This window comes from Novosphingobium sp. GW835-FHT14H07 (assembly GCF_058793515.1).
The window spans coordinates 54,532-109,049 of sequence record NZ_JBXAFX010000013.1; the positions used below are offsets into that span (position 1 = coordinate 54,532).

Consider the following 54,518-nt stretch of genomic DNA (forward strand, 5'->3'; position numbering starts at 1 on the left):
GGGATAGCGGAACAGGTCCCAGGTGCCTCCGATCTGTGACCGGCGCTCGACTATGGCGAACGAGCGGTCGGGGCAGAGCATTTTCATGTGTGCTGCCATGCCGATACCGGAGATTCCGGCCCCGACGATCAGCACGTCAGTATCCGGCTTGCTGGCCGTAAAGGTGGACTGCTCTGCACCCACTGTCTCTCTCCATCGCTTCTATTTACAGCGATGTTAGCACACTTGCGCGCGATTGCCAGTGGCGCCCGACTTTGCCACTCATGTCGACATGACCGTTATCGCCGCCCGCCGCTACAGCAATGGCACCGCTCACGATGAAGCCCTTGCACTGACCGGCGAGTGCGTACCCGACCTTGCGCCCCACACCTTTGACTGGATCGGCCTGTGCGAGCCTGACGTGGCCGAGATGGATCTCGTGCGCCGCCAGTATGGCCTGCACTCGTTGGCCGTGGAGGATGCCCTCAATCCCCGCCAGCTGCCCAAGGTCGAGGTCTATGGCCGGACGCTGTTCGTCGTCGCCCGCACCGCCGAGCTGAGGGAGGGCGAGGAGATCGGCTATGGCCAGACAGCATTCTTCGTCGGCCCCCATTTCCTCATCACCGTGCGCTTCGGCAGCACGCGGCCCCACCTGTCCCTGCGGGCCGAGATCGAGGCACAAGGCGACAGGCTTTCTGAAGGACCGGATTACATTCTCCATGCCGTGCTCGATTTCATCGTCGATGGCTACCTGCCGCTGCTCGAACGCCTCGAGGAGATCGCGCAGGAGATGGAAGAGGCGGCCATCGACGTGTTTCCGGAGCAGTCCGTCATCCGCCGCATCTTTCGTCTGCGCCGCCAGCTGCGTCGTTTCGAAAGGGTGATCGGTCCGATGGAGGAGGTTTGCGAACGCCTGGTCGTGGCTGATCTTCCCTGCATCGATCCCACTGCGCGGATCTGGTTCCGCGACGTGCTGGATCATGTCCGCCGGGCGATGGCGCGGATGCGCGGGCTCAAGGAAACGCTCGCGGCGATTGTCGAAACCGCCAGCCTGCTTGAACAGCACCGGCAGGGAGAGATGACCCGTCAGCTAGCTGCCTGGGCCGCCATCCTCGCCGTGCCCACCGCCATTGCCGGCATCTATGGCATGAACTTCGAATACCTGCCCGAGCTGAAGTGGCATTATGGCTACTTTGCGGTTTGGGGGGTCATCATCACCGTCTGCGGGGGCCTGTGGTTGCGCTTCAGGCGGATCGGCTGGCTCTGATCGTGTGGACAATCGCGCGCTTTCGGATTGTTACCGCACTATGACTGCCCTAGTGCGCGCACAGGAGGAGACGAGTCGTTTCCCCTGGTGCGTGCGGCAATTCGGGAAGCTTATCGATGTTCGGCTGGTTCCAGCGTCTCCTGCCCAAGTCGGGCGATTTCTTCGGCATGTTCGAACGCCATGCGGCCGCCTGTGTCGATGCGGCTGATGCGCTCGCCAGGTTGACGCGCGCCCAAGGCGATGCGGCGCAGTGGGTCGGCCGGATCCGCGATCGCGAACACGCTGCCGACGACGTCATCCGCGAAGTGCTGTTCACTGTGCGCCGCACCTTCCTGACGCCGTTTGATCGCGGGGCCATCACTTCGCTGATCGGCGCGATGGATGACACCATCGACGAGATGCAGGCCGCAGCTTCCGCCATCGAGCTTTATGAAGTCGTCGGCTTCGAGGCCGAGATGCAGGCCATGGCCGACAAGATCGTCGAAGCCGTCGGCCTCATTGCCGAAGCCATGCCGCTGCTCCGCGACATCGAGCGCAACGGCGGGCGTCTTCACGCGCTGACCGAACGCATCGTCAAGCTTGAGGGCGAGGTCGACCTGATTCACCAGGCGGGCCTCAAGGCCAACTTCGAACGCCATCGCGCCGATGGCGATCACATCGCGTTCATCGTCTCGCGCGAGATATTCAAGCACCTCGAAAAGATCGCCGACGCCTTCGAGGACGTCGCGAACGAGATCGACGCGCTGGTCATCGACCACGCCTGACGGCGCGGGACAGGAGCTGATCCGATGCACGAGCTCGCCTTTCCGCTGCTGGTCGGCCTGATTGCGCTGGCGCTGGCCTTCGACTTTCTCAACGGCCTGCACGATGCGGCCAATTCCATCGCCACCGTCGTCTCGACGCGCCTGCTCTCGCCCGTGGCGGCGGTGATCTTTGCTGCCGCCGGGAACTTCGGGGCTTACTGGCTGGTCGGTCTCCATGTTGCCGATACCATCGGCAAGGGCATCATCGACAAGGATATCGTGACCCCTGCCGTCGTGTTCGGCGCACTGGTCGGGGCGATGTTCTGGAACATCGTCACCTGGATCAAGGGCATTCCCTCCTCGTCCAGCCATGCCCTGATCGGCGGGCTGCTGGGCGCGGGCGTGATCCACGGCGGGTTTGATGCGATCGAATCCAAGAAGACGATCGAGACGTTCGTCGCCATCTTCATGTCGCCGATGATCGGCATGGCGCTGGCCATGTTCTTCGTGCTCATCACCAGCTGGCTGTTCAAGGGTTTCCAGCCGCGCCGCGCCGAAGGCGTGTTCAAGGGCCTGCACCTGCTGTCCTCGGCGGCCTATTCGATCAGCCATGGCGGCAACGATGCGCAGAAGACCATGGGCATCATTACCGTGCTGCTCTACTCGACCGGCTACCTGAAGGGTGAATTCCACATTCCCGAATGGGTCGTGCTGTCGTGCTACGCTGCCATCTCGCTCGGCACGATGTCGGGCGGCTGGAAGATCATCAAGACGATGGGCACCAAGATCACCCGTCTCAATCATCACACCGGTTTCTGCGCCTCTTCGGCAGGGTCGATCGTCGTGTTCGGGGCGAGCGCGCTCGGCATTCCGGTCTCGACGACCCATGCGATCACCGGCAGCGTCATCGGCACCGGCGCTGCCCGCCGTGCCAGCGCAGTGCGCTGGGGCGTCGCGCAGCGCGTGGTCATGGCCTGGTTCATCACGATCCCGGCCAGCGCCACCGTCAGCGCCGCCTTCTACCTGCTCACGCGCCTGTTCTGATCTGCTCGGGGCGCTATCGCCCCACCGTCATCGCTGTCGCGGGCGGCGGAGGCTTGCGGAACAGGGGCACGCGCTTGAGCCACAGCTTGAGCGCCTCCCAATGAATACCTGAAGTGACCTTGAGAGTTGCCAGAGGGTAGCCCAGCGCTGCTCGCAGGAGTGCCGCATCGGTCAGTTCTGCACGTCGCGCAGAGTGGACTGCCGCCAGGATCGGGCCTTTGCTGTCGGCCACGGTGATACCGATCGTCAGACGATCGCCCGGCGGAGCGACGCAGAAGGCATATTCCAGATCCATCGGCAGGAAGGGGGAGACGTGGAAGCGCTTGGCCGCGCTCTGGTGCAGGATCGTTGCCCCGGGCCGCGCTGCGATCACATAATTGTGCCGTTCGCCGAAGGTGTTCGAAACCTCGTAGATCACTGCCCGCAACGCCCCGTCGGCACCATGGCAGAACCAGGTGCTCAACGGATTGAACGCATATCCCAGAATGCGCGGCATCGTCAGCAGCACGATGCGGCCGCCGTCCGGTTCGATCCCGGCCTCGCGCAGCAAACGTTCCGCATGTGGACGCAGCGCCCCGCCGTCGCCGATATCGCGGTCGTGGAAGGAAAACAGGTTGAACGTCCCGCGCGAAAACAGTCTGAGCCGCGTCGCGAGGTCGTCGATCCGGTCGATGTCGAGCGCCATGTGCAGCACGCGATAGCGCAGTACGTGGATGCAGGGCCGCAATCGCCGATGCAGGACATGCCCAAGGTACAGAGCGCCGTCGTCCATCACGCCATTTCCGGCACGCGCGCCTGGTGCGTCACATGGATGCGCCCGGATTCCTCCGCCACGTTCCACGGTCGGCGCACCCCGCCCAGCTGCTCGGCCACGGCCAGCCCCGATTGCAGCCCGTCCTCGTGGAAACCTGCCCCGAACCACGCTCCGCAGAACCAGGTCCGCCGCCGACCCTGCAAGGACCACAAATCCTTCTGCGCAAGGCCGGCGGCCACGTCGAACACAGGGTGATCATAGGCTTCGCGCCGGATCACCAGTGCCGGGTCCGGCTCGACGAGCGGATTGAGCGTGACGAACAGGTCCTTGTCGGTCGGCAGATGCTGCAGGCGGTTCATCCAGTATGTCACTGAAAGCTGGTGCTGTTCCGCGCCCCGCTGCGCCGCATAGTTCCACGCTGACCACACCTTGCGCCGCCGCGGCATCAGGCGCGGATCGGAATGGAGCACGGCCTCGTTATGGCGATAGGGAAAGGCGCCAAGCAGACGGCGCTCCTCGGCATCGGCATCGCCCAGCATCGCCAGCGACTGATCCGCGTGCGATGCCATCACCACGTGATCGAACCGCTCCCAACCGCGCCCGGTGTCAACCTCGACGCCATTGGGCAGGCGCCGCACCTGCCGCACCGGCGAGGACAGCCGCACCCCCTTGATGAACGGCGCGCTGATCCGCTTCACGTATTCGCGGCTCCCACCATTCACCGTGCGCCAGCGGGGGCGCTCGCGGAACTGCAACAGCCCGTGGTTCTCGAAGAAGCGCACGAAGGCCGCTGCTGGATGATGCGGGATATCGTGCACCGGGGTGGACCAGATCGCCGCTGCCATCGGATAGAGATGATCGTCGCGGAACGCCGGCCCACAGCCCAGCCCGTCAAGATAGGCGCCAAGCCCCAGCTCGCCCATCTCCGGCAGATCGCGCGGCGCCGCCTTGTAGAACCGCACCAGGTCGCGCAGCATCGACCAGAAGCGCGGAGACACGAGGTTCCGCCGCTGCGCGAACAGCCCCCGCAAGTCGCCCGAGTATTCCAGCCGACCCTGGTCCAGCGTCACGGCAAAGCTCATCACCGTCTCGCGCGTCGGCACGCCAAGATGGGCAAACAGCGCGGTCAGGTTGGGATAGGTCCGTTCGTTGTAGACGATGAACCCGGTGTCCACCGGCACGCCATCGGCCTCGACCGTGTTGCTGTGCCCGCCCAGCCGGTCCGCTGCCTCGAACAGCGTCACGCGGTGCCGCCGCGATAGCAGCCACGCAGCCGAAAGGCCGGAGATCCCGCTCCCCACCACGGCAATATCGAGCGCGCCCCCCGGCGCACTACCCTCTGTTATCACACCATGACCCCCATAGGCACCGCGATACGAACCGCCGCGACCTTACCCGTCCGTTTCCCGTTATAGACCGTTCCCGTGGTGACAGGTTGACACAAGTCACACCCCGGTGGCTAGTTGCTCTTCGTGAGCCTCCTTGCCCCGCTGATCTCGCTCGTAGAGCGCGCCCCGCTGCCCGATGCGCTGACCCGCGCCGGTGTGTCCTTCATGTGCGAAAAGCGCCGCCGCGCGGTCCATCGCGATCGGCCCGACGATGCGCGTTTCGCCGCGTGGATGGCGCAGCGGCCCGTTGCCGAACACACCGAAGCCGCCAACGAACAGCACTATGAACTGCCGCCGCGCTTTTTTGAATTGAGCCTTGGGCCGAACGCCAAGTATTCCTGCTGTCTCTATCCCACCGGCAACGAGACGCTCGAACAGGCCGAACTTGCGGCCCTTTCCGCCACCATGGAACATGCCGCGCTCGAAGATGGCCAGCACATCCTCGAACTCGGCTGCGGCTGGGGTTCGCTCAGCCTCACCATGGCCGCGCGCTTTCCCAACGCTCGCATCACCGCCGTCTCGAATTCTCGGCCACAGGGCGAACATATCCGCGCAAAAGCCGAAGCGCGCGGTCTCAGCAACCTCACCGTGCTGACTGCCGACATGAATGCCTTTGCGCCGGAAGGGCAGTTTGATCGCGTCGTCTCGGTCGAGATGTTCGAACACATGGCCAACTGGCGCGAACTGCTTGCCCGGGTGAAGACATGGCTCCGGCCCGATGGTCGCCTGTTCCTTCACGTCTTCAGCCATCGCCAGTATCCCTACCGCTTCGACACCGCCGACAAGTCCAGCTGGATCGCGCAGTATTTCTTCACCGGCGGCATTATGCCCAGCCACGCGCTCATCGGCCAGTTCGACGATCTGTTCGCGCTCGAGCGGGAATGGTGGTGGGATGGCACGCACTACGAAAAGACCGCGCGCCACTGGCTTGCGCTGTTCGATGCCAAGGCGGCCGAGATCGAGCCGGTGCTACGTCAGGTCTATGGCGGCGATACGCCATTGTGGATGCGTCGGTGGCGCCTGTTCTACCTCGCCACCGCAGGATTGTTCGGTCATCGCGGCGGCAGGGAATGGGGCGTCAGCCACTGGCTGCTCAGGCCGGTATAAAAAAAGGCACTTGGCAATCGCGGCTCCAGCGGCAAGACTGGTTGCGATAGAAACTTGCTCAGGGAGCCTTCCAGACATGACCGTCCGCTCGCGCGTCGCCACCGGCGTCGCCGCCATTGCGCTTTGCGCCACCGCTGCTCCTGTCTTTGCCGGACCTGCCGAGGACAGGCTGATCGCCCAATTGCTTGACGAAGGCCTTAACCGCTCCGACGCGATGGAAACCGCCTCGGAACTGATGGACCGGATCGGCCCGCGCCTCACAAACTCGGAAAACCACCGCAAGGCCGAAGACTGGGCTGCGGCAAAGTTCGCGTCCTACGGCCTCAAGAACATTCACCGCGAACCGTTCGAGTTCGGTCTTGGCTGGAACCTCAAGTCCTATTCCGCCACGATGACCAGCCCGCGCAGCCTGCCGCTCACTGTTCTGCCGGTAGCGTGGTCGCCCGCCACGAATGGCACGATCACCGCTCCGGTCGTGGTCGCGCCGATGAGCAAGGTGGAGAATTTCGAAGCCTGGAAGGGCAAGCTCGCCGGCAAGATCGTCCTCGTCAGCCTGCCGGGCGAGAGCAGCGAATCCAAGGATCCGATGTTCGAACGCCTCTCGGGCGAGGATATCGGCAAGCTCGACAAGTACAGCCTCCCGCGCCACGATCCCGAAGGGCTGGCCATGCAGGTCGCGCGTCGCGGCTTTGCCCGCAAGCTTTCCGAATTCCTCAAGGCCGAAGGCGCGCTGGCGATGGTCAAGATGACCTACCGCGACGGCAAGCTGGTCCACGGCGAAGGCTATGATTTCATCCCCGGCGAAACGCTCGCTGTGCCGGCGATGGACATGGCGCAGGAAGACTACCGCCGCCTCGTCCGCCTTGAGAAGACTGGCGCTGCCCCGCAGCTCTCCCTGTCGATCGACGCCAGCTTCGATGACAAGGACCTCATGGCCGACAACGTCATCGCCGAAATTCCCGGCACCGATCCCAAGGCAGGTTACGTCATGGCCGGTGCCCACTTCGACAGCTGGATCGCTGGCGATGGCGCTTCCGACAACGGTGCGGGCAGTGTTGCCGTGATCGAAGCCGCGCGCCTCCTTTCCAGGATGGGTGTCCGGCCGAAGCGCACCATCCGCTTCGCATTGTGGAGCGGGGAAGAGCAGGGGCTGCTCGGGTCCAAGGCCTATATCGAGCGGCACCTGGCGACGCGGCCGGTGGATCCCACGCTCAAGGGGATCGACAGCTATTCGGCATGGCGCAACGCCTATCCGATCACGCCCAAGGCCGGCTATGCCGATCTCAAGGCCTATTTCAACATGGACAACGGCTCGGGCAAGTTCCGCGGCATCTATGCCGAAGGCAATGTGGCTGCCGCGCCGATCCTGCGCGAATGGCTGGCGCCCTTCAATTCGCTCGGCGCGGACAAGGTGGTGATGAGCAAGACTGGCGGCACCGATCACGTCTATCTTCAGGCGATCGGCCTGCCCGGCTACCAGTTCATCCAGGACCCGCTCGACTACGACAGCCGCGTCCACCACTCGAGCGTCGACACGCTCGATCACATGCGCGCCGATGACATGCGCCAGGCCTCGGTGATCCTGGCCGGCATGCTGTTGCAGGCCGCAATGAGCGACAAGGAATTGCCCCGCTCGCCCTTGCTGACAAAGCCCGACGCCACCGATCCGTTCAAGGTGCAGGACCCCAACCAGTAACACGATCAGACTCGCTCCTTCCCTTGGCCGCCATGGCTAACGGAAGGAGCGCAGGCCTTACGCATTTCCACGGAGTTTTCCGGCTGGAAAAGGCACACCCGCTATAACCTAGGTTAGTGCCCGTCATTCAAGCAGGCGGGCCATGCTCAAGCGCATATCCACGGACGAAGTCCAACTCGGCATGTTCATCCACAAGCTGGAAGGAAGCTGGTTCAGCCATCCCTTCTGGAAGCGGAAGTTCCTGCTCGATGATCCCGACATGCTCGAACGCCTGCGCGAGAGTGACGTGGACGGCGTGATCATCGATACGACCCGCGGCAAGGCCGTGGCGGACGAACCTGTTGCAGCACCGCATATCGTCTCGGGCCCGCGTAACGCCGGCATGACCGCCAAGTCCATGCGCCCTGCCATCGAACCCGTGCCCCAGCGGCCCGGGCCTGGTTTCGGTCGGGCACCTGCAGCCATGCCCATGGCGCGTGAATTCGGGCGGGCCAAGCGTGCTGCCGGCGATGCCCTGCGCGTGGTGAGCAAGGCCTTCATCGAGGTCAGGCTGGGCAAGGCGATCAAGGTGCACGATATCGAACCCGTGCTCGATGCCGTCTATGCCTCGGTCCAGCGCAACCTCTACGCCTTCAACGGCCTGCTGCGCTGCCAGAACGACAACGAGCCGGTCTATCGCCATTCGCTTGCCGTCAGCGCCCTGATGATCGCGCTGGCCCGCCATATGAAATTCTCGCCCGTCGACATCCGCGACGCGGGCATGGCAGGCCTGCTGATGGACGTTGGCGTAGGGCAACTCCCGGTCGACCTCGCGTCGGTCGGCGGGGACTATTCGCTGCTTCGCCCCGACCTACGCGAACAGCACGTCGTGCTTGGTTACACCTTCCTCAAGGCGGCAGGCGACATTCCCGAGCCGGTGCTGCGGGTGATCCTGCACCATCACGAAAGGCTCGACGGCAGCGGCTATCCGCAAGGTCTGAGCGGCGCGGCAATCGAAGCCCTCAGCCGCATGGCCGCAATCTGCGATACCTATGACACGCTGATTTCGGGTGCCGAGCAGCTTGATCCGGCCGACGCTATCCGCAGGCTGCGCGAACAGCCAAGCACGTTCGATCCCGGCATCCTCGAACGCTTCGTCGAAACCGTCGGTGTCTACCCGATCGGTTCCTTCGTGCGCCTGCGGTCACAGCGCCTGGCCATGGTGGTCGACGAGGACCCTGCCGACACCGCGCTCCCGGTCGTCCGCACCTTCTGGTCCCTGCCTCTGGCCAAGCGGCTCAAGGGCGAGACGATCGCACTTGCCCATTGCTACGGCGACGATGCCATCGAAGGCATCGCCGACCTTGCCGACCTCGATCTGCCGGATATCGGCGCCCTGCGCGAAAGCCTGCTGGCCGCTGCCTGCAAGGAAGCGGCCTGATCCTATTCCACGATCACACCGTAGAGGTCGTGGGCGTCGGCATCCTCGACCAGCACCTGCGCAAAATCGCCCGCCTTGAGCGTGGCTGGCACGTTGCGCAGATAGACCGCACCGTCGATCTCGGGCGCATCGGCCTGTGATCGTGCGGTCGCGCCGATGTCGCCATCTTCGTCAGGCTCGCCCACTTCATCGACGATAACCTTGATCGTCCTGCCGATCTTGGCTGCCAGCTTGGCAGCGCTGATGCGCTCGGTGGTTTCCATAAGCCGCCGATAGCGCTCTTCCTTGATCTCCTCGGGCACCGGGTTCGGCAGGTCGTTCGCAGCCGCACCGGCCACCGGCTCAAACCGGAAGCCGCCCACGCGATCAAGCTGCGCTTCTTCCAGCCACTCCAGCAGGTACTCGAAGTCGGCTTCGGTCTCGCCGGGGAAGCCGACGACGAAGCTCGAGCGGATGGCGATTTCCGGGCAGATTTCCCGCCAAGCCTTGATGCGGTCGAGCACCTTGGCCTCGTTGGCCGGACGCTTCATGCTGCGCAGCACGTTGGGGCTGGCGTGCTGGAACGGGATGTCGAGATAGGGCGTCACCAGCCCTTCCGCCATCAGCGGGATCACCGCATCGACGTGGGGGTAGGGATAGACGTAGTGCAGCCGCACCCACGGCGTTTCGCCTTCCGGCGTGCGCAGCTTGCCCAGTTCACGGGCGAGGTCGGTCATGTGCGTGCGAACCGGCTCGCCCTTCCACATGCGCTCTTCATGCCGCACGTCCACGCCATAGGCCGAGGTGTCCTGGCTGATCACCAGCAGTTCTTTGGTGCCCGCTGCCACCAGCTTTTCGGCCTCGCGCAGCACCGCGTCGATGCGGCGGCTGGCGAGCTTTCCGCGCAAGCTTGGAATGATGCAGAACGCGCAGGCATGGTTGCAGCCCTCGGAAATCTTGAGATAGCCATAGTGGCGCGGCGTCAGTTTCACGTCGCCTGGTTCGGCCTGCGGGATAAGGTCGATGTACGGGCCCATGCTCGGCGGGGCGGCTTCGTGCACCGCTTCGACTACCGCCTCGTACTGGTGCGCACCCGTCACCGCCAGCACCTGCGGAAACTTGGCGCGGATCACGTCGGCCTCGTTGCCCATGCATCCGGTCACGATCACCCGGCCGTTCTCGGCAATGGCCTCGCCGATTGCGGAAAGGCTCTCTTCCTTGGCGGAATCGAGGAAGCCGCAGGTGTTGACCAGCACCACGTCCGCGCCCGCATAATCGGCGCTCATCGCATAGCCGTCGGCGCGCAGGCGCGTGAGAATGCGCTCGGAATCGACCAGCGCCTTGGGACAGCCAAGGCTGACCATGCCGACCTTGGGGGCTTCGGGAATTTCGAGAGGGGGAATCTGGCTTGCCATCGTGGCGCGGCCCATAGGCTAAAAAGCACGCCACGTCACCATTGCCCCGCTTGGCGTTGCCATCCGCGTTTGTCAGGCGTAGCAGTTGGTCGCAACGGGGGCTTGGCAAAGAAGGAAAAGATGGGCCCGGTCAACTGGATAGCCGTCGTTGTTGCAACGCTTTTTGCGCTTGGTGCGTCAGCCCTTTGGTATGGCCCGCTGTTCGGCCGTGCCCGGCTGGAGGAGGTTGGCCCCGGCAAGCTCGGCATCCGCCGCTCGCCTGCCCGTACCGCCGCGATCACCGCTGCCCTGCTGTTCATTTCCGCCAGCATGATGGGCCACATGTTCGCCCGCGTCGGAGCGGCTACGCTCGACCTGAAGTGGTGGCTCTACTTCATGATGTCAGGCGGCCTCGCCATCGCCTTCGTCGTTCCATCGCTGTGGATCAGCTACAGCCAACAGCGCATCAGCACCCGGCTGGCCCTGATTGACGGCGGATTCTGGCTCGCCGCCTATCTCTCGATGGGCCTCGCGTTCATGCTCATGGGGCAATAGCAGGGGTAGGCGCGATCTCGACGATCTCGTCACCTTCCTCAAGCCGATCGGCGGCGGCTTCCCAGAAGCCGATTGCCGTTCCGCGCCGATAGATCCTCAATCCCCGCCCGCCGCTGACCAGTGCCGCCAGCGGACGACCGACTTCCTCGGGCCTCACCTTGCGCTCCACGAGCTGCACCCGGCCTTCGACCGAGGCGAGATCGGTCAGGTATTCGGCGACGTGCTTGCCATGGGCGGACCCGGCCATCAGCAGCCCGGTAAAGCGCACCGGGTTGATGACCGTGCTGGCGCCAGCCTGCCGGGCCAGGTCCTCGTTGTCGGCCGCGCGCACCACGGTGCTGATCGGCACGCCGGGCGCCAGATGCCGCGCGGTAAGGGTGATGAGGATCGAGGTATCGTCACGCCCGGCTGAAACCAGGATGGCGCAGGCCCGGTCGATCCGCACGTCGACCAGCGTTGCATCGCGCGTGGCATCGCCAGCCATGACATTGCAACCGATGTTGGCCGCGGCCGCCAGCGCGCTTTCCGAGGGATCGATCACCACGATGCAGCCCGGATCGGTGCCCCGCGCGACCAGTTCGGCCACGGCTTCTGCCCCCGAAACGCCAAAGCCCAGCACCACGATATGGTCGGTCAGGTTCTTCTGGATCTGCGCCATGCGAAACCGCTCCCAGGTGCGCTTAATGATGAAATTGTAGGCCGTGCCCACGAAGATGAAGATCACCGCCACCCGGATCGGCGTGACGATGACCGCCTCGATCAACCGCGAACGATCGCTCACGGGGGCGATGTCGCCAAAGCCGGTCGTCGTGATCGAGATCATCGTGAAATAGACCACGTCGAGGAAACTGATAGACCCGTCATGGCTGTCCTTCAGCCCCGACCGGTCGATCCAGTGGACCGCCACCACGATAGCCACCAAGGCGAATGCGGCGCCCAGCCGCAGCCCGAGGTCCGCCCAGACCGAAACCTTCAGCGTTCGCCGCAGCACGTTCACCGGTTTGCGCTTTCCCGGGCGGAGAAGGTGGAGGTCCATGGGCGTTACAACCGCGGCGGCAGGTAGAGTTCCGGATCGCGCGGCACGTTGTTGCGGCGCAGCTCGAAATGGACCGTCGGCCGCTGTGCCTCGCCGCTCTGCCCGACCAGCGCGATGCGCTCGCCCTTGGTCACCGTCTGCCCTTCCTTCACCGTCATCATGCCGAGATAGGCATAGGCGGTGACGAAGCCGCCGCCGTGATCGATCAGGATCAGCTGCCCGAAGCGTTCGGGTTCCTTGCCGGCGTAAAGCACGATGCCTGCCGCCGCCGCTCGCACCTTCTGTCCGGGGTGGGCAATCAGGTCTATTCCGTTCGAGGGAATGCCTGCCACCTTTTCGCGGAAATGACTGACAACGGCGCCTTCCGTGGGCCAGCCGATCTTCGGCGCGTCGGATTCACGCGGGGCCAATGGCGCGCGAGGGGGCGGGGCGGGGCGCAACGTGGGGGCAGGGCGGGGCACGGCCTTCGGGGTTTGACCGGCTGGAGCCTGCGCCGGAATTGCAGGTGCCGGCCTGGCTGATGGCTTCGGCGTGCTTTTCGGATCTGGTCGCTTCAGCACCTGTCCGATGCGGATGACGTAAGGACTGGGAATGCCGTTCGCCTCGCCCAGCGCTGCCATGTCCACGCCCCAGCGCCGCGCGATGTCCGAGAAGGTATCGCCCGCCTGCACGGTATAGGTCCAGGCCACGATCGGCGGTCGCGCGCCTTGCGCAACAGCCGGTGCCGCTGCCAGCAGTGCCAGGCCTGCCGCCAGCGCGCGGATCACGCCAGCGGCACGAGGCGGGTCAGTCCGCCCATGTAGGGGTGCAGCACTTCTGGCACGTCCACCGATCCGTCCTCCCGCTGGTAGTTTTCCAAGACTGCCACCAGCGTACGGCCCACGGCAAGGCCCGAACCATTGAGAGTATGAACGAACTCGGTGCCTTTCGCGCCTTCCGGGCGATAGCGCGCGTTCATGCGCCGCGCCTGGAAGTCACCGCAGTTGGAACACGAGGAGATCTCGCGATAGGCTCCCTGGCCCGGCAACCACACTTCGAGGTCATAGGTCTTCCGGGCGGTGAAGCCCATGTCCCCGGTGCACAGCAGCACCTTGCGATAGGGCAGGCCCAGCGCCTGCAGCACGCCCTCGGCACAGCCGGTCATCCGCTCATGCTCCGCTTCCGAATCTTCGGGCCGCGTGATCGAGACCAGCTCAACCTTTTCGAACTGGTGCTGGCGGATGAACCCGCGCGTATCGCGCCCCGCCGCGCCCGCCTCCGAACGGAAGCAGGGCGTCAGCGCAGTCATGCGCAGCGGAAGCTGCCCTTCGCTCAGGATCTCCCCTTGCACCGCATTGGTCAGGCTGACCTCGGCGGTGGGGATCATCCAGCGACCGTCGGTCGTCTTGAACAGGTCTTCCGAGAACTTGGGCAATTGCCCCGTGCCGAAAACTGCCTCGTCCTTGACCAGCAGCGGCGGAATGCACTCCAGATAGCCGTTCTCGCCGGTCTGGCGATCAAGCATGAACTGCGCCAGCGCCCGGTGCAGCCGCGCCATCCCGCCCTTGAGGAAGGTGAACCGTGCCCCCGAGATCAGCGCGCCAGTCTCGAAATCAAGGCCGAGCGCCGGGCCAAGGTCGGCGTGTTCCTTCGGCGGAAAACTGAACTCGCGCGGCGTGCCCCAGCGCAGCAATTCGGCATTCTCGCTCTCGTCGGCGCCTTCCGGCACATCGGATGCAGGGGCATTGGGATAGGCGGCGAGCGCGGCATTCTGCTGCGCCGTCAGCGTCCGCTCTTCCTCTTCCAGCGCAGGCAGTTCAACCTTGAGCGCGGCAACCTCGACCTTTAGCGCTTCGGCCGTATCCTTGTCGCCCTTGCCCATGGCTGCGCCGATGGCTTTCGACGCTTCATTGCGGCGGGCCTGAACCTCCTGCATCCGCGTCGCGATCTCGCGACGGCGCGCATCGAGCGCGAGGATGGATTGCGCCGCAGGCTCCACGCCCCGGCGGGCGAGGGCGGCGTCGAAAGCGGCGGGGTTTTCGCGGATCAGGCGGATATCGTGCATGGCGCAGCGCTATGCCGCCTCGCGCCCCCCGGCGCAACCCGCCCTCAGCGCTCTTACGTGCGGGGGCAGGTATTCATGCCAAGCAGCGAATAGAGCGGGCACGTGCGCAGCAGCCCCGTCAGCAAAGGAACCAACCCGATCCAGCCCAGCGGCGTCTGCGGCCCGACAAAGACGAGCGCGATGAGCACGAGACCGAGCACGATGCGAAGCACACGATCGATCCCGCCAACATTGGTCTTGAACATGGGTCTGGTCCTCCTTGTGAACCAGCCCATGATGGCGCCTTATATTAGGCTTTCCTTGATTTCGCGCAAACGCCGCTCATTCATCGCGTTCGCCCTCGCTCGGCTCTTCGCTCGAACGTGATTGTCGGGTCGCGTCCTGTGCCTGGTCCTTGCGGACGCCCTCGCTCGGTTCCTGCGATGAGATCGCCTGCATCTTGCGATCTTCCTCGGGATAGTCCTCCGGCGTCACGTTCGAATTGATCTTGGTGGTCGCGTGGACTTCGCTGTTGAGGCTCGCGTTGTCGCTCTTGGGCTCGAGCGGTGGCGTGCGTTCATCCTTGTTTTGCATGGAAATTTTCTCCGTTTGGGGAGAATGACCAATCCACCGGAGCATTGCGCGGTTCCGCCAGATACAGAAAAGCCCGCGATCTCTCGCGGGCCGTTTCTGGTGGGCGCGACAGGGATTGAACCTGTGACCCCACCCGTGTGAAGGGTGTGCTCTACCGCTGAGCTACGCGCCCGTCAGAGCATGGCCGGTGTTCGACCGCTTGACAGGGGCGGGCCTCTACGACGCTCCGCTTCGATTGACAAGTGGGGCAATCAAGATATTTGCGCGCTCCATGAGCGACGAAACCAACCAGCCCGAAACCACCGGCAGCGACGTGCCGCCGGATCACCTCGCGATCAACCCGCGCAGCCCCTATTTCGATGCGGACAAGCTGCGTCGCGGCGTCGGCATTCGCTTCAAGGGCGTGGTGCGCAACAACGTCGAGGAATACTGCATTTCCGAAGGCTGGGTGCGCGTGCAGGCGGGCAAGACCATGGACCGCAAGGGCAACCCGCTGACGATCAAGCTAAACGGCCCGGTGGAAGCCTGGTACGAAGACCTTGGGCCAGACGCGCCCGTCGCGAAGGTTTGAGACCCCAACGGCATCCTTCGACAAGCTCAGGATGAGCGGGCTACTTTGACTGGATGAGCGCGTTTTTGCAAAAGAACCGCTCGTCCTGAGCCTGTCGAAGGACGCCCGCACCACTACCGCGGTAGCAACCGCCCGCGTTCGCGCGTCACCAGCGCGGTCAGCCAGTCCTTGAACGCCCGCACGCGCGCCAGGTTGTGCGTGTCCTTGTGCGTCACCAGCCAGAACGATCGCGTCACGCGGGCGGCGGGCAGCACCGGCACCAGCCACTTGTCCGAATCGCCAATGAAGCACGGCAGCACGCCGATGCCCGCCCCCGCCGCGATCATGCGGTGCTGCGCGATGATCGAGGACGAGCGCAAGTTGGCGGTCAGGTCCGGCTCGATCTCGGCCAGGTAGCGCAGCTCCGGTGCATAGAGCAGGTCGGGAATGTAGCCGACCAGCCGGTGCCCCTGCGCCAGCTCGGCGGGCTTTTCAGGCAGCCCCTTTTGTGAAAGATACCCCCGCGTGGCATAGAGCCGCAGGCTGTAGTCCGACAGCTTGCCCGCGATCACCGGCCCTGCGCGCGGGCGTGACAGCGTGACGGCAAGGTCCGCTTCGCGCTTGGACGGGCTGAGAAATCCGGACGAGGCGACGAGATCCACCATCAGTCGCGGATTAGCCTCGACAAAGCCGCGCAGGGCAGGAGCGACAATCCAGCTGCCAAACCCTTCGGACAGGCTCACCCGCAGGGTTCCGGCAACGCCCCCGCCACTGGCGGCGTGTTCGGCGATGCGACTGGCGGCCTGGTCCATCGCCTCGACCTCGGCCAGCATAGCCTCGCCCGCCTCGGTCAGGACCTGCCCCTCGCGCGTCTGCTCGAACAGCGTGGCGCCGACTCGCGTTTCCAGCCGCCGCAATCGCCGCCCGATCGTGGTGGCGTCCACCCCCATGTTTGCCGCCGCCCGCGCGAGCTGTCCGGCACGCGCTACCGCGAGAAAGGCCTGAAAGTCGTTCCAGTCGCTGGACTGCATCCGGTCACCTGCAAATTTGCAGGTAGACCTCGCATAATCGCTTGTTGCCTGCAATCAGTCATCGGCGCATCACGCCAGCAAGTTTTGATGAAAGAGGATTCCTGATGCGTCTCGTAGACCACTTCATCGTCGGCGGCCCCGGCGGCGCGCCCGCCCGCAAGAGCCCGATCTTCGATCCGAACAACGGCGGCGTGCAGGCCGAAGTCGCGCTCGGCACCGCCGAAACGCTCGAGCGCGCTGTTCAGGCCGCCCTGAAGGCGCAGCCCGCCTGGGCCGCCACCAACCCGCAGCGCCGCGCCCGCGTGATGTTCCGCTTCAAGGAACTGGTCGAGGCGAACATGGACAGCCTCGCCCACATGCTCTCCTCCGAGCACGGCAAGGTCATCGCCGACTCGAAGGGCGATATCCAGCGCGGTCTCGAAGTGGTCGAATTCGCCTGCGGCATCCCGCACGTTCTCAAGGGCGAATATACGCAAGGTGCCGGGCCCGGCATCGACGTCTATTCGATGCGCCAGCCGATCGGCATCGGCGCAGGCATCACCCCGTTCAACTTCCCCGGCATGATCCCGCTGTGGATGTCGGCCATCGCCATTGCCACGGGCAACGCCTTCATCATCAAGCCTTCAGAGCGTGACCCCTCGGTTCCGGTTCGCCTTGCCGAACTGTTCATCGAAGCGGGCCTGCCCGAAGGCATCTGCCAGGTCGTCCATGGCGACAAGGAAATGGTCGACGCGATCCTCGATCACCCGGCCATCGGCGCGGTCAGCTTCGTCGGCTCGTCGGACATCGCCCACTACGTCTACAACCGTGGCGTCGCCGCTGGTAAGCGCGTGCAGGCCATGGGTGGTGCCAAGAACCACGGCATCGTCATGCCCGACGCCGACCTCGATCAGGTCGTCAACGACCTGTGCGGCGCGGCCTTCGGTTCGGCTGGCGAGCGCTGCATGGCGCTGCCCGTCGTGGTGCCGGTGGGCGAGGAAACCGCCAACAAGCTCCGCGCCAAGCTGATCCCCGCGATCGAGGCCCTGCGCGTCGGCGTCTCGACCGATCCCGAAGCGCACTACGGTCCTGTCGTGACCCAGGCGCACAAGGAAAAGGTCGAAGGCTGGATCGGCAAGTGCATCGAGGAAGGTGGCGAACTGGTCGTCGACGGCCGCGGCTTCACGCTGCAGGGTCATGAGGAAGGCTTCTTCGTCGGCCCGACGCTGATCGACCATGTCACGCCCGACATGGACAGCTACCACAACGAGATCTTCGGCCCCGTCCTGCAGATCGTCCGAGCCAAGGACTTCGAGGAAGCGCTCGCGCTGCCTTCGAAGCACCAGTACGGCAACGGCGTCGCCATATTTACCCGCAACGGCCACGCGGCGCGCGAATTTGCCGCCCGTGTCAACGTCGGCATGGTCGGCATCAACGTGCCGATCCCGGTGCCGGTTGCCTACCACACCTTCGGCGGCTGGAAGCGTTCGGCCTTTGGCGACACCAACCAGCACGGCATGGAAGGCGTGAAGTTCTGGACCAAGGTCAAGACCATCACCCAGCGCTGGCCGGATGGCTCGCCCGATGGTGGAAACGCCTTCGTCATTCCGACGATGGGCTGAGGCGGAAAGGCCCGCTCATGGAAAGGATCGCTCCGGTGCGCGTTGGTTATGCCATCAACCACACCGGAGCATTCCCGATGAAGCAATCCGCTCTTCTTCTCCTTGCCGCACCGTTGGCGCTTGCCGCCTGCTCGGACCCATCGCCCGAGCCGGGCGCGTCGGCCACGCCCAGCCTCGCGCCCACAGTCAGCGAGAGCGAGGCCATGGTTCCACCGGTTTCGCCCGCGGCATCGGCACCGGCAGCGGACGGCGTCTTCCCGGTCGCAATGCGCGGCAAGTGGGGCGTCAACGCGGCGGATTGCAACCCTGCGCGCGGTGACGACAAAGGGGCGATCACTGTCGGCGAGAGGTCGGTCAAATTCTATGAATCCGTTGGAGAGATCGCTTCGGTAAAGGATGTCGATCGCAATACCTTGCGCGCGGTGTTCGATTACGAGGGCGAAGGCATGAAGTGGCAGCGCGATGCCAGCTACAAGCTGGAGGACGGCGGCAAGACGCTGGTCTTGACCGAGTTCGGCGATGACGCTCCGCAAGGCCCGCGTCGCCACAGCCGTTGCAAGTGAGGAGAGCCGTGATGAAGCCTGCTATCATTGCCATCGCTGCTCTGGCCGGTCTTTCGGCCTGCACGCAAGGCACGCCGCCACGGGGGGACCTTCCCGCCATGCCCGAAGGCACCTGCAATGCCGACGCAGTCCAGTCGCACATCGGCCACAAGGCCACTGCTGCCAGCGGTGCCGAGCTGATGCGTCTCAGCGGCGCACGCACCCTGCGCTGGGTGCCGCCGCGTTCAGCCGTGACAATGGACTACCGCGCCGACCGGCTGACGGTCTCCTACGACGACAACTACACGATCGTCCGCATTTCCTGCGGATAGGTCTGGACAGCATGGGTGGTGGGCCATATCCGCCGCCCATGACAAATTTAAGGGCGCGGTTAACTCTGCGTGACGGCCAAAAGGGTAAGACGGGAAGAAGATGACCGACCAGTTCTCACTGACCGAAGATCAGATTGCCATCCAGGACATGGCCCGCCGCTTCACTGCCGACGCCATCACGCCGTTCGCCGCGCAATGGGACGAGGACCACACCTTCCCGCGCGAAACCATCAAGGCCGCCGCCGAACTCGGCTTTGCCGCAATCTACGTCAGCGAGGAATCCGGCGGCATCGGCCTTGGCCGCCTTGAAGCTGCGCTGATCATGGAAGCCATGGCTTATGGCTGCCCCGCGACCAGCGCCTTCATCTCGATCCACAACATGGCCGCATGGATGATCGACACCTTCGGCGGTGAAGAGATCAAGGGGCGCTACCTTCCCGATCTTGTCACCATGGACAAGATGGCGAGCTACTGCCTGACCGAGCCCGGTTCGGGATCGGATGCAGCCGCGCTCAAGACCACCGCCCGCCTCGATGGCGACCACTACATTGTCAACGGCACCAAGCAGTTCATCTCGGGCGGCGGCGTCAACGACATCTACGTCACCATGGTGCGCACCGGCGAAGATGGCGCCCGTGGCATCTCCTGCCTCGTCATCGACAAGGACATGGAAGGCGTCAGCTTCGGTGCGCCCGAACGCAAGCTCGGCTGGAATGCCTCGCCGACCGCGCAGGTGATCTTCGACAACGTGCGCGTGCCGGTCGCGAACCGGGTCGGCGCCGAAGGCGATGGCTTCAAGTTTGCGATGGCCGGGCTGGATGGTGGCCGCCTCAACATCGGTGCCTGCTCGCTGGGCGGCGCACAGCGCTGCCTTGATGAGGCAATCGGATACGTCAAGGATCGCAAGCAGTTCGGCAAGGCCATCGCCGAGTTCCAGAACACCCAGTTCGTGCTGGCCGACATGGCGACCGACCTCGAATCCGCCCGCGCGCTGCTCTACATGGCTGCCGCGAAGGTGACCTCCGGCGCACCCGACAAGACGCGCTTCTCGGCCATGGCCAAGAAGCTGGCGACCGACAACGGCTCGTCGATCGTCGACCGCGCGCTGCAGATGTTCGGCGGCTACGGCTACTTGCGCGATTACCCGATCGAGCGGTTCTGGCGAGACCTTCGCGTCCACCGCATCCTCGAAGGCACCAACGAAGTCATGCGCATGATCGTGGGAAGGGACCTGCTGAAGTGACCGACGAAGTTCTTGCCACCCGCAGCGGCGCGGCTGGCGTGCTCTCGCTCAACCGTCCGCGCGCGATCCATGCGCTGACGCTCGACATGGTCCACGCCATGACTGCATCGCTCCTCGATTGGCGCGGTGACGATGGCTTGGCGGTCGTGATGATCGACCATCAGCTTCCCGCCGATGGCGATCCCAAGCTGTCGCGGGGCTTCTGCGCAGGCGGCGATATCGCCTTCCTGCGCAATTCGGCGCTGAACGACGGCGGCACGTCGGGCCGCAAGTTCTTCCATGACGAATACCAGCTCAACCACCTGCTGATGACCTATGGCAAGCCCGTGGTCGCCTTCATGGACGGCATCACCATGGGCGGCGGCGTGGGGATTTCCGGCCCGGCCACGTATCGCGTGGCTACCGAGAACACCAAGCTGGCCATGCCCGAAACCGGTATCGGCCTGTTCCCGGACGTGGGCGGCGGTTGGTTCCTGTCGCGGCTCAAGGGCCGTCTCGGCCAGTACCTTGCGCTGACAGGCGCGCGCCTTGATGGTGCGGAATGCCTCTGGGCAGGACTTGCCACGCATTATCTGCCCTCGGCCAACCTTGCGCAGGCCAAGGCCCGCATCGCGGCAGAGCCCGACAATATCCCGGCCATCCTGCGCGAACTGTCGTCGGTCCCGCCCGAGCCGAAGATCGCTGCTCATGCCGATGATATCGCCCGCCTGTTTGCTTCGGACCGCTACGAGGACATCCTCGCCGCGCTCGAAGCCGACGGTTCGGACTTCGCGGCCGAAACGCTAAAGACGCTGCACACCAAGAGCCCGCAGACCTGCAAGGTCGCCCTGCGCCAGCTCGCCACCAGCCTGACCCTGCCCGACTTCGCCGCCAACATGGCGATGGAATACCGCATCGGTGCCCGCGTGCTGACTTTGCCGGATTTTGCCGAAGGCGTGCGCGCCGTGATCGTCGATAAGGACCACGCCCCGAAGTGGTCGCCTGCCACGGCAGAGGGCGTCACCGACGATCTTCTCGACCAGATTTTCGCGCCGCTGGGCGCTGCTGACGAATGGAAACCGCTATGACTTACGAAACCATCCTCGTCGAACAGAAGGGTGCTGTCACCCTCATCACGCTCAACCGCCCGCAGGCGCTGAACGCGCTCAACTCGCAGGTTCTGGCTGAGCTGATCGAGGCCTTTGCTGCCTACGAGGCCGACGCCTCGCAGCGCTGCGCCGTGCTCACCGGCGCGGGCGAGAAGGCCTTTGCCGCCGGGGCCGACATCAAGGAAATGTCGGAAAAGCCCGCCGCCGATTTCTACAACGAGGACTTCTTTTCGAAGTGGACCAGCCACCTCGTCAAGACCACGCGCAAGCCGTGGATCGCGGCGGTCAACGGCTTCGCGCTCGGCGGCGGTTGCGAACTCGCGATGATGGCCGATTTCATCATTGCTTCGGACAACGCCAGGTTTGGCCAGCCCGAGATCAAGCTCGGCGTGGCCCCCGGCATGGGCGGATCGCAGCGCCTCACCCGCGCCGTGGGCAAGGCCAAGGCGATGGACATGTGCCTGACCGGCCGCATGATGGACGCCGCCGAGGCGGAGCGCTCGGGCCTTGTAACCCGCGTGGTGCCGCTGGCCGACCTGCTCGCCGACGCGCTCAAGACCGCCGAGACCATTGCCGCGATGCCGCCGATGGCCGCCGTCGCCAACAAGGAAATGGTCAACGCCGCGTTCGAGACCACGCTCGACCAGGGCCTGCTGTTCGAACGCCGCGTCTTCCAGATCCTCACCGCCAGCGAGGACAAGGCCGAGGGCATGAAGGCCTTCATCGAAAAGCGCCCCGGCGTATGGAAGGGGCGTTAAGGCCATGAAAATCGCATTCATCGGCCTCGGCAACATGGGCGGCGGCATGGCCGCGAACCTCGTCAAGGCGGGGCATGACGTCCACGCCTTCGACCTTGCCGAACCGGCGCTGACCCGCGCCAGGGAAAACGGCTGCACCACCTACACCTCGGTCAAGGAAGCCGTGCAGGGTGCAGATGCCGTCGTCTCGATGCTGCCCAACGGCGCCATCGTCAAGTCGGTCTACAGCGCCGACGTGATCGGCCACGCGCCGACCTCGGCCCTGCTGCTCGATTGCTCGACCATCGACGTCGCCACTGCCCGCGAAGTTGCCACGGCAGCCGATGCTGCGGGCTATGTCATGGTCGACGCCCCCGTCTCGGGCGGCATCGCGGCTGCCAATGGCGGCACGCTCACCTTCATGGTCGGCGGCAGCGACGAAGCCTTCGCCCGTGCCGAGCCGATCCTCGCCGCCATGGGCAAGGCCGTGATCCATGCCGGTGCCAGCGGCGCAGGGCAGGCGGCCAAGATCTGCAACAATATGCTGCTCGGCGCCTCGATGGTCGCCACGTGCGAAACCTTCGCCATGGCCGAGAAGCTCGGGCTTGATCTCCAGACCTTCTACGATATCTCGTCCAAGGCCTCGGGTCAGTGCTGGTCAATGACCTCGTATTGCCCGGTCCCCGGCGTCGGCCCGCAAAGCCCGGCCGACAACGGCTATCAGGGCGGCTTTGCCACCGCACTGATGCTCAAGGATCTGAAGCTGGCCATGGCCGCTGCCAAGGATGCCGGGGCCGATGTGCCGATGGGCCAGCGCGCCGAAGAGCTCTATTCGGCCTTCGCCGATGCGGGCAACGCCGGCCTCGATTTCTCGGCCATCATCAAGTCGCTCTGATCGAACAAGCTGGCGCCCCCGCGCAGGCGGGGGCCTCGGCATTGTTACGGAACGTCAGCGCGTTTTCGCGGCAATGATCCGCCCGATCGGATCGTTCGCCAGCCCACCCGAAGCTTTGGCCACGGGCCTTGCAACCGCCGTCTTGGGCGCCTCATACCGATAGGACAGCTCGCGCCGTACAGGCGATGTCCTCACCGCCACTTCGGGTTTGATGCCCTTGAGGAAATCCGCCCCGATGGTCGCGCGCGGGGATTCTGTCGCCCTCGCCTTGCTGGCGCTGGAAAGCAGCGTCAGCCGCTCCTTCGTGCCTGCCTTGTCCGGATAGATGAACCCGTTCACCGGCCATGCGGTGGTGCCAAGGTTGCCGATGGGGGCATACCATACGCGCACTTCCGACCAGTCGTTCGCCTCGGATACGTCCACCGCGCGCACGTCGTTCTCGATCTGCCCGCGCCGTCCGTCAATGGGCGACCAGTTGGCATGGCGCAGCAGCACGGTGCGCGAATCGATCACCCGGCTGACGGCGGCAACGTGGCCAAGTTCCATCCGGCCATGAGGTGCAAAGCTCATCACCGCGCCCACTTTTGGCCGGTGACCGCGGGCATAGCGACCCTCGGCCTGATCCCACCACGTCAGCGCATCGCCATAGATCTTGATGCCGCTGACCTCTCGGGCATAGGGCACGCATTGCAGATAGGGCAGGGCTTCGGCCTGATCGTAGTCCCCGGTCCCAGGGCGTGAAGAGTCGCGGAATTCTGCGGCATTTGCACCTGTTCCCAGCAGGACCAGCGCACCGAGCAATCCGAAACGGCAGATCTTTTCCCTCATTCCTGCAGATATCTGCAGGTTAGGTTATGGCGGACCTTATACCCATGGTTAATGGCGCAATAATCAATTGCCCTCACTTAAACGCACTCTTGCGTTCATGCGCTTAAACAGCCACGGCAGGCCCATGCGCCCCCAAGTCATCATTATCGGACGCCCGAACGTCGGTAAATCGACGCTGTTCAACCGCCTCGTCGGCAAGAAGCTGGCCCTGGTGGACGATCAGCCCGGCGTGACGCGCGACCGCCGCTTCGGCGATGCGACACTGCTCGGGCTTGAGTTTACCATCGTTGATACCGCCGGCTGGGAGGATCTCGATCCTGATACGCTGCCCGGCCGCATGCGTCAGCAGACCGAAGCCTCGCTGGTCGGTGCCGATGTCGCCCTGTTCGTGATCGACGCACGCGCCGGCGTCACCCCGCTCGACGAGGAAATCGCCCGCTACCTGCGCCAGAGCCGCGTGCCGATCGTGCTCATGGCCAACAAGGCCGAAGGCCGCCAGGGTGATCCCGGCATCTACGATGCCTTCGCGCTGGGCTTTGGCGAACCGGTCGCCTTCTCCGCCGAACACGGGCAGGGCCTCGCCGACCTGTTCGAAGCGCTGCGCCCGCATCTCGAACCCAAGCAGGTGGAAGAGGACGACGAGGCCGAGGTCGAGGGCGACGAGGAGGAGTTCGATCCCGAATCCGTCCTCAAGCTCGCCATCGTCGGCCGCCCCAACGCGGGCAAGTCCACGCTGATCAACAAGCTGCTGGGCGAAAACCGCCTGCTCACCGGGCCGGAAGCGGGGATCACCCGCGATTCCATCGCCATCGACTGGCAGTGGTTCGATCCCGAGCGTGAAGGCTATCGCCCGGTCCGCCTGATCGACACGGCGGGCATGCGCAAGAAGGCGCAGGTCACCGACAAGCTCGAAAAGCTCTCGGTCGCCGATGCCCGCCACGCCATCGACTTCGCCGAGGTCGTCGTGCTCACGCTTGATGCCACGCGCGGGCTTGAACATCAGGACCTCAAGATCGCCTCGATGGTGCTCGAAGAGGGCCGCGCGCTGATGATCGCGATCAACAAGTGGGACGTGGCCGAAGACCCCTCCGGCCTGTTCCAGGGCATCCGCAAGGCGCTCGACGAAGGCCTTGCGCAGGTACGTGGCGTGCCGCTGCTCGCCATCTCCGGCCGCACCGGCAAGGGGCTGGACGATCTGCTCAAGGCCGCGTTCGAAATCCGCGCCGCATGGTCCAAGCGCGTGCCGACCGCCGCATTGAACCGCTGGTTCGACGATGCGCTCGCCGCCAACCCGCCGCCGGCCCCCGGCGGCCGCCGCATCAAGCTGCGCTATATCACCCAGGCCAAGACGCGCCCGCCGGGCTTCGTCCTGTTCGGTACCCGGCTTGATCAGCTTCCCGAAAGCTATCGCCGCTACCTGATCAACGGCATCCGCCGCGAACTCGGCTTCGACGCCGTGCCGATCCGCCTGACCCTGCGCAGCCCCAAGAACCCGTTTGCGAAGTAGGCGTCATGCCCACCGAAGCCCTGCCTCTCGACCGCACCTCGCTCCCGCAAGGACTTGGCGCGGCGCTGTGGCGTGGCGTGCGCGGCAAGTGCCCGCGCTGCGGAGGCACCCACCTGTTCGCGCGCTTTCTCAAGCCGGTCGAGCGCTGCCGCCTGTGCGGCCAGAACTGGACGCTCCACGCGGCTGACGACTTCCCGCCCTACATCTCGATCCTGCTGACCGGCCACATCATGGCCCCGGTGATCATCGAACTGGGCCTGCACACCGGCCTGCCGGGCTGGGCGATGATGCTGATCGTGGCGGTCCTGGCGCTGGCGCTGCTGGTTGGCCTGCTCCAGCCCGCCAAGGGCGGCGTGATTGCGCTGCAGTGGTGGCTGGGCATGCACGGCTTTGCCGGGCGGGCAGGGAAGGGTGAGGCAGGCGTCGGTTAGTCCAGCGAGTGCACACACTCGGCCAACCTACGTCACCCCGGGCTTGACCCGGGGTCCCGCTTTTGCCCTTTACGCACCGCCAGAAGAAGCGGGACCCCGGATCAAGTCCGGGGTGACGGCGTTTCTTTTAGGCGCTGGCAGAGCTGGTGAAATGTCGAGAATGGGTCAAGGGCGGGGTTGGCTACGGAGGATTAATCACCGCCGTAAGCATCTGCGGTGATAATAGTCAGGCTCGCATCTTCAGTCAGAAACAGGCAGATGTCGTCAAAGTTTATAAACCGCTGCTGTACGCCGTTGCTCACCTCAATCCAGCATTGATCGTGCACAGCAGCAGACTTTTCCAAGCCAAAATATTTCAAAATCAATGCGACAGCATCAACACTGTGCATGCCGATAATGTTCACATCACCGATCAAAAAATGCCTGTGCGACGAAAGTCCTGTCACGAAACGATCTTTTACAAAAACAGTGTATGACCCATCACGACTGTCAAATATCTCCGAACCAATCTCGTCTGCCGATTCGACGAGACAGTGGAGCGATCGAAAATCATCGTAATCTTCAATCGGCACACCCAATCTAAAACCTGCAACTTGGTTGCATGGCTGCCACCAAGCACCTTCAGACCCGTTTCTCGATTGACAGCTCATTGAGAATGAATGGGGCAACTGCGGAATATTCGCAATCTCCTTCGTATCCAGATCTTCTGCTTCCAACTTGGTGACCGCCAGCCACCCCCTCACAAAAAATTATTCGGCCAGATCATCGTCCGCCACATATGCGCCGTGGGCGACCCGTCAAACCCCAGCCCTTCCTCAGGCTCGCGGAAGTTCCTCGCGATGACGCCTTCCAGTTCCTCCGGCTCCACCACCGGAAAGTCGTCGAAGAAATAGGTGTCGTAGAGCGTCACAGCCCTCGCGGTCATGTACCATTCGTGGCCGCGCGCGTATTCGGCGTCGCGCAGCAGGTATTCGGGCACCTGATAGTCCGGCCCGAAGAACTTGTGGTAGCTGTCAGGGTAGGCATAGCCGACGCTTTCGTCCGCCACATAGCGCAGTGCCTGGTGGTACTTCACCGCAAAGGCCACTTCCGGATCGACATAGGGTGCGATCAGCTGCGCGCTCCAGTAGCCGTGGTCGGCGCGGATCAGGCAGCCGTTGGAAATGTCGTGCAGCATGCAGGCCATCACGACCTTCTCCGGCAACCCATCGTCCAGCGCGCGTTTGGCGCTGACCAGCAGGTGCCGCACGGTGATGTCGCCAAAGCGGTGGCGGAAGAAATCGAGCAGGCGTGGCCGCTCGGGCATCCGCGGCAGGGCGGGATTGTCGCCCATCATGAACACCGTCTTGGGGTTCAGCAGCTTGAGCAGTTCGGCCTCGTTGTCGACGAAGTCGGTGCCCTTCCAGCCCACCGGCGAGGGATAGATCAGCCTCTCGCGCCCGGCCTGCGGCCAAGGGCGTTCCATCTCGTTATCGTTCATGGGGGAAGGGTAGGCGCGGCACCGCTTCGGGGCAAGCACCGCGCCGATCAGCTTACAGTACCTCGAACAGCCCCGCAGCGCCCATGCCGCCGCCGACGCACATCGTCACAACGACATACTTCGCGCCACGACGCTTGCCCTCGATCAGGGCGTGGCCGGTGCAGCGGGCGCCAGTCATGCCATAGGGATGCCCGATCGAGATCGAGCCGCCGTTGACGTTGAGCAGGTCATTGGGAATGCCCAGCTTGTCGCGGCAATAGAGCACCTGCACGGCGAAGGCCTCGTTCAGTTCCCACAGGCCGATGTCGTCCATCTTGAGGCCGAAGCGCTGCAGCAGCTTGGGGATGGCGAAGACCGGGCCGATGCCCATTTCGTCAGGCTCGGTGCCCGCCACCGCCATGCCGACATAACGGCCCAGCGGCGTGAGCCCGCGCTTGGCGGCAAGTTCTGCTTCCATCACGATCACGGCCGACGATCCGTCGGAAAGCTGGCTGGCGTTGCCCGCGGTCACGATGCCGCCTTCGATCACCGGCTTCAATGCCTGCAGGTTCTCGATGGTGGTCGAGGGCCGGTTGCCTTCGTCCTTGGTCAGGTGGACGTCCTGGAAGGTGATCTCCCCGGTTTCCTTGTTCTGGACGCCCATCGAGGTATCGACCGCGACGATCTCGTCATCGAACTTGCCGGAGGCTTGCGCGGCGGCGGTGCGCTGCTGCGATTGCAGGGCATATTCGTCGCACTGTTCGCGGCTGATGCCATAGCGCTGTCCGACGATCTCGGCGGTCTGCAGCATCGGCATGTAGATCGCCTTGTGCATCGCCATCAGGCTCTTGTCCGGGGCGACGCGCATGTCCTTGGTCTGGACCAGGCTGATCGATTCCTGGCCGCCTGCGGCAACCACGTCCATGCGGTCGATGATCACCTGCTTGGCGGCGGTGGCAATGGTCATCAGGCCCGACGAGCACTGACGGTCCATGCTCATGCCCGATGTGGTGATCGGCAGGCCCGCACGCAGCGCGACCTGGCGCGCGATGTTGCCCGCCTGCGCGCCCTGCTGCAGCGCTGCACCCCACAGCACGTCGTCAACTTCGGCCGGATCGATCCCGGCGCGGGCAACGGCGGCCTGCAAGGAAAGTGCGCCGAGCGTTGCGCCCGGCGTGGCGTTGAAGGCGCCCTTGTAGGCGCGCCCGATGGGCGTGCGGGCGGTCGATACGATTACGGCGTCACGCATGGTTCAAGCTCCTGCTGGGGATGTTTTTTCAAGCGATGTGGCGGCGAGGATGGGATTGCCGCCGAACCTGTCGCGCAATTCGCGCTTGAGCACCTTGCCGATCGGGCTGCGGGGGAGTTCGTCCACCACTTCGATCGCGGAAATGCGCTGCGTCTTGCCCAAGTGTCTGTTGGCTTCTGCCAGGACGGCCTGGGGGTCGGCCGAAGGATCAGCCAGAACGACTACCGCCAATGGCGTTTCGCCCCAGGCATCCGAAGCCACGCCCACCACAGCGGCTTCCTTCACCGCGCTCTGCCGGGTCAGCTCGGCTTCAAGGTCGCTCGGGTAGATGTTGAACCCGCCCGAGATGATCATGTCCTTGGCGCGGTCCATCAGGATCAGGAAGCCGTCCTCGTCGAACTTGCCGACATCGCCATGGCGGATGTAGCGGCGTCCCTCGGCATCGTACCACTCGACCTCGCGGGTCTTGTCGGCCTTGTTGTGATAGCCGTTCATCATGATCGGCGAATGGCCGACGATCTCGCCCACTTCGCCTTGCGGCAGCTCGTTGCCGTCCTCGTCGATGATCTTGATGATATGGCCGGGGGAAGGCTGGCCGACGGTGTGCAACTTGTCCGGGTGCAGGTGCGCCAGCAGGATCGCCGTCGCGCCGCCCTCGGTCATGCCATAGCCATCGGTCAGGCCGCCCGGCCAGCGCTTGAGCACATCGGCCTTGAGCCAGGCGGGGAAGGGCGCAGAGGTGCAGGACTTGAGCTTGTAGGATGACAGGTCGAAGCGGTCGAAGTCGGGCACTTCCATGATCCGCCGGTACTGCACCGGCACGAGCATGGCGTGCGTCACCCGCTCGCGCTCGGACAATTGCAGGAACGTGCGCGCATCGAACTTGCGCATCAGCACCACCTTGCCGCCTGCGGTAAGGGCAGGAAGGAAGCTGACCAGCGTGGTGTTGGAATAGAGCGGGGTCGAACAGATCACCGCCGTATCGTCGCCATAACCTGCGGGGATGGTGCGCCGGGCATATTCGTGGCGCATCTTGTGGCTCTGCACGATGCCCTTTGGTGCACCGGTGGTGCCTGAGGAATAGATGATGTTGAACGGATCGCCGGGGGCGGGGGGGCGCTCTTCCGGCTTGGCGCCTTCCTCGGCAATCCACGTGCTGAACGGCTCGCCCGCATCGCTGTCGTCCAGCGCGATGCGCTTCACGCCTTCAGGCAGGTCCAGCCCCGCGAGACGGCGAGAAATCTCCTTGTCCAGCAAGAGCACCCGGCTCCCGCTGTCCTCAAGCATGGCGATGATCGTTTCCGGCGTCGCGGTGGATGTCAGCGGCGCTGCCACCGCGCCTGCCCGGATCGCGCCGAGGAAAGCGAGGCCCGTGGTCACCGCGTTCATAGCCGCGATTGCCACAGGCTCGTGCCTTTGCACGCCCTCGCGCTGCAGGGCCGTGGCGATGCGGTCGAGCAGGGCGTCCATCTCGGCCCAGCCGACAGTGCGGTTCTCGTCCGCCAGCGCCACCGCATCACCCCGCCTTGCGGCATGGGTGCGCAGAATGTCGCTCAGCGGCGTGAACTCGCTCTCGACGATATCCTCGATCCGCATCGCAGTTCTCCGGTCAGCCGTTGAACTTCTCGCCTGCAGCCGCCTTGCGCTCCAGCAGGGGGGCGACGGGAAGGCCGTGCTTCTTCAGGCCCGCGACCACGGTATCGAGCCCGATATGATCGGCCCAGAACATCGGCCCGCCGGTCCATGCAGGCCAGCCATAGCCGTTGAGCCAGACGGTATCGATATCGCTCGCCCGCTGCGAAATGCCTTCCTCGAGGATCAGTGCGCCTTCGCTGATCATGGGGTAGAGCAGGCGTTCGCGGATCTCGTCCTTGTCAATCGAGCGCTGTGGCTTGCCTTCCTTCTGGGCGAAATCGGCGATGATCGCCTTCACTTCGTCCGAAGGCGAACGCTGGCGGTTGTCGTCGTAGTCGTAGAAGCCCTTCTTCGTCTTCTGCCCCCAGCGGCCGACCGCGCACAGCGCATCGCGCAAAGTCTCGATCCGGTTGGGATCGCGGTGCCAGCCGATGTCCACACCGGCAAGATCGGCCATCTGCCACGGCCCCATCGGGAAACCGAATTCGAGCAGCGCCTCGTCCACGTCCCAATAGTTCGCGCCTTCCATGATCAGCGCATGGGCCTGCGCCTGACGGGGTGAGAGCATGCGGTTGCCGATGAAGCCATGGCACACGCCCGAGACCACCGGCACCTTCCCGATCTTCACCGAAAGCGCCATCACCGTTGCCAGCTGCGCCTTGCCCGTCGCCTTGCCGCGCACGACTTCAAGCAGCTTCATCACGTTGGCGGGCGAGAAGAAGTGCATGCCCAGCACCGCTTCCGGGCGCGAGGTGACACTGGCGATCTCGTCGATGTCGAGATAGCTGGTGTTGGAGGCGAGGATCGCGCCCGGCTTGGCCACCTTGTCGAGCCGGCCGAACACGTCCTTCTTCACGTCCATGCTTTCATAGACCGCCTCGATCACCAGATCGGCCTCGGCCAGCGCCCCGAAGTCCAGCGTCGGCGTCAGCCGGCCCATCGCGGCCTCGGCGTCTGCGGCCTCCATCTTTCCGCGCTTGACGGTGTTCTCGTAGTTCTTGCGCATGGTGGCAACGCCGCGATCGAGCGCTTCCTGCGTCATTTCCACGATGGTCACCGGAATGCCCGCCGTCAGGAAGTTCATGGTGATGCCGCCGCCCATCGTGCCAGCGCCGATCACGCCGACGCGGTTGATGGGAAGCAGCTGCGTGTCAGCCGGGATATCGTCGATGGTCGCTGCCAGCTTCCGAGCGGCGTCGATGTGCTCCTTGGCACCGGGAATGGGGTCGGACATCGTGGTTCTCTCCTAAAGCTGGATCAGGCGCGGCTGGTGGCCAGCGCGCTGTAGATCAGCGTCTTCAACTGACGCCGGATGGGATAGATGAACGAAGGGTAGAGCTGGGTCATGAAGACCGCGTGGACCTTCTCCACCGGGTCCACGAAGAACGCGGTCGAAAAGATGCCGCCCCAGTAGAACTCGCCGGCTGACCCCGGCACCAGCGCCTTCGCCGGGTCGATGGTCATGCCGAAGCCAAGGCCGAATCCAGCGCCCGCGTTGTAGGCCTCGCTGAACAGTGCCTTGGACACCTGCGTCAGATCCGCGCCGCCGGGCAGGTGGTTGGCGGTCATCAACTGGAGCGTCTTGGGGCTGAGGATACGCACCCCGTCTGCCGCGCCGCCGTTCACGAGCATGCGGCAGAAGTGGTGGTAATCGGCGGTCGTGGAAAGCAGCCCGCCACCTCCGCTTTCGAAGCGTGGCACTCGGCGCGTGCCCGATTTCTCGGCGGGATCGAACAACTGCGGCGGCTGCCCGGCCTGGTAGGCCCAGGCATCGGCAAGCCGATGCGCCTTGTCGTCGGGGCAATGGAACCCGGTGTCGACCATGCCCAGCGGATCGAGGATGCGCGTGCGCAGGAATTCGCCAAGGTTCATCCCCGAAAGCCGCGCCACCACCACGCCGAGAACGTCGGTGCCCACCGAATAGTTCCACGCCTGTCCCGGCTCGAACTCCAGCGGCAACTTGGCCAGTTGCTCGACGAAATGGTCGTTGCCGGGCAGGCTGGCGTGCCCGTCCAGCCGCGCCTTGCGATAGGCGGCGTCCACGTTGGTGCGGTTCTGGATGCCGTAGGTCAGCCCCGACTGGTGCGTGATCAGGTCGACCATGCGCATCACCGGGGCGGGGCGGACGGGCATGAAATCCACCTCGCCGCCGCCTCCGGCATAGACACCAAGGCTGGCAAACTCCGGGATCACTTTCGTCACCGGATCGTCGAGCGCAACCTTGCCTTCCTCGACCAGCATCATGAATGCCACCGACGTCAGCGGCTTGGTCATTGAGGCTATGCGGCAGATCGTATCCACCGCCATCGGCGTCCCGTCCTCGCGCGCACGGCCCGCGGTGTGGCGATAGACCGCCTCGCCATCGCGCGCGACCAGCACGTCGAGCCCCGGCAAGCGCCCGCTGGCGATATAGTGCTCGTCGAGATAGGCTCCGATCCGGTCCAGCCGGTCAGGCTCGAACCCCAGCGATTGCGCGTCGGCCAGTTCCATGTCCTTCCCCTCAGCCAAAGATTGCCACGCTCTGCAGGCCGTGCATCACCTGCACGCCGTCGGCGTTCCACATGCGCAAGCTCTCGCTGCTGAAGCCCTCGGCCATGTGGTTCGAAGCCGTCTCGAGCAGCCACCAGCCGTCGCGCGTTTGCGGGGAGTCTCCCAGCAGGGTGAACGCCCAGTTGATCGAGCTGATCGGGCCTCTGCGCTCCATCGCGCGCATCGATCCGGGCGGCAGCGTATCGCCGATCAGCACCAGCTCTCCGATGGGATCCAGTTCGGTACGGTCGCGCAGACGCACCCAGCGCCGCACAACGCCCGGACGCCGATCTTCCTTTGCTTCGCCGCGGCGCAGTTCGAATTTCTGGATGAAGTGCAGCCCCTCGGGCGAACCCAGTTCCTCCATCTCGGTATGGGATATGAAGTTTTCCGCGCGCTGCGGCGTGACGGATCCGTTCGATGGCCGCGCACTGCCGAATACCCACGCGGCACGATGCGCCAGCGTGCCCCCGCTTGTCATGTCGGTCTGGATGTTGGCCACGCTCTTGCCTTCGCGCAGGCTTGCTACGGTGATGTCCAGGTCGGACCCCACCGGGGCGAGGAAGCTGATCTGGCCCCCGCGCAACGGCGGCAGGTCGGGCCGCGCCTTGCGGGCCGCGGCATAGGCGAGGAACGAGGATGCCCCGCCATACATCGTGCGCCCCTGCAGCCAGCCGTCAACGCCGCGCACGGAAAAGTCGGGACCGGCTCCCGCCAGCCCTTTCGCGATTGTGCCGATCGATTGTGCGTCCATGCCGATTGCAGCTTCCAATGCTCTCTCCCGGTCGCCTGTCGCTGGAACGACTCTGTGACCCAAGAGCTAGTGGAAGTTTACGTAAAGGGAAAGGGGGTGGGCGCCCGGTCCGAGCCGGAACGAGGCCCTTACGCTACGGCACGCACGGCCTCGGGCGGCCAAAAAAATTCGGCCCCGGCGCAAGGACCGGGGCCGACGCGTTCTCGTGTCGTCAGGTAATGCGGATCAGTGCATGCTTTCGCCACTTGCGCGGCGCAGGATCGGCGCCTTTGCCGCGCTCGCGGCAAACACGACCAGCAGCACGTAGCAAACCAGCGGCACAAGGAACGAAGCGAAGATGCCAGCCGCATCCGTCACTCCACCGGCCAGCGCCGGAATCAGCGCGCCCCCGATGATGCCGGTGCACAGCAGTCCCGAGGTCGCCTCTTCGCTGGCCGAGGAACGCTCCAGCGTCAGCGTGAAGATCACCGGGAACATGATCGAATTAAACAGCCCGATCGCCAGCGCCACGTATCCCGCCGAAACGCCGCCGACGAGGAACAGATAGGCGCACATGGCCGCGGCAATCGCAGCAAACAGGGTCATCAGCCGTGCCGCCGGGAAGCGGGCGAGCAGCACCGTGCCGATCGCGCGGCCAACCATGGCGCCACCCCAGTAGAACGACACGGCCTTGCCCGCCTGTTCGAGGCTGACATTCCAGATGCCCGGGTTGTTGAGGTAGAACGCCATCTGCGTGCCGATGGTCACTTCCGCGCCCACGTAGATGAAGATCGCAGCCGCACCAAGCACCGCCCAGCGCGACGAGAACGCCTGGCCGAGCAGAGCGCCGATGCCGCCGGTCGGCTGCGCTGGAGGGGCCGCCGCCGAAATGCGCGCGCGGTTCACGAAGAAGAACGCCAGCAGCACGATCAGCAGTCCGCAGATCCAGAAGTAGGCGCGGTCGATACCGGCCAGCGCCGCCTCGCGCACCTCAGGCGTCAGCGCGGTGCCTTCCGAAACCTCCACGCCTTTCAGGAACAGCGATGCGCCAAGGGCCGGGCCAAGGAAGGTGCCGAACGAATTGAACGTCTGCGAAAGCGTGAGTCGGAAATGGCTGCCTTCGGGCTTGCCGAGCGCTGCGGCCAGCGGGTTCGCGGCAACCTGCAGCACCGTGATGCCCGCAGCGAGCATGAACAGTCCGGTCAGCACCAGCGGGTATGACGCGATGTTGGCCGCAGCAAGCATCACAAGGCAGGCCACGACCATCGTTGCCAGCGCCAGCAGGATCGCCGGAACGGCTCGCAGGCGTCCGATGATCGCTGCCGCCGGGAAGCTCATCACACCATAGGCGATAAAGAAGGCAAAGGCCGAAAGCTGTGCTTCCAGCGTGGTCAGCGTGAAGATGCCCTTCACTGCGGCGACGAGCGGATCGATCAGCGAGGTGATGAAGCCCCAGGCAAAGAACAGCACGGTAACCGCGATGAACGCGGCCCTCTGCGAACCTGAATGTGCATTGCTGCCTGCCACGTATCTCTCCTCACCCAGCCATATTTGGCGTATCGCGCCTTCTAGCCACCGCTGACAGCCTTGTCATGCTTGTTGCATAGCTATTCCTGTGAACGTTCTCACAGAACGCGCGGCATTTCAACCCGCCGCCATTGCCGGGGCCAGTTCGCGCCGCAGTTTTTCGATGATCCGTTGAACCTTGGGCAGCAGGTGCCGCCGCTGCGGGTAGACTGCCCAGATCGGATCGACCTCGGGCCTGAACTGCGACAGGACTTCGACCAGCGCGCCTTCGGCAACCGCCCGGCTCACATAGAATTCGGGCAACTGGCACAGGCCCAACCCCGCCATCGCCGCATCAAATACCGCTGTCCCGTTGCTGCACCGCCAGCGCCCCCGTGGTCGCACCGTGCGCACTTCGCCGTCTACCAGATAGCGCCACATGTCGAGCGTCGCGGGGATGCAGTCATGCGCCTCGAGGTCGTCCACCGTCTCGGGTGTGCCATGCGCGGCCAGGTACGCTGGCGAAGCGCAAGTGACGATCCCGCGCGAGGCGATCTGCGTGCGGATCAGGCGGCTGTCGGGCAGGGTGCCGGTGCGGATGGCCAGATCGTACCCTTCGGAGACCAGCTCGACCACACGGTTCGACAGGTCGAGGTCCACCGAAAGCTTCGGATAGTCCTGCACATAGGCCCGCACGATCGGCGCGACGAAGCGCTCGCCCAACGCAGTCGGGCAGGTGATGCGCAAGTGGCCCTGCGGTTCGCCCTGCAAGTCGAGCATGGCAATCGCCTCGTCGCGCTCGGCAATCAGGCGGCGAAACTGGTCGACCAGCGTGCGCCCTGTGTCGGTAAGGCTGACAGCCCGCGTCGTGCGGTGGAAGAACTGCGCGCCAAGGCTCTGCTCCAGCCGCGCCACGGCCCGGCTCACGTGGGAAGTCGATGTCCCCAGCCGCTTTGCCGCCGCCACGAATGTGCCGGTATCGGCAACCGCCACAACTTCATCTATCCCGTCCCAGCGATTGCTCATTATTCTCGTCTTGCAACAGTGTTTCGCATATTGTGCAATTTAACACTGCCGTAGCAATTATGCTAACGCGCCGCCACATCCAAAGGGAGACCGGACACCATGAAGACCCGCGCCGCCGTAGCGTTCGCGCCCAAGCAGCCGCTCGAAATCGTCGAGCTCGACCTTGAAGGCCCCAAGGCGGGCGAGGTTCTGGTCGAAATCATGGCCACCGGCGTCTGCCATACCGATGCCTACACGCTCGACGGCTTCGACAGCGAAGGCATCTTCCCCAGCGTGCTCGGCCATGAAGGTGCGGGCGTAGTGCGTGAAGTCGGCCCCGGCGTCACCTCGGTAAAGCCCGGCGATCACGTGATCCCGCTCTACACGCCGGAATGCCGCCAGTGCAAAAGCTGCCTCTCGGGCAAGACCAACCTGTGCACCGCGATCCGCGCCACGCAGGGGCAGGGCCTGATGCCCGATGGCACCAGCCGCTTCTCCTACAAGGGGCAGACCATCTTCCACTACATGGGTTGCTCCACCTTCTCGAACTTCACCGTCCTGCCCGAAATCGCGGTGGCGAAGATCCGTGAGGACGCGCCGTTCCAGTCCGCCTGCTACATCGGCTGCGGCGTGACGACGGGCGTCGGCGCGGTAGTCAACACTGCCAAGGTCCAGGTGGGTGACAACGTCGTGGTCTTCGGTCTCGGCGGCATCGGCCTCAACGTGATCCAGGGCGCGCGCCTTGCCGGCGCCAACAAGATCATCGGCGTCGACATCAACCCCGATCGCGAGGAATGGGGACGCAAGTTCGGCATGACCGACTTCCTCAACTCGAAGGGCATGAGCCGCGAGGACACCGTGGCCAAGATCGTCCAGATGACCGACGGCGGCGCCGACTATACTTTCGACGCAACCGGCAACACCGAAGTCATGCGCACCGCGCTGGAAGCCTGCCACCGCGGCTGGGGCACCTCCATCATCATCGGCGTGGCCGAAGCCGGCAAGGAAATCAGCACCCGCCCGTTCCAGCTCGTCACCGGTCGCAACTGGCGTGGCACCGCATTCGGCGGCGCCAAGGGCCGCACCGACGTGCCCAAGATCGTTGACATGTACATGACCGGCAAGATCGAGATCGACCCCATGATCACCCACGTCATGGGCCTTGAGGAAATCAACACAGCATTCGACCTGATGCACGCCGGCAAGTCGATCCGCTCGGTCGTGGTGTTCTGATCCACCTGACTGAAAGGCTGGCCGATCATCCGTCGGCCGGCCTTTCCTTTTGCCTCACATCGCCGAAATCCCGCCGTCGAGCTTCAGTTCTGCCCCGGTCATGAAGCGGCTTTCGTCGCTGGCGAGGTAAAGCACGCCCGCAGCAATGTCATTCGGCTCGCCCACGCGGCCCAGCGGGATCTGGCGGGCGAGCTTGCCCATGACCACGTCCTTGTCGATGTTCGCATTTGTCGCGATGCCGTCGAGGATCGGCGTGTCCACGAACGTGGGATGCACCGAATTGCAGCGCACGTCCCAGCCGCGCTTGGCGCAATAGAGTGCCACCGATTTGGTCAGCATCCACACCGCCGCCTTACTGGCATTATAGCCGGGCATGGTGTCCGAAGCGATCAGGCCGGCGATCGAGCTGATGTTGACGATCGAGGCTGGCTGGTTGTCGCGCAGCAGGGGCAGGGCCTTCTGGCAGCCGAGAAAAACGGAATCGACATTGATGGCAAAGCCGCGATGCCATTCCTCCAGCGTGCAGGTTTCGATATTCCCGCGCACGCCAACGCCAGCGTTATTGACCAGCACCGAAAGTCCGCCCAGCCTTTCCGCCGCCAGCGCAATCGCTGCGTCCCAATCGCTTTCCTGGGTCACGTCATGGCGCATGGCAAAGGCCGTCCCGGCGCCCAGTTCGGCGTTGATCGCTTCGGCCTGTGCCGCTGCGCCATCGCCGTTGATATCGGTCAGCAGCACCCGTGCCCCCTCGCGCGCCAGCATCCACGCATGCGCGGCACCCAGCCCTTGCGCTGCGCCCGTCACGAGTGCCTTCTTGCCTTGAACCCTGCCCATCGTGACGCTCTCCTGCTTTCCGTTTGCGGCAACGAAGCAACTCGCGCCCGATCACGCAAGCCCCGGAAAGGTCAGCGCAAGGTCAGCCCATGATCCCGGGCGCGAGCAGCAGCAGCATCCGCACGTCGATGGCATAGCCCTGGCCGCGCTTATCAGCGAGGAAGCGCTCGATTTCCGTAAGGGCAACCCGGTGGACGGTAATGCCTTCGCCTTCGACGCCGCCGCCCTCGGAAACTTTTTCCAGATCGCGCGCGCGGAACAGCGTGAAGGCCTCGGTCACCATGCCTGGCGAGGAATGGAACTCGCCCAGCGATTCGATCCGGCCCGGCCGATAGCCGGTCTCTTCCTCCAGTTCGCGGGCCGCCGCAGCGGCCGGATCCTCGTTCTCCGCACCTGCTTCGTCACCGATCAGCCCGGCAGGCAGTTCGATGCACGGGCGCCCGAGCGGCACGCGGAACTGCTCGACCAGCAGCACGTGCCCGTCTTCGATCGCAAGGATTACCGCCGCCTTGATGTTGCGATTGCGCGAGACATATTCCCACCGTCCGCGCGTCTTGGCGACGATGAAACGCCCTTGCCAGTGCACCTGCTCGGGATGGTCGCGGTACTCTTCTTCAAGACTCATACTTCGATCAACCTGTCGGGCAGTTCGTTCTTGTCATCGCTGGAACGTGGGAAATGCTCGGCCAGGACCCTGCCCACCTCGGCCACCGCCGCTGCCATGCCTTCCGCCATCCGTCCCTGCCGCAGCGGGTCAAGCATGGCTTTCATCGCCAGCCCCCAGGTCTCGGGCGAAACCTTCGAGGCAATCGCCGCATCGGCGATGATCTCGGCACGGTGCTCGGCAAGGCTCAGGTAGATCAGCACGCCGGTGTGGCCAGTCGTCCGGCTTTCTGCCCCGACCCGGAAACACGTCAGCGCCCGCTCGCGCACCCGCGCATTGCGGACCCGGCGCGGCGTCAGCCACAGGCCGAGCGGCGTGAACCGCATGAGCAGGTACATGGCCCCGAACTTCAGCGTGATAACCGTCAGCGCCAGTCCCAGCACGGCGCGCGGAGTCCACTCGAACGCCCACAATCCAAGCACATGCTCGAAGACGGGCAGGTAGAACCCGGCAAACATGTCCACTACGGCCAGCGCCACGAAAGCCACCAGCGCGCTCCAGACCAGCGCCACGTCGCGATAGCTGTCGGAACGCGGCGTCACGATCGTCACGATCTCGCCCGCGCTCTGCGCCTCGGCTGCGGCCACGGCGTCGGAGACCAGCTTGTGATCTGCCTCGGTCATCTGCACCAGCCTGCTCATCACCAGTCCCCCGAAGCGCCGCCGCCACCGGAATCGCCGCCGCCAAAGCCACCGAAGCCACCGCCCCAGTCGGACCCGCCGCCGCCGCCCCAGCCGCCGGAATGGCGGTTATCCGATGCGGCACGCGCAATTTCGCTTATGCCCCACAGCACGATGCCCGGATCGATTCCGCTGCGCCGCTGCACATAACCCTTCCGACGACGGCCGAAGACGGCGATCATCACCACGATCAGAACCACCCAGAATATCGCGCTGCCTATGGTCGATCCGCCGCCAGAGACGTCCTCGCGCGCACCGGCCCTAGCTGCTTCGGCAACCGCCTTGGCCTCGGCAGGGGTGCGGTTCAGTTGCGTCAGGATCTGGTCGATGCCGGCGTTTATGCCACCCGGATAGTCGCCCGCCTTGAAGCGCGGCGTCACCGCGCCCGAGATGATCCGGCCAGCGAGTACGTCGGGCAGGAACTCCTCCAGCCCATAGCCCACCTCGATCCGCACCTTGCGATCATTGGGCGCAATCAGGAACAGAAGGCCTTGGTCGGTCTCCTTCCCGCCCACGCCCCAGGTCCGGAACAGCGTATTGGCATATGTCTCGATATCCTGCCCGTCGAGCGAGGCGACCGTGGCCACGATCACCGCCCGCCCGGTCTGCGCGTTGTAGGCGGAAAGCCTCTGCGCAAGCGCCGCCTCGTCGGCGTCGGGGATGATCCCGGCCTGATCCAGCACCGGTCCCGCAGGCCGCGCGGGCATGGCCGCGTGTGCTGCTCCCGCGATCAGCAGGAGCAGCAGCGCAACAGTCTGCCAGAAAGCCCGCAACTGGCGGGTCACGTCACTTGCCCGACGCTGCAGGCGCCGGAGCGTTCATGTCGAAATTGACGGTCGGCGCCACTTCCGATCCTGCGGCCGCCTTGAACGGCACCATCGGCTTGGCCCCATGGATCAGCTTCGCGCCGATCGCGTCGGGGAAGGTGCGGATCGTGGTGTTGTAGGCCTGCACCGCCTCGTTGTAGCGGGTGCGGCTCACATTGATGCGGTTCTCGGTGCCTTCAAGCTGCACCATCAGGTCGGCAAAGCGCGCCTGGCTCTGCAACTGCGGATAGTTCTCCACCACCGTGCGCAGCTGGCCCAGCGCCTGGGTCAACTGGTTCTGCGCGTTCTGGAATTTCTCGAATTCTTCCGGATTGGAAAGATCGTCGGTGGTGATGTTGATCGACGTGGCGGCGGCGCGCGCGTTGGTCACGTTGGTCAGGATCTGGGTTTCCGAAGCCGCCGCGCCCTTGGCCGTGGCAACCAGGTTCGGGATCAGGTCGGCACGACGCTGGTACGAGCTTTCGACGTCCGCCCAGCGCGCCTTGGCTTCTTCCTCGGCCGCGGGGACCGAGTTGATCCCGCAGGCCGAAAGGCTGGCAGCGGCAACGGTGGCAAAAGCGATCTGCGTAAAGCGGGTAGCGGCCATCGACGTGAGTTCCCCTAAAGTTATGCAGCAGAGATAGCGGTCCGCCGAAACGGTTCAAGTATCCCCCATGCTGCAACCGATTGCCACTTGTGGCGTTCCGCGCACGATGGCAACCAACGGAAAAGGGATCATGGTTAATCAGGACGTGAAGGGGGAAGTGGTCGGCATGTTCGCAGAGTTCAAGAAATTCATCGCCCGGGGCAATGTGCTCGATCTGGCGGTCGGCGTGATCATCGGTGGCGCATTCGGCAAGATCGTCACCTCGCTCACCGAAAGCGTGATCATGCCGGTGGTCGGCTTCATCACCGGCGGCGTCGATTTCAGCCGTTATTTCGTGCGCCTCGGCCCGGTCCCGGCAGACTTCAAGGGCGATGTGTCCAGCTATGCCGAATTGAAGGCCGCCGGGGTGCCGATGATCGGGTATGGTGATTTCATCACCCAGGCGGTCAATTTCGTGATCGTCGCCTTCATCATCTTCCTGCTGGTCAAGGCGATCAACAAGGCCTTCGAAAAGCCCGCCGAGGAAGCGCCCGCCGCGCCTGCCGGCCCGACCGAGGTCGAACTTCTCGCCGAAATCCGCGATGCGCTGAGGGCCAAGGGCTGAAGCCACAGGTCCACGCATTTCAAAGGGGCGGGCGCAATCCCGCCCCTTTTCATTTGCGCCCGCCTCCCTATATGGGTTCCTGCCGGTTTCGACCGGCTATGGTGATAAACTGCGGCGTGCAATAGGCACAGCGGACCCGGGGGCGGTACCCGGCGGCTCCACCATCACTACCGTGTCTTTCGGGATGCGGGCCTTGTTGTCGCAAGGGTGTTGATGGGGCCGAACTAGGATCGACGTGTGTTGAAAAGCGCTGTTTTTGCCCGGGCTGAGTAACCCGTTCAAGGCTCAAAACTCACAAGTGCCAACGACAACGAAGCACTTGCTCTCGCCGCATAATTCTAGGGGCTGACGCCCTGAAGTTATAAAGCGAAAGCACGGTTCGGACCGAACCGGGTAACAGAATCGGAAACCGGGGGCTGGGGGCGAGCCTAGCAACAGAATCGCCCTACTTGCTTTGCTGCGATCCTTCGACAAGCTCAGGATGAGCGGCTTTCAAAAGGTGGTCCCAAGTCCCGCTCGTCCTGAGCTTGTCGAAGGACGCTGGCACTACCCCTCGGCCTTCGCCTCAAGCTCCTGCAGCCGCCGCTCCATCCGCAGCGAGTCGAGGATCTTCGCCCCGGCGATGAACACCGCGCCGGTGGCTGCGACGAACAGCAACTTGCCGGCAAAGCCCGGATATTGACCGAGATAGGCGTGCCCGCGCTCCACCGCGCCCAGCGCCAGCGCGTAGATCACCGCGAACGCTTCGAAGCGGGTCTTGATGACAAACAGGCGACCGATCTTGCGAAACATCCGAAGCAATATCCTCTTTTGACGAGGCGCCCCTCGTCGGCGAGTCTCTCCGCAAGCATCGTGCCAGATCATGAAACGCTGGCAATAGTCTGGTTAATCCAATCTTCACTGTAAAGCGAAGCGACAACCTGTGGAGCGGACCTTTCGGAAGATACGCCGCAAGGCTCAGGCCAGTTCCTGCACCTCCAGCAATTCGAGCAGTGCCTGCCGGGCGCTGACCACTGCGCGGCCCAGGGATTCCGCCCCCAGATCAGCAGGATCGATCTGCTCGGGCCAGTGCGCCTCCACCACCCTCTCGATCCGCGCGATCTTTGCCTCGTCCAGCAAAAAGCGCGGGTCGACAGTGGCAGGATCGGCGACAACCCGCAGGCGCAGACAGGCAGGTCCGCCGCCATTGGCCATCGACTGGCGCACGTCCACCGGCAGCACCTTGCGGATCGGGCCGTTCGAGGCAACGTGCCCTTCCAGCCAGCCGCGCACCGATGGCGTCTCCCACGCCTCGAGCGGGATCACCAGGCCCATCTCGCCCCCTGGAAGCGTCAGCAACTGTGCGTTGAACAGGTAGCTCCTGATCGCTTCGCCAAGGCTTACCACGCTGGCCGGCACCACCACGATCTCGGCCTCGGGCAACTTCTCGCGGATCGCGGCATAAGTGCCTTCGGGGTCAGCAAAGGCCTGTTCGTGCGTGAACAGCACCCGCTCGTTGGCCACGGCCACCACGTCGTTGTGGAACGCGCCTGCCGCAATCGCCTCGCTCGCCTGTTCCACGAACAGGCAGCGCTCGGGATCGAGGCCATGCAGCCGTGCCACGGCGCGGCTCGCCTGCTCGTGCTGGCGCGCGGGGAAGGCGCCACCGGTCGTGCCGTAGACGAAGATCTCGATCCCCGGCGCATCGTGGCTCGCGCACATGCGCATGTGGTTTGCCGCGCCCTCGTCGCCGAAGCACGGCGGCACCGCATCGTGCACGGCAAACGCGGTGCTGTCGGCAAAGGCGAGGCGCAACTGGCGCACCGTATCGGGCCATTCCTGCGAGCGGTGGGGCATCGTCACCAGATTCGCCGCAGTCAGGTGGCAGCGCCCGTCCGCGGTGTCAGGGGCGGGGCTCACCGTCGCCGCATTGGCCGTCCACATTGATGACGCAGACCACGCCGCCGCCCGCAACCGCCGCTGCGCCGCATCGCTTTCGTCGATGCTTTCAAGCCCAAGCGCGCCGAGCAGTACCGGGTTGGGGCGGGGCAGGGGCGTGAACAGCCCTTGGGCCAGCCCGAGGCCCAGATTGTGCCGCATCTTGCTTAAGCCCTGAAGCGCTGCCGCGCGCGGGTAGGACACCTCGCCCGCGTTGCTGGCCGAGGCCAGGTTGCCAAGGCTGAGGCCGGCATAATTGTGGCTCGGTCCGACCAGACCGTCGAAGTTGATTTCCACCAGAGGCATGTCTTTTCCTTAGCGACCGACAAACCAGACCATGTCACCCACGCTTACGCCGAGAGCGGTGGCGGCTACGGGGTCGAGCGTCAGGCCATCGTCCGCCTCGGCTATCTCGGCGAAAGTGCAGCGGTATTCGGCCAGCTTGCCCGTCGCCACCAGAGCCTTGGTCACGTTGCCGCTACCCTCGGGCGCGCGGATGTGCGCCACCGGCACCTCTTTCGCCTCGCAGATCGAGCGCACGCGGTCGGTCCGCGCGGTCATCGTCGGGCCGCCATCGAAGATGTCGACGTAGCCTTCGTAGGCAAAGCCTTCCTCTTCCAGCATCCGCATCGCGGCGCGGCCCGAAGGGTGGGGCAGACCGATGGCAGAGCGCGCGGTCTCGGGCAGCATGGCGATATAGACCGGGTGCTTGGGCATCAGGTCGGCAATGAACTGATTGCCGTTGATCGCGTTGAAATAGTCTGCTTCCTGAAAGCTCATGCCGAAGAAGCGACCGGCCACGCCGTCCCAGAACGGCGATCCGCCGCGCTCGTCGATCACCCCGCGCAGCTCCGCCAGAATCTTGTCGCCAAAGCGCTTGCGGTGCATCGCGATGAACAGATAGCGGCTGCGCGCGAGCAGCATGCCAAGCCCGCCTGCGCGTTCGGAAGGATGCAGGAACAGCCCGCCCACTTCGCTCGATCCTTCAAGGTCGGTGACAAGGTTGAGCATCTCGGCGCGGAAGGTGCGGTTCAGCTCTTTCGAATGCTGGGTCAGCGTGGCCATGCGATAGGAATAGAACGGCCATTGGCGCCCCACCGAGGTGAAGATCTGCGCCGTGCCGCGCACTTCGCCGGTGGTCGTATCCTCCAGAACCAGGACGAACAGCTCGTCCTTCGGATTTTTCGGATCGCCCTCCTCGCTATTGCCATAGGCCTCCGACGCCCGCGCCAGCTTCGCCGTCAGGGCCTTGCGGTCGGGTGGCAGGTTGGTGAAGCCGCCGCCGGTCAGCTTGGCCATCTCGTAGAGCGGTTGGAGATCGTTCGCGCGCGCGGCGCGGATGCGAAATGTCATTGGTGTCCCCCGGACAGTCGATGCAGGACAAGCGCGGACAAGGCGGCGCGCTCAGCCAGCGATGGCACGATCAGGTACTCCTGATCGGAATGGATCGCCCCGCCGCGCACGCCCATGGTATCGACCACCGGCACGCCGCAGGCGGCAATGTTGTTACCGTCGCAGACCCCCCCCGAGGCCTGCCAACGGATCGTCTGGCCAAGAGATTCGCCGCACTCGCGCACCAGTCCGAACAGCGCCTCGGCCTCTTGGGTCAGCGGCTTGGGTGGCCGTGACACCCCGCCATGGAGGTGGATTGCAACCTCGTGCAACGCTTCGAGACTCTGCACCAACTCTCGCAGACTCTCGGTGAACTCCACGGCAACTCCCGGCAGCCGAGGCCGGACATTGAAGCGCAGGATCGCATGGTCGGGCACGACGTTGTTGGCGCTCCCGCCATCGATCCTGGCAGGGTTGATGGAGAGGCCGGGACGCTCCAGACCCTTCAGCTTCAGCGCCATGTCGGCCGCCGCGATCACCGCGTTGCGTCCGTCCTGCGGATTGCGCCCGGCGTGGGCCGATCGGCCCTTGATCACAGCGCTGTAGTTCCCGCTTCCCGGACGCTCTCCAGCCAGCGTGCCATCTGGCAGGGCGGACGGTTCGTAGGTCAGCGCCGCCGCCTTGCCTTGTGCCAGCTGCGCGATCAGCGGGGCGGAAGACAGGCTGCCGGTCTCCTCGTCCGAATTGATCATCACGTCATAGCCAACCCCGGCCGCAGCAGGGCTCTGCTCGAATGCCTTGAGCGCAGCGAGGATCACCGCGATGCCGCCCTTCATGTCGGCAACGCCCGGGCCATTCAGCGTTTCCGCGTCGAGCCAGCGCAGGGTCTGGAAAGGATGGGCAGGGGGGAACACCGTGTCCATGTGGCCGGTCAGCAGATAGCGCCGCTGCGCCTCCGGCCTGACCGACAGCACGAAATGCGCGCCGTTTGCTGTCTGCACCTCGTGCCCGTCGGCGGCCATCGCGGTGACCGGGGCCGGCTCGACCTTGCGAATGTCTCCGGGCAATGCGGCGAAGGCGTCGGCCAGCAGATTCCACTGCGCTTCGAGCCCCGGAAGGTTGCCGGTGCCGGTATTGACCGTGCACCATGCCTCCACCTGCGCCAGCATGGCGGCGGCATCCATCCCCTCGATCAGTTTGTGTTCTGTGTGATCAAGCTGTTTCATTTGATACGACCCTAGCGGTTCCCGAGGGCGGGGTGAACCCCCGGAAACCGCCAGAAGTGGTATCAGTCGTCAGCCAGCATCTCGATCAGCGCCTTCGAGAACGCGGGAATGTCGTCAGGCTTGCGGCTGGTGATCAGATTGCCGTCCACGGCGACTTCCTCGTCCACGACGTCGGCACCGGCGTTGGCAAGGTCGGTCATGATCGAGGGCCACCCGGTGACGGTGCGGCCGTCGACGATGTCAGCCTCCACGAGAAGCCAAGGGCCGTGGCAGATTGCGGCGATCGGCTTGTCGAGATCGTCGAACTCATTGACGATGTCGACCGCGCGGTCGTCCATGCGCAGGATGTCCGGGTTCATCTGGCCGCCGGGAAGCAGCAGCGCGTCGTATTCGTTGGCGTCCACTTCATCGAGCGTGATGTTGACCGCGACGGCATCGCCCCAGTTCTTGTCCTTCCAGCCGGTGATCGAACCTGCCTTGAGGCTGGCAACCACGGTTTCGATTCCGGCGTCTTCCAACGCCTTCTTGGGGCCTTCGAGTTCCGACTGTTCGAATCCGTCGGTCGCGACGATCAGCACGCGCTTGCTCATGAAAATCTCCTTTGGGGGAATTCGGGGCGGCATTTGCCCGTTCCCCCCAAGAATTGCCGGGGACTGCGGTTGTTCCGTGACTTCCGCACGGACGGACGTGTTGCTAAGGCGTTCCAACCATGGCGACAGACACGACCGAGCCCGATCCTTTCGACGCAATCGTCGATGCCCCGTTCGATTCCGCACTGTCGGAGCGCTACCTCGTCTACGCGCTCTCCACGATCACCGCGCGTTCGCTCCCCGATCTGCGCGATGGACTGAAGCCGGTCCACCGCCGCCTGCTCTGGGCGATGCGTCAGCTGAAGCTCAACCCCACCGACGCCTTCAAGAAATCGGCGCGCGTGGTGGGCGATGTGATCGGCAAGTATCACCCCCATGGCGATGCCTCGGTCTACGATGCCATGGTCCGCCTCGCGCAGGACTGGTCGCTGCGCTACCCGCTGGTCGAAGGGCAGGGCAACTTCGGCAACGTCGATGGCGATAATGCCGCCGCCTACCGCTACACCGAAGCTCGCCTGACGCGCACGGCGATGCAGCTGATGGCCGGGCTCGACGAAGGCACCGTCAATTTCGTCCCCACCTACAACGGCGAGGACGAGGAGCCGGAAATCTTCCCCGGCCTGTTCCCCAATCTGCTCGCCAACGGCTCCAGCGGCATCGCCGTCGGCATGGCGACCAACATCCCCAGCCACAATGTCGCCGAGATCATCGACGCCGCGTTGCTGCTGATCGACAATCCCCACGCCGAACACAGCCAGCTGATGGAAGTTTTCCACGGACCGGACCTGCCGACCGGCGGCGTCATCGTCGATAGTCCCGCCGTCATCTCCCACGCCTATGAAACCGGGCGCGGCGCGATCCGCGTGCGCGGGCGCTTCTCCACGGGCCGTGACGAGGCGGGGAACTGGGAGGAAACCGGCGTCGAGAAACTGGGCGGCGGGCAGTGGCAGCTGGTCGTCTCCGAAATCCCCTACATGGTGCAGAAGAGCAAGCTGATCGAACAGATCGCCCAGCTCATTGCCGACAAGAAGCTGCCGATCCTCGAGGATATCCGCGACGAATCCGACGAGCAGATCCGCCTCGTCCTGATCCCGAAGAGCCGCAACGTCGATCCAGAGTTGCTCAAGGAATCGCTCTACAAGCTGACCGATCTCGAAAACCGCTTCGGCCTCAACCTCAACGTGCTGGATTCGCACCGCACGCCGGGGGTTCTGGGCCTGAAGCTGGTGCTGCAGGAATGGGTGATCAGCCAGATCGACATCCTGCTGCGCCGCTCGCAGCACCGCCTGGACAAGATCGCGAGCCGCCTGGAACTGCTCGGCGGCTATATCATCGCCTACCTCAACCTCGACCGGATCATCGAGATCATCCGCACCGAGGATGAGCCCAAGCCGGTGATGATGGCCGAGTTCGAACTGACTGACCGCCAGGCCGAAGCCATCCTCAACATGCGCCTGCGCTCGCTCCGCAAGCTCGAGGAAATGGAGCTGCGCAAGGAGCGTGACGAACTGCTGGCCGAGCAGGAGGAGCTGCAGAAGCTGCTCGACAGCCCGGCCCGCCAGCGCACCCGCCTCAAGCGTGACTTGGGCGCACTGCGCAAGGATTACGCCGAGGACACCCCGCTCGGCCGCCGCCGCACCACCATCGCCGAAGCCGCGCCGACGCGCGAATTCAGCATGGACGCGATGATCGAGAAGGAGCCGGTCACGGTGATCCTATCCGCCAGGGGCTGGATCAGGGCGGCCAAGGGCCACGTTCCGCTTGATGGCGACTTCAAGTTCAAGGAAGGCGATGGCCCCGCCTTCGCCTTCCACTGCCAGACCACCGACAAGCTGCTCGTCGCGGTCGACAACGGCCGCTTCTACACCGTGGGGGCCGACAAGCTCCCCGGCGCGCGCGGCTTCGGCGAACCGATCCGCACCATGGTCGATATCGACCCGGAAGCGCAGATCGTCAGCGTCACCGTCTACAAGCCCAAGGGACAGCTTCTGCTCGCCGCCAACACCGGCCGGGGCTTCGCCGCCGAGATGGACGAACTGCTCGCCGAAACCCGAAAAGGTCGCGGCGTCGTTTCCACAAAGCCCGGCGTGAAGCTGGCCGTGGTGCGCGAGATTGCGCCCGAGCACGATCATGTCGCGGTGATCGGCGAAAACCGCAAGCTGGTGATCTTCGCCCTGTCTGAGGTGCCGCTCCTCGCCAAGGGGCAGGGCGTGACCCTGCAGCGCTACAAGGACGGCGAGATGTCGGACGTGATCACGCTGAAGCTGGAAGACGGCCTGTCATGGACGATGGGCGGCGAATCCGGCCGCACCCGCGTCGAGAAGGACCTCCTGCCATGGAAGGTCGCCCGCGGTGCAGCAGGCCGCCTGCCACCCAACGGCTTCCCGAGGGACAACAAGTTCTGATCCTGACCCTGGGGGGTGGTGGAGGGGTTAGGCTGAACTGACGGTTCCGCCATCTGCTGAAGCGAATGGCCCCTGACCTGATCCGGCGCCATGGGTCGTCCTTGTCCAGTGCCTGCAACAGAAGGCGTGATCGCTGGTTCATACCCGGGATCACGGCAGCTTTCGGGGCTGTCGACCTTTGCTCCGAACAGCAGGAATGGGGTGGAAAACGGATTGTTCGTATCTTAAGCCGCTATTGATGCAGATGAATATCAAACGCTACGCAGAGAGGCCGCGCTACCGGATTGGATCGGCAACGCTTGTAGCGATCATTTGTGTTGCTTTGGCTTCTGTAAATATCGGCATCCCCGCTTGGCTTGTTTTTCTTGTCGGGGTTTCTGCCGCGATTACCCTTACGCTGATGACTTATCATCGCCTTCGCAATGCGAACCTATCCACTGCATGGTTGCTTTTGATGATCCTCCAGTTCGGCATCGGGCCAACGTGGCGTCTTTCGGATCATATAACTTTCAACATCGGCGGATTAATGATCAGCTTAGTGCCGGTGATACTCGGATGGGTCGTGCCCCGAATGGGGGATCATGGGATTGAGCCAGAGTCTGGTTAGGCGTCGCATCCGGAACGGCAGCTTCTCCGCCTGACGTCCAGATAGCAGCCAATCCGGCCACCGCTTCGCCGATGGTCGCGCCACCGGGGCAAGAGCGAGGATCAAAACCGCCTGGCGCGGGTTCTGGATGGTCGATTGCCCGGAGTTGCCCTGATCGTGTTGCGCTGTTTTCCCGCTCTTGCCGTGTTGACCCTGCTTGCCACACCTGCGCGCGCCGAGTGGATGAGCGGCGCGCAGCTGAACGAGGCGTGCTCGGCCAAGGCGCCGGTCGACAGGGCCATGTGCCTGTCCTACGTGATCGGCGTGCTCGACGGGTTTCGCAGTATGGAGCGCCCGCCCAAGGTGCCGGACGAAGTGAGTGCGGGGCAGGTGCGCGATGTGGTGGCAACCTATCTCGCCAGCCATGACGAAGCGCAGACCCTGCAGGGCCGCATGGTGGTGAGGGCGGCGATCGCCGATGCCTGGCCGGATATCCAGCCAAAGGTCGCGCCTCCGCCGAAGCGCAAGGCTCCGGCGAAGACGACGCGCAAGACCCGCCGCAGGAGCTAGGCTCCCGACCTTGGGCTCCTGGCTTTAAGCCGGTTCCAGCAGCAGGCTCGCGGCGGCGGTATTGCTGATCGGGATGTGGTAGTTGCGGCTGACTTCGCTCATCCCCTGTTCGCCCATTGCGCCGCGTGCAGCGATCCAGTTGAGGATCTCGACACCTTGGGTGCCGGCAAGCTCGGCCACTTCCTCGGCAGTGTGGCCGGTCAGTGCTTCCGGGTTGCTTGCCAGGTTATCGAGGCAAAACAGGTCGTATTCCGGGTTCATGAAGCCGGCGCGCGGACCGTCGAGCTGGTGCGACAGGCCCCCTGTGCCGCAGATCAGCACGCGCTCGTTCCCGCCCCACGATTGCAGGGCGCGGTGGACCGCACGGCCCAGCGCCAGACACCGCTTCGGGCTGGGCAACGGATACTGCACGGTGTTGATCGATATCGGCACAAGCTTGATCGGCCATGTCTCGACACCGGGATAGGCCAGTTCGAACGGGATCGACACGGCGTGGTCGACCAGCATCTTCTGGCAGGTGGTGATGTCGAACTCGTCGCGCACCAGGCTGTCGATCAGGTGCCAGGAAAGCGCCGGGTGGCCCTCGAAGCTCTTGTAGACCGGCAGGCCCCAGCCTTCGTCGGCGTTGTCGTACGAAGGCGCTGCGCCAACCGCGAAGGTCGGCATCTTGTCGAGGAAGAAGTTCAGGCCATGATCGTTGGAGAAGACTACGGCGACGTCTGGCTTTGCTTGCGCAAGCCATTCGCGGATCGGTGGGAAGCCCTGGAAGAACGGCTTCCAGTAGGGCGTGTCCTGATCGCCGCGCATGATCGCGCCGCCAATGCCGGGGACGTGGCTGGTGAAATAGCCGCCGATGACCTGTGCCATCATGCATTCTCCTTGGTGGGGATTTTTCTGGCCCACTCGACGAGCATGGCCTTGAAGGCATCGACCGACATGCCGGTCTGCAGCGCGCCCAGATCCTGCACGCCAAGGCCGAAGATGCCGGCGAGCTTGGCAAGGTAATAGACGTTGCCGCCAGCCTCGAGCATGGCCAGCACGTCGCGCTCGGCGACGGCCTTGCGCTGTTGCGGCGTCAGGTTGAAGCGGGCGCAATAGGCTTCCTCATCGGCAAGGAAGGCATCGCGGTTGGCTTTCTCGTTGAACGAAAAGCACATGGCATTGAGTTCATAGCCGCGCGAGGCCGGGGCGCCGTCGAACAGGGGGATGGCACGGCGCAAGGCCTGTTCGCGGGCGATCGTGTCGAGGTGATGTTCCATGCATCTGGTCTCCCATTGGACCGAATCGCGCTGGGGCGGCGATGCGGCTCACGCGGAAAATCATATGCAACACATACAATATCGGCCTTGATGCAGGTCAAAGTCCGTTGCGCACGGGATAAGTAACGTAACGGAGTAGGAGCAGATTGGGTTAACGCGTAGAATCAAAGCCATGCCTCTTTCCAACGCCGAACGCCAACGCCGCTACCGCCAACGCCTTAAGGCTCGCGCCTCGGGCGCGCTGGTGGTCGAGCAGGTGCAGATGGCGGTGGAGCGCGCGATCCATGCGCTCTGGGCCTACCACGAACGGCCCTCTCCCAGCGGCATCGCGTGGAGCGAGATCGACGGTTGCCACTCGCTGGAAGCCTATCGTTCCGAACTGGAGCGTTCGCCTGCCAATCTGCTGCAGACCTGCCGGGCGTTCCTGCCGGACTTCTCGGGCCTGACCGTGGCGGAAGCCGCAGCGGTGGCCGAAGTCATCGCGCTGGCGGACGTGCTGCGGCTGGCAACGCCGCTCAAGGTGGACTTCGAGGCGCTCGCGACTGTTGGTTAACGCTCCCGAACTGGCGGCAAAATCAGCAATTTCCTTGGACTTGGCACGCGCCGGAGATTACCGAGGTCCATAGCGGACCAATCCGTGGCACATGCCGGTCGCAGGCAAATTGGGGGTGGAGCGTGGCAGTGGGCGAGACACGTCAGGCACGAATCGTGCGGGCGCTGGTTGGCCATGTGCGGTCGCCTGCGGAATCGCTGGCGTGGATTGCGGTGCTGCTTGTCGTGCCCACGATATTGCGCGCCTCGCTCGACATGGGCGCGCTCGGGCGGCCGTTCGTGACCTATTGGCCTGCCTTGCTGATTGCATCGCTCGCACTCGAGCTGCGCTACGCCCTGACCTACCTGGTTGTTGCTTCCCTGCTGGCACAGCGGCTTTTCGGGGGCGAGCCGTGGTTCTCGCAAGTGAGTATCGTGCGCAGCCTGATCTTCGCGCTGTTCGTGTTATCCGGAGGGCTGACAGTCCTGATCGGCAGCATCCTGCGCGGGGCGATGCGGCGGATCGCGGTCGTCAATGCCGAGCAGGAGCGCTACAATCGCGAGTTGCGCCACCGCGTGCGCAACATGCTGACGCTGATCCAGGCGCTCGCCTCGCGCGGGCCCAAGGCGGCATCGGCGATGGATTTCTACAAGGAGTTCAGCCTGCGGATCGAAGGACTTGCCGCTGCGAGCGATCTCTTGCAGATCGGCGCAGAGGCGGAAGGACGGCTGCCGCAACTCGTGCGCGACACCGTCGCCCCGTTCGAGCACGACGACCGCATTCGCATGACGGGAGAACCGTGCGTGCTGCCGGCAGGAAGCTGCATTCCGCTGATCATGGCTTTGCACGAGTTGTGCACCAACGCGGTCAAGTACGGCGCGCTGTCGGGCGAGCGGGGCCATGTGGAGCTGAGCTGGTTCATCGGCCCGTCGGGTTCCACGCTGTACATGCTCTGGGCGGAAAAGGGCGGCCCACACGTTACCAGCCCCGCGCGCCCGGGCATAGGTTCGCGGTTGCTGGTGCCGCAGCCGGGGATCGAGGGACTGGAGCTGAACTTCGATCCGGCCGGCGTGTGGTGCGAACTGCGGATCGAGGGTGTCAGGCCGTTGACCCCCTGATCTCCTGAACCGCTGACGGGCCTCAGAACCCGGCTTCGATCGCCACGCGGATGGCATCGGCGCTGGTCTTCACGTCCAGCCCCTTGAGCACGGCGGAACGATGCATCTTCACGGTGCGTTCGCTAAGGCCCAGTTCGTAGGCGATCTGCTTGTTGAGCTTTCCGGCCGCCATAAGCACAAGAATTTCCTTCTGGCGGCGGCTGAGGCGTTCGACGCGTTCGGCAGCGCCATTGCGGCGCACATCATTGGCTGCGCCCTGTTCTTCGGGCAGTTCGACCTGGGAGCCAAGGAAGTATTCAACTTCGCCTTCGGCATCGAAGATCGGCGCGACCATCACCGCGTTGCGGAAGCGGGTGCCGTCCTTCTTGTAGTTGATGATTTCGACCATCACCGGTTGCTTGCGGTGAATGCCTTCACGCAGGACCCTCGCCTTGTCGTCCTCCGTCGTGGGCCCGCGGAGGAAGCGGCAGTTGCGGCCGATAATCTCCTCTCGCGGGTATCCGGTCAGTTCGACGAACGCGTCATTGCAGGCAATGATCGGGTTGTCCGGCAAACGCGGATTGCTGATGACGGCGGCCGTCGGGCTGGAGGCGATCATCTCGGCTATGGACATGCGGACAGATATACGCGCCTTTCCGCGCATTTCCAGCCCGTGCCCTTTGGTCCGTGTTGTTCCTGACAGGGCCGGGGCGCATCCGGACATCATTCCGCAACCTTTTTTCGTGCCGGATCGGAGCCTTTGCCGATGAACGTCCTGTCACCCTCCCTCGCCGCCTCATCGGGCATGGCTGACGTGATCGGCGAGGACGGCAAGATCGTCGTCCCCGCCGAGGTCGAGGAGGCGATCCGCACGCTGATCCGCTGGTCGGGCGACGAACCCGAGCGCGAGGGCCTGCTCGATACGCCCAAGCGCGTGGCACGGGCCTGGCGCGAATACTGCCGCGGCTATGCCGAGGATCCGGGCCTGCACCTTTCGCGCACGTTCGAGGAAGTGGGCGGCTACGACGAAGTCGTGCTTCTGCGCGACATCCCGTTCCAGAGCCATTGCGAACATCACATGGCGCCGATCATCGGCACCGCCTCGATCGCCTATCTGCCCAAGGACCGCGTGGTCGGCATTTCCAAGCTGGCGCGGGTGCTTCACGGCTATGCCAGCCGGCTGCAGGTGCAGGAGCGGCTGACGGCAGAAGTCGCCAAGTGCATCTGGGACAATCTCCAGCCGCAAGGGGTCGCGGTGGTGATCGAGGCGCAGCATGGCTGCATGACAGGACGGGGGGTCAGGACGCATGGCGTGGGGATGGTGACGAGCCGGATGCTCGGTTGCTTCCTCGACGATGCCAGCAGCCGCAAGGAAGTCCTGGCGTTGATGGGACGTGGTTGAGCCCGCGAAAACACCGATGAAGATGCATGTTGCCATTGTTGGCGCAGGAATGTCCGGCCTTTCCTGCGCTTCCCAGCTCGTTCGCTCGGGCCACACCGTAGCGCTTTACGACAAGGGGCGCGGCCCCGGCGGGCGCATGTCGACGCGCCGCATGACCACGCCGCTGGGCGATGCCCATTTCGACCATGGCGCGCAGTACTTCACGGTGCGCGATCCCGCGTTCATGGCGCAAGTCGCGCGCTGGTCGGCCAGCGGCGTTGCTGCGCCCTGGCCTGCCGCCGGAACCGGCGCGTG

At 64.4% G+C, this 54,518-nt stretch carries 58 protein-coding genes, 1 tRNA gene, 1 other RNA gene and 1 pseudogene (2 of these 61 only partly in view); 27 read left to right on the forward strand and 34 right to left on the reverse strand.

Annotated elements, in window-relative coordinates; genetic code table 11:
- Window positions 1-183: the 5' portion of a flavin-containing monooxygenase gene (locus tag AC1Q5P_RS13150; RefSeq protein ID WP_492519171.1), read on the reverse strand. 1,341 nt of this gene lie to the left of the window's left edge; the window shows 183 of its 1,524 coding nt (coding positions 1-183); its start codon is at window positions 181-183; the stop codon falls past the left edge of the window.
- 88 nt (window positions 184-271) lie between these two features.
- Here AC1Q5P_RS13150 and AC1Q5P_RS13155 point away from each other — a divergent pair, with 88 nt between their 5' ends.
- From AC1Q5P_RS13155 to AC1Q5P_RS13165, 3 genes are all read left to right on the forward strand, one after another.
- Window positions 272-1,246 (forward strand): magnesium and cobalt transport protein CorA, encoded by a 975-nt coding sequence (locus tag AC1Q5P_RS13155; RefSeq protein WP_427463863.1) that lies wholly within the window; start codon window positions 272-274, stop codon window positions 1,244-1,246.
- Between the two features lie 116 nt (window positions 1,247-1,362).
- The gene (locus tag AC1Q5P_RS13160) at window positions 1,363-2,010 is read left to right on the forward strand and encodes a DUF47 domain-containing protein (protein ID WP_039331869.1); all 648 of its coding nucleotides are present in this window, start codon (window positions 1,363-1,365) and stop codon (window positions 2,008-2,010) included.
- Between the two features lie 24 nt (window positions 2,011-2,034).
- The gene (locus AC1Q5P_RS13165; RefSeq protein WP_039331872.1) at window positions 2,035-3,033 is read left to right on the forward strand and encodes an inorganic phosphate transporter; all 999 of its coding nucleotides are present in this window, start codon (window positions 2,035-2,037) and stop codon (window positions 3,031-3,033) included.
- A 13-nt stretch (window positions 3,034-3,046) separates the two neighbouring features.
- Here AC1Q5P_RS13165 and AC1Q5P_RS13170 read toward each other — a convergent pair whose 3' ends face one another.
- Window positions 3,047-3,805, reverse strand: a complete 759-nt coding sequence (locus AC1Q5P_RS13170; RefSeq protein WP_492519172.1) for a DUF1365 domain-containing protein — start codon at window positions 3,803-3,805, stop codon at window positions 3,047-3,049.
- The gene (locus AC1Q5P_RS13175) at window positions 3,805-5,136 is read right to left on the reverse strand and encodes an NAD(P)/FAD-dependent oxidoreductase (protein WP_492519173.1); all 1,332 of its coding nucleotides are present in this window, start codon (window positions 5,134-5,136) and stop codon (window positions 3,805-3,807) included. Before AC1Q5P_RS13175 ends, AC1Q5P_RS13170 begins: the two co-directional genes overlap by 1 nt.
- Before the next feature lie 123 nt (window positions 5,137-5,259).
- On the opposite strand from AC1Q5P_RS13175, the gene AC1Q5P_RS13180 reads away from it, so the two are divergent.
- From AC1Q5P_RS13180 to AC1Q5P_RS13190, 3 genes are all read left to right on the forward strand, one after another.
- On the forward strand, window positions 5,260-6,282 hold the full coding sequence (locus tag AC1Q5P_RS13180; protein ID WP_427463860.1) for an SAM-dependent methyltransferase: 1,023 nt from the start codon (window positions 5,260-5,262) through the stop codon (window positions 6,280-6,282).
- A 76-nt stretch (window positions 6,283-6,358) separates the two neighbouring features.
- Window positions 6,359-7,978 carry a M20/M25/M40 family metallo-hydrolase gene (locus AC1Q5P_RS13185; protein WP_492519174.1) on the forward strand — a complete coding sequence of 540 codons (1,620 nt, stop codon included), beginning with the start codon at window positions 6,359-6,361 and terminating at the stop codon, window positions 7,976-7,978.
- A 142-nt stretch (window positions 7,979-8,120) separates the two neighbouring features.
- Window positions 8,121-9,398, forward strand: a complete 1,278-nt coding sequence (locus tag AC1Q5P_RS13190) for a cyclic di-GMP phosphodiesterase (RefSeq protein WP_492519175.1) — start codon at window positions 8,121-8,123, stop codon at window positions 9,396-9,398.
- A 2-nt stretch (window positions 9,399-9,400) separates the two neighbouring features.
- On the opposite strand, the gene rimO is transcribed toward AC1Q5P_RS13190, so the two are convergent.
- Window positions 9,401-10,807 carry a 30S ribosomal protein S12 methylthiotransferase RimO gene (gene rimO / locus AC1Q5P_RS13195; protein WP_492519176.1) on the reverse strand — a complete coding sequence of 469 codons (1,407 nt, stop codon included), beginning with the start codon at window positions 10,805-10,807 and terminating at the stop codon, window positions 9,401-9,403.
- Between the two features lie 87 nt (window positions 10,808-10,894).
- Between rimO and AC1Q5P_RS13200 the strand changes: the two genes are divergently transcribed.
- Complete coding sequence (locus AC1Q5P_RS13200; protein ID WP_492519177.1) at window positions 10,895-11,326, forward strand: DUF1761 domain-containing protein; 432 nt, start codon at window positions 10,895-10,897, stop codon at window positions 11,324-11,326.
- On the opposite strand, the gene AC1Q5P_RS13205 is transcribed toward AC1Q5P_RS13200, so the two are convergent.
- The 6 genes from AC1Q5P_RS13205 to AC1Q5P_RS13230 form a co-directional block, all read right to left on the reverse strand.
- A complete protein-coding gene (locus AC1Q5P_RS13205; RefSeq protein ID WP_193827077.1) occupies window positions 11,313-12,362 on the reverse strand; it encodes a potassium channel family protein in 1,050 nt (349 codons plus the stop codon). The two genes, AC1Q5P_RS13200 and AC1Q5P_RS13205, sit on opposite strands and share 14 nt — an antisense overlap.
- A gap of 5 nt (window positions 12,363-12,367) precedes the next feature.
- Entirely contained in the window at window positions 12,368-13,129 is a 762-nt protein-coding gene (locus AC1Q5P_RS13210; protein WP_492519178.1) for a peptidoglycan DD-metalloendopeptidase family protein, read from the reverse strand.
- Entirely contained in the window at window positions 13,126-14,406 is a 1,281-nt protein-coding gene (gene serS, locus AC1Q5P_RS13215) for a serine--tRNA ligase (RefSeq protein ID WP_039337737.1), read from the reverse strand. The genes AC1Q5P_RS13210 and serS overlap by 4 nt, the downstream gene beginning before the upstream one ends.
- A gap of 53 nt (window positions 14,407-14,459) precedes the next feature.
- Window positions 14,460-14,651: a YgaP family membrane protein gene (locus AC1Q5P_RS13220; RefSeq protein ID WP_039337736.1), complete on the reverse strand. Its 192-nt coding sequence runs from the start codon at window positions 14,649-14,651 to the stop codon at window positions 14,460-14,462.
- Window positions 14,652-14,727: 76 nt separating this feature from the next.
- Window positions 14,728-14,979, reverse strand: coding sequence for a hypothetical protein (locus AC1Q5P_RS13225; protein ID WP_039337735.1), 252 nt, complete (start codon window positions 14,977-14,979; stop codon window positions 14,728-14,730).
- A gap of 97 nt (window positions 14,980-15,076) precedes the next feature.
- Window positions 15,077-15,151: transfer RNA gene (locus tag AC1Q5P_RS13230), tRNA-Val, on the reverse strand.
- Window positions 15,152-15,250: 99 nt separating this feature from the next.
- Here AC1Q5P_RS13230 and AC1Q5P_RS13235 point away from each other — a divergent pair.
- A complete protein-coding gene (locus AC1Q5P_RS13235) occupies window positions 15,251-15,550 on the forward strand; it encodes a DUF3297 family protein (RefSeq protein WP_039337734.1) in 300 nt (99 codons plus the stop codon).
- Between the two features lie 113 nt (window positions 15,551-15,663).
- Here AC1Q5P_RS13235 and AC1Q5P_RS13240 read toward each other — a convergent pair whose 3' ends face one another.
- On the reverse strand, window positions 15,664-16,560 hold the full coding sequence (locus AC1Q5P_RS13240; protein WP_039337733.1) for a LysR family transcriptional regulator: 897 nt from the start codon (window positions 16,558-16,560) through the stop codon (window positions 15,664-15,666).
- 104 nt (window positions 16,561-16,664) lie between these two features.
- On the opposite strand from AC1Q5P_RS13240, the gene AC1Q5P_RS13245 reads away from it, so the two are divergent.
- The 7 genes from AC1Q5P_RS13245 to mmsB all read left to right on the forward strand — a co-directional run bounded on the left by AC1Q5P_RS13245 (window position 16,665) and on the right by mmsB (window position 22,998).
- On the forward strand, window positions 16,665-18,161 hold the full coding sequence (locus AC1Q5P_RS13245; RefSeq protein ID WP_039337732.1) for a CoA-acylating methylmalonate-semialdehyde dehydrogenase: 1,497 nt from the start codon (window positions 16,665-16,667) through the stop codon (window positions 18,159-18,161).
- Between the two features lie 17 nt (window positions 18,162-18,178).
- Window positions 18,179-18,724, forward strand: coding sequence for a hypothetical protein (locus AC1Q5P_RS13250; RefSeq protein ID WP_062346944.1), 546 nt, complete (start codon window positions 18,179-18,181; stop codon window positions 18,722-18,724).
- A gap of 11 nt (window positions 18,725-18,735) precedes the next feature.
- Window positions 18,736-19,035 (forward strand): I78 family peptidase inhibitor, encoded by a 300-nt coding sequence (locus tag AC1Q5P_RS13255; protein ID WP_492519179.1) that lies wholly within the window; start codon window positions 18,736-18,738, stop codon window positions 19,033-19,035.
- A gap of 100 nt (window positions 19,036-19,135) precedes the next feature.
- Window positions 19,136-20,278 (forward strand): acyl-CoA dehydrogenase family protein, encoded by a 1,143-nt coding sequence (locus AC1Q5P_RS13260; protein WP_193827076.1) that lies wholly within the window; start codon window positions 19,136-19,138, stop codon window positions 20,276-20,278.
- Complete coding sequence (locus AC1Q5P_RS13265) at window positions 20,275-21,345, forward strand: enoyl-CoA hydratase/isomerase family protein (RefSeq protein WP_039337728.1); 1,071 nt, start codon at window positions 20,275-20,277, stop codon at window positions 21,343-21,345. Before AC1Q5P_RS13260 ends, AC1Q5P_RS13265 begins: the two co-directional genes overlap by 4 nt.
- A complete protein-coding gene (locus AC1Q5P_RS13270; protein ID WP_062346950.1) occupies window positions 21,342-22,124 on the forward strand; it encodes an enoyl-CoA hydratase-related protein in 783 nt (260 codons plus the stop codon). Before AC1Q5P_RS13265 ends, AC1Q5P_RS13270 begins: the two co-directional genes overlap by 4 nt.
- A gap of 4 nt (window positions 22,125-22,128) precedes the next feature.
- Complete coding sequence (gene mmsB, locus AC1Q5P_RS13275; protein WP_492519180.1) at window positions 22,129-22,998, forward strand: 3-hydroxyisobutyrate dehydrogenase; 870 nt, start codon at window positions 22,129-22,131, stop codon at window positions 22,996-22,998.
- 54 nt (window positions 22,999-23,052) lie between these two features.
- On the opposite strand, the gene AC1Q5P_RS13280 is transcribed toward mmsB, so the two are convergent.
- On the reverse strand, window positions 23,053-23,826 hold the full coding sequence (locus AC1Q5P_RS13280; protein ID WP_492519181.1) for a CHAP domain-containing protein: 774 nt from the start codon (window positions 23,824-23,826) through the stop codon (window positions 23,053-23,055).
- 124 nt (window positions 23,827-23,950) lie between these two features.
- On the opposite strand from AC1Q5P_RS13280, the gene der reads away from it, so the two are divergent.
- Window positions 23,951-25,333: a ribosome biogenesis GTPase Der gene (der, locus tag AC1Q5P_RS13285; protein ID WP_492519182.1), complete on the forward strand. Its 1,383-nt coding sequence runs from the start codon at window positions 23,951-23,953 to the stop codon at window positions 25,331-25,333.
- A 5-nt stretch (window positions 25,334-25,338) separates the two neighbouring features.
- A complete protein-coding gene (locus tag AC1Q5P_RS13290) occupies window positions 25,339-25,764 on the forward strand; it encodes a DUF983 domain-containing protein (RefSeq protein WP_492519183.1) in 426 nt (141 codons plus the stop codon).
- A 191-nt stretch (window positions 25,765-25,955) separates the two neighbouring features.
- Here the strand turns inward: AC1Q5P_RS13290 and AC1Q5P_RS13295 are convergent, their stop codons facing one another.
- The 9 genes and pseudogenes from AC1Q5P_RS13295 to AC1Q5P_RS13335 all read right to left on the reverse strand — a co-directional run bounded on the left by AC1Q5P_RS13295 (window position 25,956) and on the right by AC1Q5P_RS13335 (window position 35,901).
- Entirely contained in the window at window positions 25,956-26,480 is a 525-nt protein-coding gene (locus AC1Q5P_RS13295) for a hypothetical protein (protein ID WP_156451885.1), read from the reverse strand.
- A 23-nt stretch (window positions 26,481-26,503) separates the two neighbouring features.
- Entirely contained in the window at window positions 26,504-27,244 is a 741-nt protein-coding gene (locus AC1Q5P_RS13300; protein WP_492519184.1) for a hypothetical protein, read from the reverse strand.
- 52 nt (window positions 27,245-27,296) lie between these two features.
- Window positions 27,297-28,472 carry an acetyl-CoA C-acyltransferase gene (locus AC1Q5P_RS13305; protein WP_492519185.1) on the reverse strand — a complete coding sequence of 392 codons (1,176 nt, stop codon included), beginning with the start codon at window positions 28,470-28,472 and terminating at the stop codon, window positions 27,297-27,299.
- Window positions 28,473-28,475: 3 nt separating this feature from the next.
- Complete coding sequence (locus tag AC1Q5P_RS13310; RefSeq protein ID WP_492519186.1) at window positions 28,476-30,068, reverse strand: class I adenylate-forming enzyme family protein; 1,593 nt, start codon at window positions 30,066-30,068, stop codon at window positions 28,476-28,478.
- 13 nt (window positions 30,069-30,081) lie between these two features.
- Window positions 30,082-31,320, reverse strand: a pseudogene (locus tag AC1Q5P_RS13315) (3-hydroxyacyl-CoA dehydrogenase); the annotation flags it as partial.
- 44 nt (window positions 31,321-31,364) lie between these two features.
- Window positions 31,365-32,597, reverse strand: coding sequence for a serine hydrolase domain-containing protein (locus tag AC1Q5P_RS13320; protein WP_492519187.1), 1,233 nt, complete (start codon window positions 32,595-32,597; stop codon window positions 31,365-31,367).
- A 10-nt stretch (window positions 32,598-32,607) separates the two neighbouring features.
- The gene (locus tag AC1Q5P_RS13325; RefSeq protein WP_492519188.1) at window positions 32,608-33,408 is read right to left on the reverse strand and encodes a thioesterase family protein; all 801 of its coding nucleotides are present in this window, start codon (window positions 33,406-33,408) and stop codon (window positions 32,608-32,610) included.
- A 207-nt stretch (window positions 33,409-33,615) separates the two neighbouring features.
- Window positions 33,616-34,896 (reverse strand): MFS transporter, encoded by a 1,281-nt coding sequence (locus tag AC1Q5P_RS13330; RefSeq protein ID WP_492476782.1) that lies wholly within the window; start codon window positions 34,894-34,896, stop codon window positions 33,616-33,618.
- A gap of 117 nt (window positions 34,897-35,013) precedes the next feature.
- The gene (locus tag AC1Q5P_RS13335; protein ID WP_492519189.1) at window positions 35,014-35,901 is read right to left on the reverse strand and encodes a LysR family transcriptional regulator; all 888 of its coding nucleotides are present in this window, start codon (window positions 35,899-35,901) and stop codon (window positions 35,014-35,016) included.
- Window positions 35,902-36,000: 99 nt separating this feature from the next.
- Between AC1Q5P_RS13335 and AC1Q5P_RS13340 the strand changes: the two genes are divergently transcribed.
- Window positions 36,001-37,113 carry an S-(hydroxymethyl)glutathione dehydrogenase/class III alcohol dehydrogenase gene (locus AC1Q5P_RS13340; RefSeq protein WP_062343266.1) on the forward strand — a complete coding sequence of 371 codons (1,113 nt, stop codon included), beginning with the start codon at window positions 36,001-36,003 and terminating at the stop codon, window positions 37,111-37,113.
- A 54-nt stretch (window positions 37,114-37,167) separates the two neighbouring features.
- Here AC1Q5P_RS13340 and AC1Q5P_RS13345 read toward each other — a convergent pair whose 3' ends face one another.
- From AC1Q5P_RS13345 to AC1Q5P_RS13365, 5 genes are all read right to left on the reverse strand, one after another.
- Window positions 37,168-37,947, reverse strand: coding sequence for an SDR family oxidoreductase (locus AC1Q5P_RS13345; protein ID WP_492519190.1), 780 nt, complete (start codon window positions 37,945-37,947; stop codon window positions 37,168-37,170).
- A gap of 82 nt (window positions 37,948-38,029) precedes the next feature.
- On the reverse strand, window positions 38,030-38,572 hold the full coding sequence (locus AC1Q5P_RS13350; protein ID WP_492519191.1) for an NUDIX hydrolase: 543 nt from the start codon (window positions 38,570-38,572) through the stop codon (window positions 38,030-38,032).
- Complete coding sequence (locus AC1Q5P_RS13355) at window positions 38,569-39,252, reverse strand: TPM domain-containing protein (RefSeq protein ID WP_492519192.1); 684 nt, start codon at window positions 39,250-39,252, stop codon at window positions 38,569-38,571. Before AC1Q5P_RS13355 ends, AC1Q5P_RS13350 begins: the two co-directional genes overlap by 4 nt.
- Window positions 39,252-40,076: a TPM domain-containing protein gene (locus tag AC1Q5P_RS13360; RefSeq protein WP_492519193.1), complete on the reverse strand. Its 825-nt coding sequence runs from the start codon at window positions 40,074-40,076 to the stop codon at window positions 39,252-39,254. Before AC1Q5P_RS13360 ends, AC1Q5P_RS13355 begins: the two co-directional genes overlap by 1 nt.
- 1 nt (window position 40,077) lies before the next feature.
- Entirely contained in the window at window positions 40,078-40,704 is a 627-nt protein-coding gene (locus tag AC1Q5P_RS13365) for a LemA family protein (protein WP_039337711.1), read from the reverse strand.
- Window positions 40,705-40,870: 166 nt separating this feature from the next.
- Between AC1Q5P_RS13365 and mscL the strand changes: the two genes are divergently transcribed.
- Both mscL and ssrA read left to right on the forward strand, forming a co-directional pair.
- On the forward strand, window positions 40,871-41,308 hold the full coding sequence (gene mscL / locus AC1Q5P_RS13370) for a large conductance mechanosensitive channel protein MscL (RefSeq protein ID WP_039337747.1): 438 nt from the start codon (window positions 40,871-40,873) through the stop codon (window positions 41,306-41,308).
- A 42-nt stretch (window positions 41,309-41,350) separates the two neighbouring features.
- Window positions 41,351-41,719, forward strand: a transfer-messenger RNA (tmRNA) gene (ssrA, locus tag AC1Q5P_RS13375).
- A 135-nt stretch (window positions 41,720-41,854) separates the two neighbouring features.
- Here the strand turns inward: ssrA and AC1Q5P_RS13380 are convergent.
- From AC1Q5P_RS13380 to AC1Q5P_RS13400, 5 genes are all read right to left on the reverse strand, one after another.
- Complete coding sequence (locus AC1Q5P_RS13380) at window positions 41,855-42,100, reverse strand: hypothetical protein (RefSeq protein ID WP_039337710.1); 246 nt, start codon at window positions 42,098-42,100, stop codon at window positions 41,855-41,857.
- 165 nt (window positions 42,101-42,265) lie between these two features.
- Entirely contained in the window at window positions 42,266-43,531 is a 1,266-nt protein-coding gene (locus AC1Q5P_RS13385; RefSeq protein WP_492519194.1) for an N-succinylarginine dihydrolase, read from the reverse strand.
- Between the two features lie 9 nt (window positions 43,532-43,540).
- Window positions 43,541-44,578: an arginine N-succinyltransferase gene (locus tag AC1Q5P_RS13390; protein ID WP_039337708.1), complete on the reverse strand. Its 1,038-nt coding sequence runs from the start codon at window positions 44,576-44,578 to the stop codon at window positions 43,541-43,543.
- Window positions 44,575-45,783, reverse strand: coding sequence for a hydrolase (locus AC1Q5P_RS13395; RefSeq protein ID WP_492519195.1), 1,209 nt, complete (start codon window positions 45,781-45,783; stop codon window positions 44,575-44,577). The genes AC1Q5P_RS13390 and AC1Q5P_RS13395 overlap by 4 nt, the downstream gene beginning before the upstream one ends.
- 62 nt (window positions 45,784-45,845) lie before the next feature.
- Window positions 45,846-46,373: a type 1 glutamine amidotransferase domain-containing protein gene (locus AC1Q5P_RS13400; RefSeq protein WP_039337706.1), complete on the reverse strand. Its 528-nt coding sequence runs from the start codon at window positions 46,371-46,373 to the stop codon at window positions 45,846-45,848.
- A gap of 119 nt (window positions 46,374-46,492) precedes the next feature.
- On the opposite strand from AC1Q5P_RS13400, the gene parC reads away from it, so the two are divergent.
- The 3 genes from parC (at window position 46,493) to AC1Q5P_RS13415 (ending at window position 49,934) form a co-directional block, all read left to right on the forward strand.
- Window positions 46,493-48,778, forward strand: a complete 2,286-nt coding sequence (gene parC / locus AC1Q5P_RS13405) for a DNA topoisomerase IV subunit A (protein ID WP_039337704.1) — start codon at window positions 46,493-46,495, stop codon at window positions 48,776-48,778.
- Window positions 48,779-49,016: 238 nt separating this feature from the next.
- Window positions 49,017-49,385: a hypothetical protein gene (locus tag AC1Q5P_RS13410; protein WP_156451936.1), complete on the forward strand. Its 369-nt coding sequence runs from the start codon at window positions 49,017-49,019 to the stop codon at window positions 49,383-49,385.
- Window positions 49,386-49,520: 135 nt separating this feature from the next.
- Window positions 49,521-49,934, forward strand: coding sequence for a Rap1a/Tai family immunity protein (locus AC1Q5P_RS13415; RefSeq protein WP_492519196.1), 414 nt, complete (start codon window positions 49,521-49,523; stop codon window positions 49,932-49,934).
- A 24-nt stretch (window positions 49,935-49,958) separates the two neighbouring features.
- Here the strand turns inward: AC1Q5P_RS13415 and AC1Q5P_RS13420 are convergent, their stop codons facing one another.
- Entirely contained in the window at window positions 49,959-50,801 is an 843-nt protein-coding gene (locus AC1Q5P_RS13420; protein ID WP_492519197.1) for a class III extradiol dioxygenase family protein, read from the reverse strand.
- Window positions 50,801-51,193, reverse strand: coding sequence for a protocatechuate 4,5-dioxygenase subunit alpha (locus tag AC1Q5P_RS13425; RefSeq protein WP_492519198.1), 393 nt, complete (start codon window positions 51,191-51,193; stop codon window positions 50,801-50,803). The genes AC1Q5P_RS13420 and AC1Q5P_RS13425 overlap by 1 nt, the downstream gene beginning before the upstream one ends.
- 172 nt (window positions 51,194-51,365) lie before the next feature.
- Between AC1Q5P_RS13425 and AC1Q5P_RS13430 the strand changes: the two genes are divergently transcribed.
- Window positions 51,366-51,746, forward strand: coding sequence for a hypothetical protein (locus AC1Q5P_RS13430; RefSeq protein WP_062343253.1), 381 nt, complete (start codon window positions 51,366-51,368; stop codon window positions 51,744-51,746).
- A 128-nt stretch (window positions 51,747-51,874) separates the two neighbouring features.
- Window positions 51,875-52,843 carry a sensor histidine kinase gene (locus tag AC1Q5P_RS13435; RefSeq protein ID WP_492519199.1) on the forward strand — a complete coding sequence of 323 codons (969 nt, stop codon included), beginning with the start codon at window positions 51,875-51,877 and terminating at the stop codon, window positions 52,841-52,843.
- A gap of 22 nt (window positions 52,844-52,865) precedes the next feature.
- On the opposite strand, the gene AC1Q5P_RS13440 is transcribed toward AC1Q5P_RS13435, so the two are convergent.
- Window positions 52,866-53,456, reverse strand: coding sequence for a PAS domain-containing protein (locus AC1Q5P_RS13440; protein ID WP_039337698.1), 591 nt, complete (start codon window positions 53,454-53,456; stop codon window positions 52,866-52,868).
- 171 nt (window positions 53,457-53,627) lie between these two features.
- On the opposite strand from AC1Q5P_RS13440, the gene folE reads away from it, so the two are divergent.
- On the forward strand, window positions 53,628-54,224 hold the full coding sequence (gene folE, locus AC1Q5P_RS13445; RefSeq protein ID WP_039337745.1) for a GTP cyclohydrolase I FolE: 597 nt from the start codon (window positions 53,628-53,630) through the stop codon (window positions 54,222-54,224).
- 16 nt (window positions 54,225-54,240) lie between these two features.
- Window positions 54,241-54,518, forward strand: partial view of an NAD(P)/FAD-dependent oxidoreductase gene (locus AC1Q5P_RS13450; RefSeq protein ID WP_492519200.1) — the 5' end (the start) only. The gene runs 697 nt beyond the window's last position; 278 of the gene's 975 nt are visible here — the first part of the coding sequence; its start codon is at window positions 54,241-54,243; its stop codon lies off the right edge, out of view.

Coding starts and splice junctions, on each gene's coding strand:
- AC1Q5P_RS13410 (WP_156451936.1), top strand. CDS start 49,017: ATGCAGATGAATATCAAACGCTACGCAGAGAGGCCGCGCTACCGGATT.
- AC1Q5P_RS13270 (WP_062346950.1), top strand. CDS start 21,342: ATGACTTACGAAACCATCCTCGTCGAACAGAAGGGTGCTGTCACCCTC.
- AC1Q5P_RS13310 (WP_492519186.1), bottom strand. CDS start 30,068: ATGCGGATCGAGGATATCGTCGAGAGCGAGTTCACGCCGCTGAGCGAC.
- mscL (WP_039337747.1), top strand. CDS start 40,871: ATGTTCGCAGAGTTCAAGAAATTCATCGCCCGGGGCAATGTGCTCGAT.
- AC1Q5P_RS13170 (WP_492519172.1), bottom strand. CDS start 3,805: ATGGACGACGGCGCTCTGTACCTTGGGCATGTCCTGCATCGGCGATTG.
- AC1Q5P_RS13305 (WP_492519185.1), bottom strand. CDS start 28,472: ATGCGTGACGCCGTAATCGTATCGACCGCCCGCACGCCCATCGGGCGC.
- AC1Q5P_RS13400 (WP_039337706.1), bottom strand. CDS start 46,373: ATGAGCAAGCGCGTGCTGATCGTCGCGACCGACGGATTCGAACAGTCG.
- AC1Q5P_RS13245 (WP_039337732.1), top strand. CDS start 16,665: ATGCGTCTCGTAGACCACTTCATCGTCGGCGGCCCCGGCGGCGCGCCC.
- AC1Q5P_RS13290 (WP_492519183.1), top strand. CDS start 25,339: ATGCCCACCGAAGCCCTGCCTCTCGACCGCACCTCGCTCCCGCAAGGA.
- AC1Q5P_RS13385 (WP_492519194.1), bottom strand. CDS start 43,531: ATGCCTCTGGTGGAAATCAACTTCGACGGTCTGGTCGGACCGAGCCAC.
- AC1Q5P_RS13350 (WP_492519191.1), bottom strand. CDS start 38,572: ATGAGTCTTGAAGAAGAGTACCGCGACCATCCCGAGCAGGTGCACTGG.
- AC1Q5P_RS13440 (WP_039337698.1), bottom strand. CDS start 53,456: ATGTCCATAGCCGAGATGATCGCCTCCAGCCCGACGGCCGCCGTCATC.
- AC1Q5P_RS13300 (WP_492519184.1), bottom strand. CDS start 27,244: ATGAACGATAACGAGATGGAACGCCCTTGGCCGCAGGCCGGGCGCGAG.
- AC1Q5P_RS13155 (WP_427463863.1), top strand. CDS start 272: ATGACCGTTATCGCCGCCCGCCGCTACAGCAATGGCACCGCTCACGAT.
- AC1Q5P_RS13420 (WP_492519197.1), bottom strand. CDS start 50,801: ATGGCACAGGTCATCGGCGGCTATTTCACCAGCCACGTCCCCGGCATT.
- AC1Q5P_RS13220 (WP_039337736.1), bottom strand. CDS start 14,651: ATGTTCAAGACCAATGTTGGCGGGATCGATCGTGTGCTTCGCATCGTG.
- AC1Q5P_RS13240 (WP_039337733.1), bottom strand. CDS start 16,560: ATGCAGTCCAGCGACTGGAACGACTTTCAGGCCTTTCTCGCGGTAGCG.
- AC1Q5P_RS13250 (WP_062346944.1), top strand. CDS start 18,179: ATGGAAAGGATCGCTCCGGTGCGCGTTGGTTATGCCATCAACCACACC.
- AC1Q5P_RS13355 (WP_492519192.1), bottom strand. CDS start 39,252: ATGAGCAGGCTGGTGCAGATGACCGAGGCAGATCACAAGCTGGTCTCC.
- AC1Q5P_RS13395 (WP_492519195.1), bottom strand. CDS start 45,783: ATGAAACAGCTTGATCACACAGAACACAAACTGATCGAGGGGATGGAT.
- AC1Q5P_RS13335 (WP_492519189.1), bottom strand. CDS start 35,901: ATGAGCAATCGCTGGGACGGGATAGATGAAGTTGTGGCGGTTGCCGAT.
- AC1Q5P_RS13165 (WP_039331872.1), top strand. CDS start 2,035: ATGCACGAGCTCGCCTTTCCGCTGCTGGTCGGCCTGATTGCGCTGGCG.
- AC1Q5P_RS13185 (WP_492519174.1), top strand. CDS start 6,359: ATGACCGTCCGCTCGCGCGTCGCCACCGGCGTCGCCGCCATTGCGCTT.
- folE (WP_039337745.1), top strand. CDS start 53,628: ATGGCTGACGTGATCGGCGAGGACGGCAAGATCGTCGTCCCCGCCGAG.
- AC1Q5P_RS13225 (WP_039337735.1), bottom strand. CDS start 14,979: ATGCAAAACAAGGATGAACGCACGCCACCGCTCGAGCCCAAGAGCGAC.
- AC1Q5P_RS13280 (WP_492519181.1), bottom strand. CDS start 23,826: ATGAGGGAAAAGATCTGCCGTTTCGGATTGCTCGGTGCGCTGGTCCTG.
- der (WP_492519182.1), top strand. CDS start 23,951: ATGCGCCCCCAAGTCATCATTATCGGACGCCCGAACGTCGGTAAATCG.
- serS (WP_039337737.1), bottom strand. CDS start 14,406: ATGCACGATATCCGCCTGATCCGCGAAAACCCCGCCGCTTTCGACGCC.
- AC1Q5P_RS13190 (WP_492519175.1), top strand. CDS start 8,121: ATGCTCAAGCGCATATCCACGGACGAAGTCCAACTCGGCATGTTCATC.
- AC1Q5P_RS13345 (WP_492519190.1), bottom strand. CDS start 37,947: ATGGGCAGGGTTCAAGGCAAGAAGGCACTCGTGACGGGCGCAGCGCAA.
- parC (WP_039337704.1), top strand. CDS start 46,493: ATGGCGACAGACACGACCGAGCCCGATCCTTTCGACGCAATCGTCGAT.
- AC1Q5P_RS13260 (WP_193827076.1), top strand. CDS start 19,136: ATGACCGACCAGTTCTCACTGACCGAAGATCAGATTGCCATCCAGGAC.
- AC1Q5P_RS13160 (WP_039331869.1), top strand. CDS start 1,363: ATGTTCGGCTGGTTCCAGCGTCTCCTGCCCAAGTCGGGCGATTTCTTC.
- AC1Q5P_RS13365 (WP_039337711.1), bottom strand. CDS start 40,704: ATGGCCGCTACCCGCTTTACGCAGATCGCTTTTGCCACCGTTGCCGCT.
- rimO (WP_492519176.1), bottom strand. CDS start 10,807: ATGGGCCGCGCCACGATGGCAAGCCAGATTCCCCCTCTCGAAATTCCC.
- AC1Q5P_RS13255 (WP_492519179.1), top strand. CDS start 18,736: ATGAAGCCTGCTATCATTGCCATCGCTGCTCTGGCCGGTCTTTCGGCC.
- AC1Q5P_RS13425 (WP_492519198.1), bottom strand. CDS start 51,193: ATGGAACATCACCTCGACACGATCGCCCGCGAACAGGCCTTGCGCCGT.
- AC1Q5P_RS13235 (WP_039337734.1), top strand. CDS start 15,251: ATGAGCGACGAAACCAACCAGCCCGAAACCACCGGCAGCGACGTGCCG.
- AC1Q5P_RS13390 (WP_039337708.1), bottom strand. CDS start 44,578: ATGACATTTCGCATCCGCGCCGCGCGCGCGAACGATCTCCAACCGCTC.
- AC1Q5P_RS13430 (WP_062343253.1), top strand. CDS start 51,366: ATGCCTCTTTCCAACGCCGAACGCCAACGCCGCTACCGCCAACGCCTT.
- AC1Q5P_RS13205 (WP_193827077.1), bottom strand. CDS start 12,362: ATGGACCTCCACCTTCTCCGCCCGGGAAAGCGCAAACCGGTGAACGTG.
- mmsB (WP_492519180.1), top strand. CDS start 22,129: ATGAAAATCGCATTCATCGGCCTCGGCAACATGGGCGGCGGCATGGCC.
- AC1Q5P_RS13320 (WP_492519187.1), bottom strand. CDS start 32,597: ATGGAACTGGCCGACGCGCAATCGCTGGGGTTCGAGCCTGACCGGCTG.
- AC1Q5P_RS13340 (WP_062343266.1), top strand. CDS start 36,001: ATGAAGACCCGCGCCGCCGTAGCGTTCGCGCCCAAGCAGCCGCTCGAA.
- AC1Q5P_RS13380 (WP_039337710.1), bottom strand. CDS start 42,100: ATGTTTCGCAAGATCGGTCGCCTGTTTGTCATCAAGACCCGCTTCGAA.